The sequence below is a fragment of the Streptomyces sp. NPDC048479 genome, from assembly GCF_040651435.1.
GTDB lineage: Bacteria > Actinomycetota > Actinomycetes > Streptomycetales > Streptomycetaceae > Streptomyces.
On the sequence record NZ_JBEZKA010000042.1, the window covers coordinates 1 to 48,072 of the forward strand.

Here is a 48,072-nt window from a genome sequence, read left to right on the forward strand (position 1 = left end):
AGACCGAAGGCAAGCGTCTTGCCCGAACCGGTACGCCCGCGGCCCAGCACATCCCGGCCGGCCAGGGAGTTCGGCAGCGTCGCCGCCTGGATCGGAAACGGCTCGTTCATGCCGAGGCCGGTGAGCGTCTTCAGCAGCTCGACCGGCATGTCGAGTTCGCCGAAGGTCGCGGCCGCGGGGAGGGCCGGGGTGATGGTGACCGGCAGCGCGAACTCGCCCTGCCGCGCGGCGGGACGGCGCCCGTAGCCGCCGGAACGGTTGCCGGGGCGACCCTGGCCCTGCGGGCGGAAGCGGGCGCCCCGGTCGGAACCGGCGGAGCCACCCTTGCGGGGGTTGGAGAAACGGTCGTTCGTGCGAGCTGAGCGGTTCATGGAGAACCTTCCTCGATATGGCACGTATCGAGGAATTCTCGGCAGGAATGAGCCGAATGAATTGCAAGAACGAGCCGAATAAAAGACTGAAACGAAACCGGCCGCAGCGGCGCAGAATAGCGACGCCTGGCATCAGGCCGCCAGGGATCCACAGGATGAGGCAGCCGGGGCCGGATCATGGGGGCGCGGGCAGACCATTACGGCGCGTCGCGCAAACCCTGCAAACAGCAACGAGCTGGGGCCCGCACCCCAAGGTGCGCGCCCCAGCTGCGTCGTGCGTGTCAGCGTCAGGCGGGAACGATGTTCTCCGCCTGCGGGCCCTTCTGGCCCTGCGTGACGTCGAAGTTCACCTTCTGGCCTTCCTGAAGCTCACGGAAGCCCTGGGTGGCGATGTTCGAGTAGTGGGCGAAGACGTCGGGGCCGCCGCCGTCCTGCTCGATGAAGCCAAAACCCTTTTCCGCGTTGAACCACTTGACGGTGCCAGTAGCCATGTCATATCTCCTTCGGGGCAGTGCCCGGGGTTCGCACGGTGCGAACCCTGGCGTCGCCGCGATGATTACCCCGTCCGGAAAACATCACCGAAAATACAAAAGTGCCCGATGGCATGAAGCCATCAAAGGCACTTGAAGTCTATGGGAACCACAACTGCAACTGGGATCAACGGTAGCACGGCGCGAGCATCCGGGCAGGGCAGGTACTACTTTTTCGCCCGTCACCCCCATGAACGCTCGGCACACACCGCGCAAATTTCTAACCCTGGTGCGACAGATATTCGCTGCAGCAGAGGCAAGCGGGGGGCCGGGATGTCGGCCTACGAGGCTACAGCGCGGCAGTGACCAGCAGCGCGAACGACGCGAGCGTGAACAGAGTCCGGATCAGATGGAAGAGGTTCCAGCGGGACTCGAAGGCAGCGCGCGCCTGACCGGTGGGGACAGTCGGGGAGGCCGACTCGGCCGAGGCGAGGGCGTTGTTCAGTGGGATGTTGCCGCCGATGGTGATGAGGTTGTTGAGGACCGCGCAGACCAGGCCCGCGATGATCAGCCACCGCTGGGTGTCCGTGCGGCCGTCGACCGGGACGGCGAGGGCCGCGGCCGGGAACACCATGATCGCGAGGAAGACCAGAACGAACACGACGCGCGGCACGGTCTCGTTGATGCGGTTCATGGCCGGCACGAACTGGTCGTCCGAAAGCCGGGCGAGCGCGGGCATGATCCCGGTCCGGAAGATCAGCATCATGCCCGCGTACAGGCCTGTGGAGATGATGGCTAGTGCGAGCAGAAGGGTGGCCATGGCGCACATCATGGCGCGGCGGGGCGGGCGATGCAGCAACCTTGTGGTGCGGACACTGCCTGATCCGTGAGGGAAAGCCTCGGCCCCCGCCGCAGGCGGGACGCCACAGCCACAGCCCCGTCCCCGGAGTCCGGAGTGCGGAGTGCGGAGTGCGCCCGTGGCCCCCACGCTCAGTCCCTCAGCCGCTGCGCCTGCCCGATCGCGTCCGCGAGCTGGCGCACCGAGCTGTCTTCCGTCGAGCCCGCCAGCTTCCTGGCCCGTTCGGCGAGTTCACCGAGCCCCGGCGCGCCCGGCATCGAACCGCCCCGTAGCGACTCGGCGAAGTACGCCGCGACCGCGGTGACCTGGAACCTCTTGGAGGCGCCGTCCCACAGGGCGCCGTCGACCGCGCCCGTCTCGACCGAGCCCGTCTGCTCGTGCGGTGCCCGCGTATTGGGGTCGAGCCAGCGCACCGTAGCCGTCGCGAGATGGCCGCTCGCTCCTTCCCGGAGCCGTACGGCATAGAGCGCCGTCACCGTGTGACCGGGGCCGATCTCGCCGCCGTCCACACGGTCGTTACGGAAGTCCTCGTCCGCGACCGCGCGGTTCTCGTACCCGATGAGCCGGAACTGCTTGACGGTCTTCGGGTCGAAGGCCACCTGCGCCTTGGCGTCCCGGGCACGCAGTTCGACATGGGTGGGCAGCTGGTCGACGAACACCTTCCTGGCCTGCTCGCTGGTGGAGACATACGTGGTGTGCCCGTCACCCTTGTCGGCGAGCCGCTCCATCAGCGCATCGCCGTACTCGCTGCCGACACCGACGCCGAAGAGCGTGATGCCGTACTCGCGGCGGGCATCGTCGATCCGGCCGAGGATCGCGTCGGCGTCGGTCTCGCCGGTGTTGGCGAGGGCGTCGGAGAGCAGGACGACGCGGTTGGTGGCTCCGCGCCTGCGACCCTCGACGGCCTCGTCGTAACCGGCCCGTACGCCCGCCTCCACATTGGTGGAGTCGGTCGGCTCCAGGCCGTCGATCACCGTGTGGATACGGTCGCGGTTGTCGTCGATCCGGGTCATCGACAGCCGTGTCTCGGCCTCGTCGCTGAAGGTGACGATGGCGATCGAGTCGTCGTCGCGCAGCGCGTCGGTGAGAATGCCCAGCGACTCCTTTACCAGGTCGAGCCGGCCGGGCTCGGCCATGGAGCCGGAGATATCGATCACGAAGGTGAGGGCGGCGGGCGGCCGTTCGCCCTTGCGGTCGGAGGGCCGGGTGGAGAGTCCGACGCGTACGAGCGACCAGTCCTCGCCGCCGGCCTCGCCCTCGGCGCTCCGGGGACGCGCACCGTCGACCGTCACCGAGAAACCGTTGCTCTTCGGCCTCGGATAGTCCTGGCGGAAGCTGTTGATGAACTCCTCGGGCCGGATGTCGCCCCGCTTCGGCCGTTGCCCGTCGGCAAGCGTGCGGCGGGCATAGCCGTACGAGGCGGTGTCCACGTCGAGCGCGAAGGTCGACAGATAGTCGGCCGCCGGTTTGGACTCCTGGAACTCATCGCCGCGCCGCTCCGCCTCCTTCGCTCCGTCCGTCCCGGCTGCGGGGGCGCCTCCGCCGCCGTCCGGCGCTCTCGGCGCGGGTGCCGGCTTCGCGCCGTCGTGCGCCCGCTGTTCGGCTCCGCTTCGGGAGGCCCGGTTGTCCTGGCCGCTTCCACTGCAGCCGGTGGTGAGCAGCATGCCGCCGGCCAGAACCGCGGCCAGCGCTCCCCTGTACGTCCTTGCGCAGAGCTTCATCTGGGCTCCCCTGGATCGTCAGCACTTGTGAATGTGACGTTCGAGGAGGCCCGAAGGAGCAGACGAACGAGTTGCGGATGAATCTCAATGCGGCAACGGCGGGCGGAAGTTGCCCCCGGCCGGGAGGGCAACCCCCTCAGGGGCTCAAGGGCTCGCTCAGCTCTCTTCCCTACTCACTCTGCGACTCTCGTGCCTCAAGCGTGCCCCGCCCCGGCGTCGGAACCGAAGGGACTGGCAAGGACTCGCCAGTCCCTGAGCAGCCGCTTGTCACCATGCGCAGCCATGTGCGTTCATGGAGTGGCGCACGGCTCCGAGGGGACGGACCGCGCGGATCGTCAGGCGGTTTGACACGCGGTCTGGCAGGCGGATTGACGGGGGTGATCGGCCATGGTCGTGGGGATGGTTCCGGGCTCCGTGCTCGGCCGGGAGGTTTCGCGGCAAGTCCCACGGGAGGTTTCGCGGGACGTTTCAACGGAGGTTTCGCGGGCCGTCCTGCGGGAGGTGCCGGGGCAGCCGGTTCACGGAGTGGCACAGGTGAAAGCGGCCCTGACCAGCCTGGTCCGCTCCGCCCGCCACGAGCTCCTCAGCTTCGACAATCCGGCCGGCGCACTGGGCCACGGCATCCCGGAGCCCTTCCTGGAGTTCGCCGGCGCATGCGTGCGCACGGCCGCCGCACAGACCCCGACGGTACGGCGGATCGCACCCCGGCACGGGCTGACGCATCTCACGGCACCCTGGCTCAGTCCCGGCGCGGCCCGGGTGACTGACTCGATCCCGTTCAAGATGCTCGTCGCGGATCGTAGGGTCGCGGCCGTCCCCCTCGACCTCGAACTGCACTACAACGGCCTGCTGCTGATCCGCGATCCCGTTGTCGTCCAGGCCCTGGTTCGTGCGCACCGGTCCTGGTGGGACACCGGCGACGATCTGACCGGGCAGGCCATACCCGGCGCCTTACCCGTCCATCTGCAGCCGGTCCTGCAGGCCCTGCTGGCTGGGCTCACGGACGAGACGGCCGCGACCCGGCTCGGCATGTCAGGGCGTACGTACAGCCGCCGCGTCGGTCAACTGCTCACTGCCCTCGGCACGACGAGCCGCTTCCGGGCGGGAGCGGAAGCGGCTCGTCGGGGCTGGGTCTAGCAAGAGCCCGGCCTCCTCGAGACCTCCTGCGGCACGTGGTGCGAGACCTCCTGCGACGCCTGGCACGGCATGTCCTATGGCATCCCCTACGACACGATGTCCTTGCGGGAGAAGTTCCGGAAGGCAAGCGCGAACAGCACCAGGGCGTAGGTCACCGAGACCGCCGCGCCCTTCACCATGCCGTTCCACTCCAGCTGTGGCTGCAGCGCGTCGATCCAGGCGAACTGCCAGTGCGCGGGCAGCACGTCACGCCACGAGCCGAGGGCGGTGACCGCGTCCAGCACATTGCCGATGATCGTCAGACCGACCGCTCCGCCGACCGCTCCGAGCGGGGCGTCGGTCTTGGTGGAGAGCCAGAACGCAAGCCCCGCCGTGACCAGTTGGGAGACAAAGATGAACGCCACGACCAGCGCAAGACGCGCCACGGTGTCGCCGGCGGCCAGGGAGCCGCCACCCGTAGGCAGTTTCAGCGGGCCCCAGCCGTATGCCATGGTCCCCGCCGCCAGACCGACCAGCGGCAGCAGCACCATGGCCGCCGCGCTGAAGCCGAGCGCCACCGCCAGCTTGGACCACAGCAGTCGGGAGCGCGGGACGGGTGCGGCCAGCAGATAGCGCAGAGAGGACCAGCTCGCCTCCGAGGCCACGGTGTCCCCGTGGAACAGCGCCACCGGCACCACCAACAGGAAGCCCGCCGAGACGAACAGACAGGTGGCGGCGAAGTTCGCGCCGGACGCGGTGGCCGTGTCCATCAGGGTCACCCGGCTGCTGTCCCCACCGTCCGGCGTGCCGCCGATCGCGAAGGCGGCGATCAGGATGAGGGGCAGCGCGGCAAGGATCCCCGCCATCACCAGCGTCCGCCTGCGCTTCAGCTGCCGTACGGCCTCGACACGCAGCGGCAGCGTGTGCCGTGCCCGGTAGCCCGGGGCCGACTCGACCAGCGTGCTCATGCGGAACCTCCGATCAGGGTGAGGAAGGCGTCCTCCAGGCAGCGATGCGGACCGACACCCGTCAACGGCACGTCCAGCCGGACGAGTTCGGCGATCATGCCGGTGGCGGTGGCTCCGTCGAGGCGTACGAGCAGTCCTTCGTCCGTACGGGACGCGGAACCGATACCCGGCAGCGCGGCGATCTTCTCGATCAACGGCTCCGGCACGCCTTCCGCCGTGGTGACCAGCAGGGTGTCGCTCTCGCCGGTGATCTCCGCGACCGGTCCTGCCTGCACCAGCCGCCCGCGGTCCATGACCACCAGATGTGTGCAGGACTGCTCGACCTCCGAGAGAAGGTGGCTGGACACGATGACGGTCCGGCCTGCGGCCGCGTACCGGATCATCACGTCCCGCATCTCGCGGATCTGCGGCGGGTCGAGGCCGTTCGTCGGCTCGTCGAGGATGAGCAGATCCGGCATGCCGAGCATGGCCTGAGCGATGGCGAGGCGCTGGCGCATGCCCTGCGAGTAGGTGCGTACGGCGCGGGCGAGGGCATCGCCGAGGCCGGCGATCTCCAGGGCCTCCTCGATATGCGCGTCACTCGCGGGGCGGCCGGTGGCCCGCCAGTACAGCTCCAGGTTGTCGCGTCCCGAAAGATGCGGCAGGAAGCCCGCACCCTCGACGAACGCGCCGACCCGGGAGAGGACCGGTGCGCCGGGCCTGATGGCGTGGCCGAAGACACGGATCTCGCCGTCGTCCGGCCGGATGAGGCCCATCAGCATGCGCAGGGTGGTGGTCTTGCCCGCGCCGTTGGGGCCGAGGAGGCCGAGTACCTGGCCCTTCTCGACACGGAAGGAGAGCTCCCGCACGGCGTACCGGTCGGCGGACCTGGAGTACCGCTTGGTCAACCCGGTGATCTGCAGGGGTACTTCGGCGAGCTCGGCGTCGGGTGCCGGAGCGACCGCACGGCGGCGGGCGGTGATCAGCAAGGCCGCCGCCAGCAGGGCGCCCGTGACGGGGAGGACCCAGGTCCACCAGGGCAGTCCCGCAGCCTGCGTCTTCACTGCGGGCGCCGTGGGCACGGCCAGTGCGCCGCTGCCGAGGAGTTCGACGGTGTACGCGGCGGGGGCGGCCGGAGACGCATAGCCGAGGTCGGTCGCGGACAGGACCAGGCGCAGCCGGTGCCCGGCGTCCACCTCGTGGTCGACGGCCGGCAGGGTCAGCTCGACGTCCTTGCCGTGCTCGGCACCCTCGACCCGGACCGGCGCGACGAGCTGGGACGGCAGCACCTGCTCACGGCCGTTGGGCCCGACGTCGTACACCTTCCCGAACAGGACCGCGTCGCCACTGTTCGAGGTCACCTTGACCTTGACGGTCGGCGAGCCGGTGATCCGCAGCGACTCGGCCAGCGGCGCGGAGTCGAAGCGCGCGAACTGTCCGGGGAAGTCGAGGGAGAGTCCGAGGCCGAGAGAGGAGAGCTGGGTGAGGCCGCCGCTGAGGCCAGGGACGGCCGAGATGGCGGGCGGGTTGGCGCCGGCCGGATTGGCGAAGGTCTGCGCGCGGCCGTTGAGCGTGACCGGTCGCGCGCCGCTGCCGAGCCCCGGATAGACGTTGCCGGTCGCGCCGCGCAGCAGGGCCTGACCATCGGTGGAGTCGACGCCTCCGGTCCGGCTGACGCGGAAGGCGGGCCCGGTGTCCACGCCCTTGTCCTGCTTGAGGTACCGGTCGAACCAGTGGCTGATACGGCCCTCGACGCGGCCGGTCTCCCGGTCGCCGCCGTCGTGGCCGCCCGCGATCCAGTCGACGGAGACGGGCGCGCCGTTGGCGCTGATCTTCTTCGCCATGGCGTCGGCGTGCGTGAGCGGGAAGAGCGAGTCGGCCTGGCCCTGCACGATGAGCGCGGGCACCTTGATGCGGTCGCCGACGGCGGAGGGGCTGCGGGCTTCGAGGAGCGTACGGGCGGCGGCGTCGGGCTTTCCGGCGACGGCGACGCGCTCGTACATGGCGCAGAGCGCAGGCGCGAAGCGCCCGCAGCCGCTCGGGTCGGCGGGGACCGCGGCACCGGCCGCCTTGACCTTGGCCGCATCGGCCTCGGCCTCGGCCTCGGCTGCATCGCCGGGCGCCGCCGCCCGACCCGCCGGGGCGTCCGATGCGGGCTCATCGGCCGGGGGTTCCGAGCCCGTACCCGCCACCGAATCCGCCGAGCCCGTCGAGCCGGTCGAGCCGGTCGAGCCGGTCGAGAAGAAGATCCCGGCCCAGAGCTTCTTGAAGACGCCGTTCGGGAAGAGTGCGTCGGCCAGGTTCCAGTAGGTGATCTGGGGTGCGATCGCGTCGACCCGCTTGTCGTAGCCGGCCGCGAGCAGCGAGATCGCCCCGCCGTACGAGGCGCCGGTGACACCCACGCGCGGATCGCCGTCCGCGTCCAGCTGTACCTCGGGACGCTCCGCCAGCCAGTCGATCAGCCGCGAGACGTCCTTGACCTCGAAGTCCGGGTCGTTGAGCCCGATCTTCCCGGTGGAATCGCCGAAGCCGCGGGCGGACCAGGTCAGCACTGCGTATCCGTCGCGGGCCAACTGCTCGGCCTGGGCGCGTACATCGTCCTTGCTGCCGCCGAAGCCGTGCCCGAGGAGGACGGCGGGCCTGCGGTCCTTGCCGCCCGTCGTGAAGTAGGAGGTGTCGATCCTCGCCCCGGGCATCTCCTGCACCCGGTCCTCACGGTGCACAGGCGGTGCGCTGTCATCAGCGACCGCGGTCCAGGTGCCCGCGCCGGCGAGGACGGCGAAGGCGGCGACGCCTGCGAGCCATCGGCCGCGCGGCCGGGGAAGTCGGATCTGCATGCTTGAAACCCTAAGCGGATCCCCTGTGCCGACTCGGCTGCCGCCAGGGGGAACTCACGAGCCTCCGCAAGTAGTACGGAGTACGGTCGCCGTACACCAGACGCGGTATGCGCCCCTGGGGGAAGGGACTCGCATGGACCTCCATATGGACATCCGGCGCGCGACGACCGTGTCCGAGCTCACCGCGGCCGAGCATCTCTACGACGGACCCGCGCGGGCGGAGTGGGCCGAGCGTTTCCTTGCCGCCGCCGGGCATCTGATGCTGATCGCGTACGTCGACGGGGCGCCGGCCGGGATGGTCTCCGGCATCGAGATGCTCCACCCCGACAAGGGCACGGAGATGTGCCTGTACGAGCTGTCGGTGGACTCGGCGTACCGCAGACGCGGCATCGGGCGGGCGCTGACCGAGGCGCTGATCGAGGTGGCGCGGGAGCGGGGCTGCTACGACATGTGGGTCGGCGTGGACAGGGACAACGACCCGGCGCTGGCGACGTACCGGTCGGCGGGGGCTGCGGACGACGGGGAGTTCGCGATGCTCACCTGGGAGTTCCAGGCCAGGTAGCCGTGGCCTCGGGCGGCCTGACGGGGGTTCACAATCTGCATGTCCGTCATGCCGCACATGTGACAACACCTTGTGTCGCACATCACGTCACGAGACCCTGGTCAGCGCATATGCACTCTCTGGCAGCATGCACGCCCGTACTTGTCCATTGAACGGTCAATGAAAGGTAGGTGCACGAGATGAAAGCCACTGCCCGACGCTTCGGGGCGCTGATACCCGCAGTCGCCCTAGCGGCCGGTCTCCAGTTCGCCGCCTCCCCCACCGCGCACAGCGCGTCCATCGGCGATCTTCGTCTCGCTCCCACTGCAACTGCCGTACAGAACAGCTGGATTGTCGTCCTGAAGGACGGCACCACGCACGCCGCCGATCTGGGCGTCACACCGAACCACACCTACCGCAACGCTCTCCAGGGCTTCTCCGCGTCGATGTCCGACGCAAAGGCCGCAAAACTCTCCGCCGATCCACGCGTGGCGTACGTCCAGCAGAACGCCACGGTCCGCATCAACGAGACCCAGACCAATGCCACGTGGGGCATCGACCGCATCGACCAGCGGAATCTGCCGCTGTCGAAGACATACACCTACAACACCAATGCGTCGAATGTGACCGCATACATCATCGACACCGGGATCCGCACCTCCCACAGCGAGTTCGGCGGCCGCGCGAGCGTCGGCACGGACACGGTGGGCGGCGGCCAGAACGGCCAGGACTGCAACGGCCACGGCACGCATGTCGCCGGCACGGTCGGCGGCAAGACGTACGGCGTCGCCAAGAGCGTCAAGCTCGTGGCCGTCCGCGTCCTGGACTGCCAGGGCTCCGGTACGACGGCCGGGGTCATCGCGGGCATCGACTGGGTGACCGCGAACGCGAAGAAGCCGGCCGTGGCGAACATGAGCCTGGGCGGTGGCGCGGACGCGGCGCTGGACAACGCGGTGAAGAAGTCCATCGCATCGGGCGTGAGCTACTCGATTGCCGCGGGCAATGGCAACTTCCTCGGCCTGCCGATGAACGCGTGCAACTACTCGCCGGCCCGCGTCCCCGAGGCGATCACGGTCGGCGCGACGGACAACACTGACCGGCGGGCGTCGTTCTCCAACTACGGCACCTGCCTGGATCTGTTCGCGCCGGGCGTGAACATCACCTCATCGTGGAAGGACAGCGACACGGCGACGAACACGATCTCCGGCACCTCGATGGCCACCCCGCACACAGCGGGCGTCGCGGCGCTGTATCTGGCGACCCACGCCACGGCGACCCCGGTTCAGGTCCGGGACGCGCTGGTGAACGGCGCGACGAGCGGCAAGGTCCAGGACCCGCGGACGGGTTCGCCGAACAAGCTGCTGCATTCGCTGTTCTAGCCGATCCGTTCTAGCCGATCTGTTCCAGCCGATTCGGTGTTCCAGCTGAGCTGCTGCTGCCCGAGGAGCTCCTGCCCATCCGGGCACGGCGCTCCTCGGGCAGTAGCCTGCTCGCGACGTTTTCTGCCGGCTTGTCCAGCGCCTACAGCGACTCCGGATGGTCAGGACTTGAGCAGGGGCGTGCGGATTTGCACCAGAAGCCCACCTCGCGGCGGGCCGGCCGGGTGAGCGTGATGTGGCGTACGAGCTGGTGGAAGCAGGCCATGGTCGCGATGGCGGGGAGAGCGGCGACGCCCGCTCCGCTGAGGGTCCTGGGCGCCGCGGCGATGCACGTAAGCGCGGCGAGCACACAGAAGAACAGGGCGATGGCCCAGGCGTGGGGAGCGCGGCGGCGGTGCAGCGTGGCTCGCAGGATCGAGAGCGATGCGACCGTCCAGGGTCCGTACACCAGCGCCGGCCACCAGGGCGAAAGGCTGTACGCGGCACCAGGGGCAGCGGCATGCCGCAGGATTTCGTGAGTGAGCAGGCACCCGAGGACGCTCACGACGGCAATGATGACCACACTCACCGTTGCGATGGCGTAGTTCAGGGACTGGTTGCGGACGAGCTTCCACGCTCTCGGCTTCACCTTGTGCATCGGGCGCCGACGGTGGCAGGACGGGCCGATCGTTGGGGGCCGCTGCAGATCCATTGCGGGCTGCGGCAGTTCCACGGGGTCGGGCGTTTCCTGCAGCAGCTGGGTCAGTTCGACGTCCGGTTCCCAGCGCCCCTGCAGAACGTCGAGGTCCGGAGCAGAGAATGGTTCCTGCCCGAACGCGGAACCGTAGCCGTTCCACTGGTCGGCGGAACTGTAACCGTCCCACTGGCCGGAGAGGGCTGCGTACGCGTCGTCGTACTGCTCAGCAGGAGTGCCGTACGCCCCGAAGTGGTCATGCCTGTCATACATGTGATTCCTACCGTGGACGATGTCCAGTGGTGGTGGCAATTGCGGCTCCGGCAGGGGGCCGCGGCGGAAGTGTGCGACCCCATGCGGGGCGGTCACGCGGGGGAACGTCGGGTGTAATCGGCCTGGATGAGGTCCATGGCCGCCATGAAGTCCGCCAGTTCCGTGGTGCACTCCCGCGGGCGGACCAGAGCGACGGCACCTTCCCTACTGGTGCACATGGGCCACAGAGACAATCCCTCGGCACGTGGGTTGAGCGACTTGGGCTGTGAAGTTGGCGTGGTCACAGCCCTCTCAACGACGAACGCGCCCCCATCGCTATCGGCCACACGAATGAACCCATAAATAGGAAATGGGTGAAATATACAGTCCACGGCACGTCGGCGACCCCGAAGTGCCGTCGCACATGAAGTGCGGGCGCGCCGCTGTGGGCGAGTTGGCCGCGCCGTACGGAGAAGGCGCGGCCCGTACGGATGCAGAGTTCCGTACGGGCCCGGTGCCTGTCGACTGTTGCTGTCAGTGGTTGCGCGGGAAGCCCAGGTCCACGCCGGTCGGCGCATCCGACGGGTCCGGCCAGCGGGTGGTGACGACCTTACCGCGAGTGTAGAAGTGCACGCCGTCGTTGCCGTAGATGTGGTGGTCGCCGAAGAGCGAGTCCTTCCAGCCGCCGAAGGAGTGGTAGCCCACCGGCACCGGGATCGGGACGTTCACGCCGACCATGCCCGCCTCGATCTCCAGTTGGAAGCGGCGGGCCGCGCCACCGTCACGGGTGAAGATCGCGGTGCCGTTGCCGAAGGGGGAGGCGTTGATCAGCGCCACGCCCTCCTCGTACGTCTCCGCACGCAGCACGCACAGCACCGGGCCGAAGATCTCGTCGCGGTAGGCGTCGGAGTCGGTGGATACGTGGTCGAGGAGCGACAGGCCCATCCAGTGGCCGTCCTCGAAGCCGTCGACCGTGTGGCCCGTGCCGTTCAGAACAACCTTCGCACCCTGCGCCGCCGCGCCCGTGACGTACGAGGCGACCTTGTCGCGGTGGGCCTTGGTGATCAGCGGGCCCATCTCCGACGTCGGGTCGTCGCCGGGGCCGATCTTGATCTTCTCGGCGCGTTCGCGGATCTTCTCCACCAGCTCATCGGCAATGGAACTGACCGCGACGACGGCGGAGATGGCCATGCAGCGCTCGCCGGCCGAGCCGTACGCCGCCGAGACCGCGGCGTCCGCGGCCGCATCCAGGTCCGCGTCCGGGAGCACCAGCATGTGGTTCTTCGCGCCGCCGAGCGCCTGGACGCGCTTGTGGTTGGCGGAGGCGGTGGTGTGGATGTAGCGGGCGATCGGGGTGGAGCCGACGAAGGAGACCGCGCTGACGTCCGGATGCGCCAGCAGCGCGTCGACCGCGACCTTGTCGCCGTGAACGACATTGAGCACGCCGTCGGGCAGCCCGGCCTCCGAAGCCAGCTCGGCAAGGAGGTTGGCGGCCGACGGGTCCTTCTCGCTCGGCTTCAGTACGAAGGTGTTTCCGCAGGCGATGGCCAGCGGGAACATCCACATCGGCACCATCGCCGGGAAGTTGAACGGCGTGATGCCGGCGACGACACCGAGCGGCTGACGGATCGAGGAGACGTCGACCCGGCTTGCGACCTGGGTGGACAGCTCGCCCTTGAGCTGGGTGGTAATACCGCAGGCGAGCTCCACGATCTCCAGGCCGCGGGCGACCTCGCCGAGCGCGTCGGAGTGGACCTTGCCGTGCTCGGCGGTGATCAGCGCGGCGATGTCGTCGCGGTGTGCGTCGAGGAGCGCGCGGTAGCGGAAGAGGATCCCGGTCCGCTGGGCGAGCGAGGACGTGCCCCAGGTCGCGTACGCCGACCGCGCCGCCGTGACGGCCGCGTCGACCTCCTCCACCGAGGCCAGGGCGACCTGGGTGGTGACGGCGCCGGTCGCAGGGTCGGTGACCGGGCCCCAGTTGCCTGACGCACCTTCGACGGTCTTGCCACCGATCCAGTGGTTGACGGTCTTCATTTCGTGCTCCTTCAGAGATGGCGGCGTCGGGCTGCGACTTGCCGGTCGTACTCCTTCCGGGCCTTGACCGCCGACGGGCGGGTCGCGGTCTCAGCCACCGGAACATCCCACCACGCCTGCGCCGGAGGCGCGCCCGACACAGTGTCTGCCGTTTCGGTCTCGACGTAGACACATGTGGGAACGTCCGCCTCACGCGCCACAGAGAGCGCTTCGTGCAGGTCACGCACCGTCTTGGCCCGGATCACACGCATTCCGAGCGAGGCTGCGTTGGCGGCCAGGTCGACGGGGAGCGGAGCCCCGGTGTACGTACCGTCCAAGGCCCGGTAGCGGTAGGCGGTGCCGAAGCGCTCCGCGCCGACCGACTCGGACAGGCCGCCGATCGAGGCGTATCCGTGGTTCTGCAGGATGACGACCTTGATGGGGATGTTCTCCTGCACGGCTGTCACGATTTCGGTGGGATTCATCAGATACGTACCGTCGCCGACGAGAGCCCAGACGGGTCGGCCCGGCGCGGCCATCGCGACGCCGATGGCCGCGGGGATCTCGTAGCCCATGCAGGAGTAGCCGTACTCGACGTGGTACTGGTCGGCCGAACGGGCGCGCCACAGCTTGTGGAGGTCGCCGGGGAGCGAGCCCGCAGCGTTGATCACGATGTCGTCCCCGGTGACCAGAGTGTCGAGTGCGCCGAGCACCTGCGGCTGAGTGGGGTGGACATCCGGGTCGTCGGCCTCGTACGCGGCGTCGACGCGGTACTCCCAGCGCTCCTTGTCGTCGGCGTACTCCGTCTCGTACGCGGGCTCGACGTGCATACGCGTGCCCAGCGCGGCGGCGAGCTCGTCCAGCGCGGTCCGGGCGTCCGCGACCAGGGAGAGACCGGCCATCTTGTGGGCGTCGAAGGAGGTGATGTTGAGGTTCAGGAAGCGGACGGCCGGGTGCTGGAAGAGGGTCGCGGAAGCGGTCGAGAAGTCGGACCAGCGGGTGCCGACACCGATCACCAGATCCGCGGTACGGGCCAGCTCGTCGGCGGTCGCGGTGCCGGTGTGGCCGATGCCGCCGACGTCGCAGGGGTGGTCGTACGGAAGCGAGCCCTTGCCGGCCTGGGTGGAGGCGACCGGGATGCCGGTCGCCTCGGCGAAGGCCCGCAGCGCCTCCTCGGCCTCACCGTGGTGGACACCGCCGCCCGCGACGATCAAGGGGCGGCGGGCGGCAATCACCGCGCGGCGGGCCGCATCCAGCGCGTCCAGGTCGGGCCGCGGGCGGCACACCTGCCAGACGCGCTCGGCGAAGAAGTCCTCCGGCCAGTCGTACGCCTCGGCCTGCACATCCTGCGGAAGCGCGAGCGTGACCGCACCGGTCTCGGCCGGGTCGGCGAGCACGCGCATCGCCTGCAACGCCGCCGGAATCAGCGCTTCGGGACGGGTGACACGGTCGAAGTAGCGGGAGACGGGGCGCAGGGCGTCGTTGACCGACACATCGCCCGCGTAGGGGACTTCGAGCTGCTGGAGAACCGGGTCGGCGGGCCGGGTCGCGAACACGTCGCCGGGCAGCAGGAGGACGGGCAGCCGGTTGACGGTGGCGAGCGCGGCGCCGGTGACGAGGTTGGTCGCGCCCGGGCCGATGGAGGTGGTGACGGCGTGGGCGGAGAGGCGCCGGGACTGGCGGGCGTAGCCGACGGCGGCGTGCACCATGGCCTGTTCGCTGCGGCCCTGGAAGTACGGCATGGTGGGGCCGGGGGGCGTCTCCCCGGACAGCGCAGTGGCACCGGACTCCAGCAGCGCCTGGCCGAGGCCGGCCACATTGCCGTGGCCGAAGATGCCCCAGGTGGCGTTGATCAGGCGGTGGCGGCGGCCGTCGCGCTCGGTGTACTGGCGGGCGAGGAAGGCGACGAGCGCCTGGGCGACGGTGAGTCGGCGCGTATTCGTTCCCGAACTCATTGCTGGCCCTCCTCGGCCTCGTACAGCGGCAGCCGGGGGTCGACGGGCTGCTCCGGCCAGGTGTCGCGGATCCAGCCGTGGTCGGGGTGGTCGCAGATCAGCCACTCCCTGGTGTCGCCCGGGCCCGCCATCACATTGAGGTAGTACATGTCCCGGCCGGGCGCGGCGATGGACGGGCCGTGCCAGCCGTCGGGGATGAGGACGGCGTCACCCGTGCGGACCTCGGCGAGGATGTCCGTACCGCCGGGCCTCGACGGAGAGACCCGGTGGTAGCCCATGCCGCCGCGGTCGATCTCGAAGTAGTAGATCTCCTCGAGCTCGGATTCGACGCCGGGGCGGTGCTCGTCGTGCTTGTGCGGCGGGTACGAGGACCAGTTGCCGCCGGGCGTGAGCACCTCGACCGCGATGAGCTTGTCGCAGACGAAGGTGTCTGCCGCGGCGAAGTTGTTCACCTGCCGCGAGCAGCTGCCCGAGCCGCGCAGCTCGACCGGTACCTCCGGCGCGGGGCCGTAGCGAGCGGGGAGTCTGCGCTCGCACTTCGCTCCTGCCAGGGCGAAGCGGCCTCCCGCACCGGAGGCGATCTGTGCATGGGCATCGCGCGGCACATAGGCGAAGTCCGTCACTCCACCGAACACGCTTTCCCTGCCCAGCAGTTCAAAGGTCTCGCCTTGTGTGCGCACCGTGCAACCGCCGGTGAGCGGCAGCACGATCCACTCACTGTCCCCGGCGGCGAGGGAGTGTGAGGCGCCGGGTTCCAGCTCCAGTACACGCAGGCTGGAGTACCCCCAGCCGGCCTGTTCGGGGTCGATGCGCAGGGCGTAGGGACCACGCGCGGCGGCACCCGCCGGTACGTACAGCTCCTGCAGCTTTTCGTCGCTCATGCCTTCTCCGTACCCCCTACAGCAGTCCGACGGCCGTATCGACCGCCCCGGCGACGTCCCCGTCGACCGGATAGAGCAGCGAGCGTCCCACCACCAGTCCCTGGACGGTGGGCAGTTGCAGCGCTCCACGCCATTTCTCGTACGCACCGTGCTGGTCGTCCCCGATCTCGCCGCCGAGGAGGACCGCCGGGAGGGTCGAGGTCTCCATCACGGCCGCCATGTCTTCGGGGTCGTCGGTCACGGGGACCTTCAGCCAGGTGTACGCGGAGGTGCCGGCCAGACCGGAGGCGATGGCGATGGACCGGGTGACGGCTTCGGCGCTGAGATCGTTGCGGAGGCGGCCGTCGACGCGGTGACAGATGAACGGCTCGATGAAGACGGGAAGCTGACGCTCGGCCATCTCGTCGACGGCGCGTGCGGTGGCGTGCAGTGTGTCGAGCGAGGCCGGGTCCTCGTAGTCGATACGGAGCAGCAGTTTGCCCGCGTCGAAACCGAGCCGGTCCAGGTCCTTGGCGCGGTGGCCGGTGAACCGGTCGTCGAGCTCGAACGCCGCGCCCGCGAGGCCTCCGCGGTTCATCGAGCCCATCACGACCTTGTCCTCGAGGGCACCGAGGAGGAGCAGGTCGTCGAGGATGTCGGCGGTGGCGAGGACACCGTCGACGCCGGGGCGGGAGAGGGCGAGGCAGAGCCGCTCCAGCAGGTCGAGGCGGTTGGCCATGGCGAGGTGACGGTCGCCGACGGCGAGGGCGCCACGGGCGGGGTGGTCGGCGGCGATGATCATCAGTCGGCCGCTCTCGCCTATGAGCCGGGGCCGCCTGCGCCGCCGGGTGGCGGCTTCGGCGACGGCCTCGGGGTGGCGGGTGCGGATCCCGACGAGTTCGCTGATGTCGACGCGACTCACGAGGCGGCTCCGGGCGGGATTGAGGGTCCGGGAGGGACGGGGGCGCCCTCGAGGACCTGGTCGACCTCGGCGGCGTACGGCATCGCGGTGGAGCAGGCGAGACGGGCGGCGACGATGGCTCCGGCCGCGTTGGCGTACCGCATGATGCGCTCCAACTCCCAGCCCGACAGCAGCCCGTGGCAGAGCGCCCCGCCGAACGCGTCGCCCGCGCCCAGACCGTTGACCACCTCGACGGGGACCGGCGGGACCTCGGCCTGTGTGCCGTCGCGGTGAGCGGCGAGGACTCCCTTGGGGCCCTGCTTGACGACGGCGAGCTCGACCCCGGCGGCAAGGAGCGCACGCGCGGCGGCGTACGGCTCGCGCTCACCGGTGGCGATCTCGCACTCCTCGAGATTGCCGACGGCGACGGTGGCCTGCGCGAGGGCCTGCGTGTAGTACGGCCGCGCCTCGTCCGGATCTCCCCAGAACATGGGCCGCCAGTCCAGGTCGAAGACGGTGGTGCCGGACTTGGCGCGATGGGCGAGCGCGGCCAGCGTCGCGGTGCGGCTCGGTTCCGCGCACAGGCCCGTGCCGGTCATCCAGAAGACCCTCGCCTCGCGGATCGCCGCCATATCCAGCTCATGCTGGTCGATCTCGAGATCGGGTGCTTTCGGCTGCCGGTAGAAGTAGAGCGGGAAGTTGTCCGGAGGGAAGATCTCGCAGAAGGTGACCGGGGTCGGGTACGCGGCCACCGGAGTCACCCAGCGGTCGTCGACCCCGAACTCCCCCAGCGCCTGGTGGAGATAGTCGCCGAAGGCGTCCTGCCCGGTGCGGGTGATCACCGCCGTCCGCCGGCCCAGCCGGGCGGCACCCACCGCGACATTCGCGGCCGAGCCGCCGAGGAACTTCCCGAACGTGTCGACCTGCGCCAACGGAACCCCGGTCCGCAGCGGATAGAGGTCCACGCCGATCCGGCCCATCGTGATCACGTCGTACGGCTGAGGCATACGCGTCCCTTCGGTCGAGCCGGCTGTCCCCAGGTCTAGTGCTCCTCACTGAGCCCTGTCAATATTTTGTCCTTACATTCGGACGAAGCCTTGACACCTTTCTTCGGCGGCCGGAAAGCTGACCCGCATGACCTCCTCCGCCCCCGTCCTGAACCGCATCCGGGTCGGCTCGGCCCCCGACTCCTGGGGGGTGTGGTTCCCGGACGATCCTCAGCAGGTCCCCTGGCAGCGCTTCCTCGATGAAGTTGCTGACGCCGGATACGAGTGGATCGAGCTCGGCCCGTACGGCTATCTCCCGACCGATCCCGCCCGCCTCACCGCGGAGACCGCCCGTCGCGGGCTGAAGGTCTCGGCCGGCACGGTCTTCACCGGGCTGCACCACGGGCCGGCGGTCTGGGAGAAGACCTGGGCACATGTCTCGGACATCGCTGCACTCACCCGGGCCATGGGCGCGGAACATCTGGTCGTCATCCCCTCCTTCTGGCGCGACGACAAGACGGGCCAGGTACTGGAGGACCGCACCCTCACCCCGGCACAGTGGCGCGATCTCGCCACCCAGACCGAACGGTTGGGTCGCGAGGTGCGCGAGCGCTACGGACTGAAGATCGTCGTCCACCCGCACGCGGACACTCATATCGACAGCGAGGAGAACGTCAGCCGCTTCCTCGACGCCACCGACCCCGGCCTGGTCTCGCTCTGCCTGGACACCGGGCACTACGCCTACTGCGGCGGCGACAGCGTCAAGCTGATCGAGACCTACGGGGAGCGGATCGGCTACCTCCACCTCAAGCAGGTGGACCCGGAGATCCTGGCCGAAGTGGTCGCGGACGAGGTGCCGTTCGGACCGGCCGTGGGCCGGGGCGTGATGTGCGAGCCGCCGGCCGGTGTGCCCGCGCTGGAGCCCGTACTGGCCGCGGCCCAGGCACTCGACGTCGAGCTCTTCGCCATCGTCGAGCAGGACATGTATCCGTGCCCGCCGGACAAACCCTTTCCGATCGCCGAGCGGACGCGCGGTTTCCTGCGCTCTTGCGGCGCCTGAGGCTCGCACACCACTTCTGTCACGGTTATCGCCTCCTCGTCACGCATGTCTCGATTACGCGAGGCTTCCGTCACAGGCAATCAACAGACCCATTCCTCCTCTCGCTCGGCATCGTTGCAACGGGCACAGGCTCAGTGATCACCAGCGTCCGCGCGCAGCTCACCCGACGGCCCCCGCGCCGACGCTGCCGCGACGCAGAGAGGTGGCACAACCATGGCGGACAGAAGACTCTGGTCCTACAAGGAGATCGCCGCGCACATCCAGGTGCAGCCGGACACGGTCCGTTCGTACCGCAAGCACGGTCTTCTCCCGCCACCCGACCATGTGGAGGCCGGCAAGCCCTACTGGCACGCGGACACGATCCGCGTCTGGGTGGCCAATCGCCCCGGGAACAGGGGCCGCAGGGACTGAGAGCCAAAGGGACTGAGAACCGCAGATCTGGAGCCGTCGGGCCCGCGCCGCCTGCGTGCGTGCATGGATGCGGGGACGGCTTCCTTCCTCCCGGTCAACCTTAATCAGTTGCTCACTTCAGGGGCCTGGCCCGACAATCCCCCGCTGCTCCACGAGGGCCAGTGGATCGACGCCACCTCTATGTCGATCCTTGCCCGGGAGTGGGCGGTCCACCGCGGCGTCAGGCCTTGACCCTGTCCCGGGCCGCGTCGGGATCCGAACCCGATTCCGGTTCCGATGCCGGATCCGGCTCCGAATCCGGCCGCGGTACGGGCTGCGGCACGGGCTGCGATATCTCTCCCTCGGTCAGCCCGAACCGTTCATGGAAGCGGCGCAGCGGCCCGGGGGCCCACCAGGTCGAGGCGCCCATCAGTTTCATGACCGAGGGAACCAGCAGACTGCGCACCACCATGGCGTCCATCAGCACAGCCAGCGCGATTCCGAGGCCGAGCATCTTGGTGTTGGTCACCCGTGAGGTGCCGATGCCCACCATCACCACCGCGAGGATCACGGCCGCCGCGGTGATCAGCCCGCCGGTGCGCTGAAGTCCGAATCTCACCGCGTGCTCATGGTCACCCGTGTGGTCGTACTCCTCCTTGATCCGGGAGAGTAGAAAGACGCCGTAGTCCATGGACAGCCCGAAGGCGATGCAGAACATCAGCACGGGGAGCGTCGTCTCGATGTCTCCGGTGGAGGTGAAGGAGAGCAGCCCGGAGAGGTGCCCGTCCTGGAAGACCCAGACCACTGCGCCGAACATCGCCGTCAGGCTGAGGGCGTTGAGCACGACCGCCTGGATGGGGATGAGCACACTGCCGGTGAGCAGGAAGACCAGCAGCAGCGTCACTATGGCGATGATCGCCAGCGCCAGCGGCAGCCGGTCGGCGATAGCAGCCTTGGAGTCCTCCAGCACTGCGGCCCGGCCGGTCACCGAGGTCGCGAACGGGGCCGATACATCTCGCAGTTCATGCACGAGCCGCTGGGCCTCCTCGCCCACCGCCTCGCCCTTGGGCTGCACTGTGAGGTAGGCGGATCCGCCCGAGGTGACGGGCCCGTCCACCCGCAGCACACCCGGGAGGGCTGCGATCCTGTCGCGGTACTCGGCGTACCCGGCGGAGGTCGTCGCGGACCCGGAACCCCTGTCCTCGGCGAAGACTTCGAGACCGCCGGCGGGGCTGCCGGGGAAGCCGTCCCGTATCTGCTGCTGAACGACATGGACCTCGGCGGTCGACGGCAGCTGGCGGTCGTCGGGGGTACCGAACTTCACACCCAAGAAGGGCAGTCCGAGCAGCACAAGACCGGCCACGGTGGCGAACGCGAACAGGGGGGCCCGGCGCATCACCAGCCCGGCGACCCATGCCCACCCGGCTCCGGCCGCCTCCTGGTCCGCAGCCACTTTCTGGTCCGCGGGCGCCTTCTGGTCCGCGGTCGACGCCTTGTCAGCCCCAGCCTCATCGGACGATGCGCCGTCACGTCGGCCACGCTTGAGAAGGCGGCGCAGATCCAGCGCATTGACCCGGTGCCCAAGCAGCATCAGGGCGGCTGGGAGCAGCACCAGCGCGGCCCCTGCCGCCAGAAGGACCACGGCGATCCCGGCATAGGCGAAGGACCGCAGGAAGTACTGCGGGAAGACCAGCATCGCGGCCAGCGACACGGCCACGGTCAGGGCGGAGAACAGAACGGTGCGGCCCGCGGTGCGCAGAGTGATGCCGATCGCCTCCCGCACCTCGGCCCCATCGGCCAACTCCTCCCGGAATCGGCGCACGATGAACAGGGCGTAGTCGATGGCGAGTCCGAGCCCCAGGGCCGTGGTGAGGTTCTGCGCGAAGACCGAGACATCGGCGAACTCGGTGATGCCGCGCAGGACGGCGTTCGTCCCCAGGATGGCGACGATGCCGACGCCCAGCGGGAGCAGTGCTGCGATCGCGCTGCCGAAGACCATGACCAGCAGCACCAGCGTCACTGGTAGAGCGATCAGCTCGGCCCGCAGCAGGTCCTCCTGGATGGTCGTGGTCATCTCGTGCTGCAGGGCGACGGGGCCGCCGATCGAGACCTGCACCGGGCCGTGCGCCCCCCGGAAGTCCGGCGCTATCCGCTCCAGCACCTCGGAGGTGGCTTTCTCGTCGCCCTCGATCCGGGCCGCGATCAGCGCCTGATGCCCGTCGCCGGCTCGCAGCGCGGGTGAGCGGGTCCCCCAGTACGAGCCGACGCCCGTGACGTCCTTCTCGGCGGCGAGCCGCTCCCCGAGCCGCCGTCCCTCGGCGGCGACCGCCGGGTCGTCCACACTCGCCCGTCCGCTGTCCACGAGCAGCAGCAGATTCGGCTGGGAGGCCGGGAACTCCCGCTCCAGCGCCTCTGTCGCATACGTCGACTCGGCAGCCGGGTCCTGCCAGCCGCCGCTCCCCATGCGCTCGGCGACCCCGCTTCCGGCGAACACCGCGAGTGCGGTGAGCACCAGCGCGGCCAGCAGCGAAAGCCGCGGCCGCGCGGTCACGAACCGGGTCCATCCCCCGACCGGCGGTGGGCTGTTGACTTCGGACATGGTGCGGTGTCCCCTTCACCGTGGCCCATGCGCAGGCTCCCCGGGCAGGCAGCATGGGTCGACCATTGCCATAGACTGGCAAACACGAGCTATCGCTCGCATTAACCAAGAATGCGAGCGCCCACTCGCGTTTGTCAACCACCGTCAGGAAGCTGGGGATTTCACGTGCCGGAGCCCACGACCCCGGAGCCCGCTGCGACCACAGGGGGTGCCAGGCCGCGCCGCCGCCAGGCCCGCGGGGAGCGCCGTATCGCCCAGCTCCTCGACGCCGCAGCGAACGTCTTCTGCACCACCGGCTACACCGCGGCCAGCACCAACGCCATCGCCCGCGAGGCCGGCGTCTCCCCCGGCACGCTCTACCAGTTCTTCCCGAACAAGGAGGCCATCGCCGTCGAACTCGGCGGCCGACTCCTCCAGCAGTGGCGCGAGTCCCACGGCGCGGCCCTGACCGCCGCCAACCTCGATCTCCCGCTCGACCAGCTGCTGGACGAGGTCCTCGATCCGCTCTTCGCCTTCAATCACGAGAACCCGGCCTTCGCCGCCCTGGTGCACGGTCCCGATGTCCCGGGCCAGATCACGCAGGAGTTCGACGCCCTGCACGCAGTGCTGCTCACCCGGATCGAGCAGATCGTCGCAAGCTTCCTCCCCCAAGCACCACCCGCCGAGCTCTCCCGCGTCGCGAGCATGATTTTCGCCATCTTCAAGGCGGGGCTCGACCTGGTCCTCGCCCACGAGGGCGAGGAGCGGCGGGCGTACATCGAAGAGATCAAGAAAGTCATGTTCCGCTACCTGGCCCCCATCGTCGGTGTCTGTCCGGCCGAGAAGCAGGCCGGGCAGCGGGCCGAGGAGCAGGCCGACGAGTGGGCCGAGGAGCAGCAGCGGAACACGCGGCCTGGCCCGCATGCACGTTAATACCCCCTAGGGGTATAGTCTGAAGTGCATCTGGAAGGCTCGGCACTCCCGCGGCCCCCCGGCACACCATGACCTCGTACGTGTTGCACCCTCGAAGAGGAGAAACGCCATGACCGCCGAGACGAAGACCGAGACCGCCCAGGCGACCGGCTCCGGCTGCTGCTGCGGCGGCGCCTGTGGCGCCGGTGCGGCCGACGTGCAGATCGGCGGCGTCACCACCGTCTACCAGGTCACGGGCATGACCTGCGGTCACTGCGAAGGCGCCGTCTCCAGCGAGATCTCCCAGCTGCCGGGCGTCACCTCGGTGGAGGCGGTCGCCTCCACCGGTCAGGTGACCGTGATCTCCGAGGCCCCGCTCGACGACGCCGCGGTTCGCGAAGCCGTCGACGAGGCCGGGTACGAGCTCGTCGGGCAGGCCTGAGCACTCACCTCCTCACCCGCAAGGCCCTCCGCCGGGTCGTACCCGACCAGTCCGATACTGGGTCCCGTACGGCCCGGCCCCGTTTTCTGGAGTCCCGAAGTGGATACATCCCAGGTCGAGCTCACCATCGGCGGGATGACCTGCGCCTCCTGCGCGGCTCGCGTCGAGAAGAAGCTGAACCGCATGGACGGCGTCAGCGCCACCGTCAACTACGCGACCGAGAAGGCGAAGGTCTCCTATCCGCACGGGATGGGAGTCGCCGATCTCATCGCCACCGTGGTGAAAACCGGCTACTCGGCCGCGCAGCCCCCAGCGCCCGAGCCCGAACCGGACCTCGCCGTGGACTCCGGGTCGGACCCCGCCGTGGACTCCGAAGCGCGGCCCGACCCGGAGTCGGCCGCCCTCCGGCAGCGTCTGATCGTCTCCGCCGTGCTCGCGGCGCCGGTCGTCCTCATGGCGATGATCCCCGCCCTCCAGTTCGACAACTGGCAGTGGCTCTCGCTCACCCTCGCCGCCCCCGTCGTCATCTGGGGCGCACTGCCCTTCCACCGGGCCACCTGGACCAACCTCCGGCACGGCGCGGCCACCATGGACACCCTCGTCTCGGTCGGCACGCTCGCCGCCTTCGGCTGGTCGCTGTGGGCGCTCTTCCTCGGGGACGCGGGCATGCCCGCCATGCGCCACGGTTTCGACACCACCGTCACGCGTGCCGACGCCGCCTCGACGATCTATCTCGAGGTCGCCGCGGGCGTGGTGACCTTCATCCTGCTCGGCCGCTATCTGGAGGCGCGCTCCAAGCGGAAGGCGGGCGCTGCCCTGCGTGCCCTGCTGGAGCTGGGCGCCAAGGATGTCGCCGTACTGCGCGGCGGCACGGAGGTGCGCATTCCGATCGGCCGGCTCGCCGTCGGCGACCGCTTCGTCGTACGCCCCGGAGAGAAGATCGCCACCGACGGCAGCGTCGTCGAGGGCACCTCCGCCGTCGACGCCTCCATGCTCACGGGCGAGTCCGTGCCGGTGGATGTGACCGCGGGGGACCCGGTCACCGGCGGCTGCGTCAACACCGCCGGCCGGCTCGTCGTCGAGGCCACCCGGATCGGCGCCGACACCCAGCTCGCCCGGATGGCCCGGATGGTGGAGGACGCCCAGAACGGCAAGGCCGACGTGCAGCGCATCGCCGACCGGATCTCGGCCGTCTTCGTACCTGTCGTACTGCTGATCGCACTCGGGACGCCGGCGGCCTGGCTGCTCGCCACGGACGATGTGACCGCAGCCTTCACGGCCGCCGTCGCCGTACTGATCATCGCCTGCCCGTGCGCCCTGGGGCTGGCCACGCCGACCGCCCTCATGGTCGGTATGGGGCGCGGCGCCCAGCTCGGCATCCTGATCAAGGGACCGGAGGTCCTGGAGTCCACCCGCAAGATCGACACGGTCGTCCTGGACAAGACAGGGACGGTCACCACCGGCCGGATGCGCCTTCAGCGGGTGTACGTCGCCGAAACCGCCGAGGAGCATGAACTGCTGCGCTTCGCGGGCGCACTGGAGCACGCCTCGGAGCACCCCATCGCCCGCGCCGTCGCGGCGGGCGCCGAGGAGCGGGTCGGCACACTTCCCGCCGCCGAAAGCTTCGAGAACGTCCCTGGCCTCGGCGTACGCGGCGTCGTCGAAGGACACGAGGTGCTGGTCGGGCGAGCGCGGCTGCTCACGGACGCCGGCGTTGAGTTGCCCGAAGAGCTCGCCTCCGCCGCGACCGAGGGGCGTACGGCGGTCTTCGCGGCCGTGGACGGCAAGGCGCTCGGCGTGCTCACCGTCGCCGACGCGGTCAAGGACACCAGTGCCGAGGCGGTCGCACGGCTGCGTGCCCTAGGCCTCACTCCGGTGCTGCTGACCGGCGACAACAAGGCGGTCGCCGAATCGGTCGCGGCCGAGGTCGGCATCGACGAGGTGTACGCCGAGGTCATGCCCGAAGACAAGGTGGCCGTGGTCAAGCGTCTCCAGGCCGAGGGCCGCAGCGTCGCGATGGTCGGCGACGGCGTGAACGACGCTGCCGCGCTGGCCACCGCGGACCTGGGCCTGGCGATGGGCACGGGCACGGATGCGGCGATCGAGGCCGGCGATCTGACCCTCGTACGCGGAGACCTGAGGGTTGCAGCCGACGCGATCCGTCTCGCACGCCGGACACTGACCACCATCAAGGGCAATCTTTTCTGGGCCTTCGGTTACAACGTGGCCGCGCTGCCGCTGGCGGCATCAGGCCTGCTCAACCCCATGATCGCGGGATTTGCCATGGCCTTTTCGTCCGTATTTGTGGTGACCAACAGCCTGCGACTACGCTCCTTCATGTGACTACAAGTAGGTCACAAGACCTTCACAAGGAGACCTAGATCACAGATATTTAGAGGTAACCATTGCGACTCCTCGCGAGTCTAAGTGGGCGATGCCGAGAACGTCTTGGGGGACGTTCATGGGATGTCTTGGGGGACGTCCCAGGCAAGCGTTGGCCGGGGCACGTGCCCGGGGAGCTTTGAGCGGCCCTCCCGTGCGTACGTACCCCGGCAGACTGCGTGAGGAGCTTCTGCAACCAGCAGACGCCCGGCCGGATCCCGTGGGGGGAATCCGCTCCGGGGAAATGGGAAGCGCCCCGCCCGCCGACCCGTGGGGGGATCGGCAGCGGGGCGCTTTCCGCTTTCTGCGCCGGATACGAGGCGCGGACGCGCACACGTACGGGTGTCAGCGAATACCGGTGTCAGCGAGCCTCGACCGGAATGAAGTCGCGCAGGACCTCGCCGGTGTAGATCTGGCGCGGGCGGCCGATACGGGACCCCGGCTCCTTGATCATCTCGTGCCACTGGGCGATCCAGCCGGGCAGCCGGCCGAGCGCGAAGAGCACGGTGAACATCTCGGTCGGGAAGCCCATGGCCCGGTAGATCAGGCCGGTGTAGAAGTCCACGTTCGGGTAGAGGTTGCGCGAGACGAAGTAGTCGTCGGAGAGCGCGTGCTCCTCCAGCTTGAGCGCGATGTCGAGCAGCTCGTCGGACTTGCCGAGCGCCGAGAGGACATCGTGTGCCGCCGCCTTGATGATCTTCGCCCGCGGGTCGAAGCTCTTGTAGACGCGGTGGCCAAAGCCCATCAGGCGGACGCCGTCCTCCTTGTTCTTCACCTTGCGGATGAAGGAGTCGACGTCGCCGCCGTTGGTCTGGATGCCCTCGAGCATCTCCAGCACCGACTGGTTGGCGCCACCGTGCAGCGGGCCCCACAGGGCGCTGATGCCGGCGGAGATCGAGGCGAACATGTTCGCCTGCGAGGAGCCGACCAGACGCACGGTGGAGGTCGAACAGTTCTGCTCGTGGTCCGCGTGCAGGATCAGCAGCTTGTCGAGCGCCGAGACCACGACCGGGTCCAGGTCGTACTCCTGCGCGGGGACCGAGAAGGTCATCCGCAGGAAGTTCTCCACGTACCCGAGGTCGTTGCGCGGGTAGACGAAGGGGTGGCCGATCGACTTCTTGTACGCGTACGCCGCGATCGTCGGCAGCTTGGCGAGCAGCCGGACCGTGGAGAGATGACGCTGCTTCTCGTCGAACGGGTTGTGGCTGTCCTGGTAGAACGTCGACAGCGCGCTGACCACGGAGGACAGCATCGCCATCGGGTGGGCGTCGCGCGGGAAGCCGCCGTAGAACCGCTTGACGTCCTCGTGCAGCAGCGTGTGCTGGGTGATCTCGCTCTTGAATGTCGACAGCTCGTCGACCGTCGGAAGCTCGCCATTGATCAGCAGGTACGCCACCTCGAGGAAGGTGGAACGCTCGGCCAGCTGCTCGATCGGGTAGCCGCGGTAGCGCAGGATGCCCTGCTCGCCGTCGAGGTAGGTGATCGCGGATTTATAGGCGGCTGTATTCCCGTATCCGCTGTCCAGGGTCACCAGACCGGTCTGGGCTCGGAGCTTCCCGATGTCGAAGCCCTTGTCGCCGACGGTGCTCTCGACCACCGGGTAGGTGTGTTCACCGTCCGCGTACCGCAGTACTACAGAGTTGTCGCTCACGTCATCCCTCACCGACGTAGTGCCTCTTCTTCGAGGTGCCCTGACTGTCTCTACCATCCCCCATTTGGCTCAGGAGAGTGCACTCGGGGTCGACCATTGGGCCTATTGGCGGCACTCAGTGCCGCCAACCTGCTCATCTTGCCCCCTTCGCCCTGCTTCTGGAAGCCAGGGGTGGCGTTTGACACCCCACGGGCCCCAGGTGTCACACCCGGCCGGCGCAGCGCATCCCGCTCAGCCGCCGGTCAGCCGGTGGTCGAGCGCGGTGAAGCGTCTGCCTGCGGAAACAGTGCGTACTGCCTGCCCTATCGCCTTACGGGAGCCGACCAGCACGACGAGCTTCTTGGCCCTGGTGACCGCCGTGTAGAGGAGGTTCCGCTGGAGCATCATCCAGGCTCCGGTCGTGACCGGGATCACCACTGCCGGGTATTCGCTGCCCTGTGAGCGGTGGATGGTCACGGCGTAGGCATGTGCCAGTTCGTCCAGCTCGTCGAAGTCGTACGGAACCTCCTCGTCCTCGTCCGTCAGCACCGTCAGCCGCTGGTCGTCCAGCTGGAGCGAGGTGACCACGCCGACCGTGCCGTTGAAGACGCCGTTCTTTCCCTTCTCGTAATTGTTGCGAATCTGGGTGACCTTGTCGCCGACGCGGAAGACACGGCCGCCGAGACGCTTCTCGGGAAGGTCGGGCCTGGCGGGCGTGATCGCCTGCTGGAGCAGGCCGTTGAGCGTGCCGGCGCCGGCCGGGCCGCGGTGCATGGGTGCGAGCACCTGCACATCGCGCCGCGGATCCAGGCCGAATCTGGCCGGGATGCGGCGGGCCGCCACGTCCACCGTGAGCTTTCCCGCGTCCTCCGTCTCCTCCTCCACGAAGAGGAAGAAGTCGGAGAGACCCGAAGTAATGGGATGAACACCGGAGTTGATGCGGTGGGCGTTGGTGACGACGCCGGACTGCTGGGCCTGCCGGAAGATCCGGGTCAGCCGGACGTTCGGCACGGGTCCGCCGTCGGCGAGCAGGTCGCGCAGCACCTCGCCGGCACCGACGCTCGGCAGCTGGTCCACATCCCCCACCAGCAGCAGATGCGCGCCGGGGGCAACGGCCTTGACCAGCTTGTTGGCGAGGAGCAGATCGAGCATGGACGCCTCGTCGACCACCACCAGATCCGCGTCGAGCGGCCGGTCCCTGTCGTACGCCGCGTCGCCGCCGGGCCTGAGCTCGAGCAGCCGGTGCACGGTGGACGCCTCGGCGCCGGTGAGTTCGGCGAGCCGTTTGGCCGCGCGCCCGGTCGGTGCGGCCAGCACCACCTTCGCCTTCCTGGCGCGGGCCAGCTCCACGATGGACCGGACCGTGAACGACTTGCCGCAGCCGGGACCGCCGGTCAGAACGGCGACCTTCTGGGTGAGCGCGAGCCTGACCGCCGCCTCCTGCTCGGGCGCGAGCTCCGCGCCCGTACGCTCCGCGAGCCAGGCCAGCGCCTTGTCCCAGACGACGTCCTGGAAGCCCGGCATCCGGTCCTCCCCGGCTCCCAGCAGCCGACGCAGCTGGGCGGCGAGCGAGATCTCGGCCCGGTGGAAGGGCACCAGGTACACCGCAGTGACCGGCTCACCGCCGTCCGGGGCCGGCACCTTCTCCCGTACCACCCCTTCCTCCTCGCCCGCGAGCTCGGCGAGGCACTCGATGACAAGGCCGGTGTCCACCTGGAGCAGTTTCACCGCGTCGCTGATCAGCTGCTCCTCGGGCAGGAAGCAGTGCCCTTGGTCGGTGGACTGCGACAGGGCGTACTGCAGCCCCGCCTTGACCCGCTCCGGGCTGTCGTGCGGTATGCCGACCGCCTGCGCGATCTTGTCGGCGGTGAGGAACCCGATGCCCCAGACGTCGGCGGCGAGGCGGTACGGCTGGTTCTTCACGACCGAGATCGAGGCGTCCTCGTACTTCTTGTAGATGCGCACCGCAATGGACGTGGAGACGCCGACCCCTTGGAGGAAGACCATGACCTCCTTGATGGCCTTCTGCTCCTCCCAGGCGACACCGATCAACTTCGTCCGCTTCGGGCCGAGTCCGGGGACCTCGATGAGCTTCTTCGGCTGCTGCTCGATGATGTCGAGCGTGTCGATGCCGAAGTGCTCGACGATGCGCTCGGCGATCCGGGGGCCGATTCCCTTGATCAGGCCCGAGCCGAGGTAACGGCGTATGCCCTGGATCGTGGCCGGCAGGACGGTCGTGTAGTTGTCCACGGTGAACTGCTTGCCGTACTGGGGGTGGGAGCCCCAACGGCCCTCCATACGCAACGACTCGCCCGGCTGCGCACCGAGCAGCGAGCCGACCACCGTGAGGAGATCACTGCCGCGTCCCGTGTCGACCCGGGCGACCGTGTAGCCGTTCTCCTCGTTGGCATACGTGATCCGCTCGAGGACCCCTTCGACCACTGCTGGATTGGACATGATCCGACGCTACCGCCGAGGTCCGACAATGCGGAGGGCCTGTGGACAACTCGGGCCCGTCGCCGGTCCGGCCAGTCAAGGGGGCCCGGTCTGACGACCGGGCCCCTCGCACTCCCCCTCCGTCAAGAGCTCCCTGATCCCCCCAGATCCCTCCCCGGGAGCCTTGATGACAGGTAGACCCGCGTCACGCGGAAAGGGTTGTACGACTTCGGGCAGTTAATTTTCCGGAATCCCGGAATGCCGACAAAGTGGGTTAGTCATGGGCGTTCTGGTCGACCGTGAGGGGCTCGGCCCGCCGGTCAGATGTTCGGGGACGGCGTGGGTGCGGGTGCACGGGGTGCGGGGCGTGGAGTTCCCCCCACCCCGCCCCTTGGCGAAACTGGGGGCGGTGCCCCCAGCCCCCGGGGGGAAGGCGGGGAGGGGTACGTGGGGGCTGACGCCCCCACACCCCCGGAGCGGCAGCTTCGCGCCGCGGTGCACCCACACCCCGCAAGGGACCCGATCCCCCGCACGGACCCGCACCCCGCAAGGGACCCGTGCCCCTACCAGGGACCCGCACCCCGCAAAGGACCCGATCCCCCGCCAGGGACCCGTTCCCCCTACAGCACGTGCTCCCCGTACCGGCGCACCGTTTCTCCCAGGACCTCCACCCCGTCCCGCGACCACAGCCCCCCGTTGAACAGCTCCACCTCGATCGCACCCCTGTACCCCGCCCCCTCCACCCGTTTCCGCCACTCCCGCATGTCGATCGACCCGTCCCCGATCTGTCCCCGCCCGTTCAGCACCCCCGCCGGCAACGGCGTCGTCCAGTCCGCCAGTTGGAATGCGTGGATCCGGGCCGACGAACCCGCTCGCGCCACCGCCGCCGGGGCCGTGTCGTCCCACCAGATGTGGTACGTGTCCACCACCACGCCCACCTGCGACGCCGGGAAACGCTCCGCGAGGTCCAGCGCCTGCGTCAGCGTGGACACCACGCACCGGTCCGCCGCGTACATCGGGTGCAGCGGCTCGATCGCCAGCCGTACGCCCCGCTCCCCCGCGTACGGAGCGAGCACGGCGAGCGCGTCCGCGATGCGTGACCGCGCCGCCACCAAGTCCCGGCTGCCCGGCGGAAGTCCGCCCGAGACCAGGACCAGCGTGTCCGTGCCGAGCGTCGCCGCCTCGTCGATGGCCGCGCGGTTGTCGTCCAGCGCACGCGCCCGCTCAGCCGCCTCGATCGCGGTGAGGAAGCCGCCCCGGCACAGACTCGTGACCGCCAGCCCCGCGTCCCGTACAAGCTTCGCCGCCGCCTCGACCCCGTACGCCTGCACCGGTTCGCGCCACAGCCCCACCCCCGGAATACCGAACCCCGCACAGGCATCGACCAGTTCGGGAAGGCTGAGCTGTTTCACCGTCATCTGGTTGATGCTGAAGCGGGTCAGGTAGATGGCATCCGGACCGGTCACTGGGCGACTCCGTACATGCTCAGCAGGGATTTCATACGGGACTCCGCCAGCACCGGGTCCGGGAACAGGCCGAGCCCGTCCGCCAGTTCGTACGCCCGGCAGAAATGCGGCAGCGAGCGCGCCGACTGCAGGCCGCCCACCATCGTGAAGTGCGACTGGTGTCCGGCCAGCCACGCCAGCAGCACCACACCCGTCTTGTAGAAGCGCGTCGGCGGCTGGAAGAGATGGCGGGACAACGCGACCGTCGGATCGAGGCGTTTACGGAACCCGGAGACATCACCCGTGTCCAGCACCCGTACCGCCTCGGCCGCCGGCGGGCCCAGCGGGTCGAAGATCCCGAGCAGCGCATGGCTGAAGCCGTGCTCGTCGCCCGCGATCAGTTCGGGGTAGTTGAAGTCGTCGCCGGTGTAGCACCGCACGCCCTCCGGGAGGCGACGGCGCAGGTCGATCTCGCGCTGGGCGTCCAGCAGCGAGATCTTGATCCCGTCGACCTTGTCCGGGTGGGCGGAGATGACGTCCAGGAGGACCGAGGTGGCCGCGTCCAGGTCGGCGGAGCCCCAGTAACCCTCCAGTGCCGGGTCGAACATCGGCCCCAGCCAATGCAGGATCACCGGTTCCGAAGCCTGCCGCAGCAGGTGGGAGTAGACGGCGAGATAGTCGTCGGACGTCCGCGCCGCAGACGCCAACGCCCGCGACGCCATCACGATTGCCTGCGCCCCGCTCTCCTCCACCAGCGCCAGCTGCTCCTCGTACGCGTCGCGCACCTCCGCCAACGAGGCAGCACCCGACGCCGACGAACCGGCGCCCGCCGACGAACCGGCGCCCGCCAATGAACCGGCGCCCGCCGACGAACCGGTGCCCGCCGCGAGTTGGTCGGTACCGACACCGCACGCGATCCGGCCCCCCACCGCCTTCGCCTCCGCCGCCGAGCGCCGGATCAGCTCCGCCGCGCCCGCCCAGTCCAGGCCCATCCCGCGCTGCGCCGTGTCCATCGCCTCCGCCACGCCGAGCCCGTGCGACCACAGATGGCGGCGGAAGGCGAGCGTCGCGTCCCAGTCCACGGCGGCGGGCGAGCCCCACGACGTATCGGCGTACGGATCGGCGACGACATGCGCTGCCGAGAAGACCGTACGGGAGGTGAGCGGCGCGCCTCCCGCGGCGAACACGGCCGGTTCGGTGCGGGGTTCGTACACCCCGTGCAGGAGCCGGATCGTCACAGCGACAGCTCCGGTACGTCGAACCGGCGGCCCTCGGCCGAGGACTTCAGGCCCAGCTCGGCGAGCTGCACACCGCGCGCGCCCGCCGGCAGGTCCCAGTGATACGGCTCGCCGAGCGCGACATGGCGCAGGAACAGTTCCCACTGCGCCTTGAAGCCGTTCTCGAACTTCGTGTTGTCCGGCACCTCCTGCCACTGGTCACGGAAGGACTCCGTCGCGGGCAGGTCCGGGTTCCATACCGGCTTCGGGGTGGCGGAGCGGTGCTGGGCGCGGCAGCGGCGCAGGCCCGCGACCGCCGAGCCGTGGGTGCCGTCGACCTGGAACTCCACCAGTTCGTCGCGGTTCACGCGTACCGCCCAGGAGGAGTTGATCTGGGCGACGACCCCGCCCTCCAGCTGGAAGATGCCGTACGCGGAGTCGTCCGCGGTCGCCGCGTACGGCTTGCCGCGCTCGTCCCAGCGCTGCGGAACGTGCGTGGCGACCTGCGCCGTCACGCTCGTCACCCGGCCGAACAGCTCGTGCAGTACGTACTCCCAGTGCGGGAACATGTCGACGACGATGCCGCCGCCGTCCTCACCGCGGTAGTTCCAGCTCGGACGCTGCGCCTCCTGCCAGTCGCCCTCGAAGACCCAGTAGCCGAACTCTCCGCGCACGGACAGGATGTCGCCGAAGAAGCCGCCGTCGACGAGCCGCTTCAGCTTCAGGAGCCCCGGCAGGAAGATCTTGTCCTGGACGACGCCGTGCCTGATCCCGGCGGCCTCGGCCAGGCGCGCCAGCTCCAGTGCGCCGACCAGGTCGGTCGCGGTCGGCTTCTCGGTGTAGATGTGCTTGCCCGCCGCGATCGCCTGCTTGATCGCGGTGACGCGGGCGGAGGTGACCTGCGCGTCGAAGTAGATGTCGACGCTGTCGTCGGCGAGTACGGCGTCGAGGTCGGTCGACCAGTGCGTGAGGCCGTGCCGTTCGGCAATCTCGCGCAGCGCGTGCTCGCGACGGCCGACGAGGACCGGCTCGGGCCAGATCACCTCGCCGCCCCCGAGGTCCAGGCCGCCCTGTTCGCGGATCGCAAGGAGGGAGCGCACCAGATGCTGGCGGTATCCCATCCGGCCCGTGACGCCGTTCATGGCGATGCGCACAGTCCTGCGTGTCACGAAGTTGCCTCCATGTCCCCTCGATGGTTCCGAGTTCCCTCGATATGGCCGTAGCAAGCGCTTTCTACACGGTATGAAGCTAGCCTGCCGACAGCAGCCCGGACAAGGGCTCGGTTCCATCTCCCGCGGAGGAAAGCGATGACAGTCACCCTGGCGGATGTGGCGGCGCGCGCCCGGGTGTCCCCGGCCACCGTCTCCCGTGTGCTCAACGGCAACTACCCGGTCGCCGCGTCGACGCGGGAACGGGTGCTGCGCGCGGTCGACGAGCTCGACTACGTACTGAACGGCCCCGCGAGTTCGCTCGCCGCGGCCACCTCCGACCTGGTCGGCATCCTCGTCAACGACATCGCCGACCCGTTCTTCGGGATCATGGCCGGGGCCGCGCAGACCGAGATCAGCGGGCAGGAGGGGGCCGGACGGGCGGGCGGCGAGAAGCTGGCCGTCGTCTGCAACACCGGGGGTTCACCGGAGCGCGAGCTGACCTATCTCACCCTGCTCCAGCGGCAGCGGGCCGCGGCCGTCGTGCTGACCGGTGGCGCGCTGGAGGACCCGGACCACATCGCGGCGATGACCTCGAAGCTGGCGAAGCTCGCGGACGCGGGCACCCGTGTGGTGCTCTGCGGCCGGCCGCCGCTCCCGGGCAGCGACGCCATCGTCGCCGCGCTCGCCTTCGACAACCGGGGCGGCGGACGGCGGCTCACCGAGCATCTGCTCGCGCTCGGCCACCGCACGATCGGATACGTCGCGGGGCCCGCGGAGCGCACCACGACGCGCCACCGCCTGGAGGGCCACCGGGCCGCGCTGGCCGCCGCGGGGCTCGACGAGAACCAGGACCGGCTCACCGTGCACGGTCCGTACGCCCGCCGCTCCGGCTATGACGCGACGCTCGAACTGCTGCGCCGCGAGCCGGAGTTGACCGCGATCGTGGCCGCCAACGACACGGTCACACTGGGCGCCTGCGCGGCCCTGCGCGACCAGGGCCTGCGCATCCCGGAGGACATCTCGGTGGCCGGCTTCGACGACCTCCCGTTCTCGGTGGACGCGGTGCCGGCGCTGACGACCGTACGGCTGCCGCTGTACGAGGCGGGGGCGCGGGCGGGCCGGCTGGCGATGGGCAAGGAGGCGCCGCCGCCGGGGGGCATCGCGACGATCGGCGCGGAGCTGATGGCACGGGCGTCGACGGCTCCGCCCGGGAAGGAGTGAGCCTGTCGGCGCGCACCCTGTTCAGCCGGCCTGCCGCCTTTCCCGTCGCCCGGATCGACCAGATCATGACCCGCTCCGCGACCGTCACCAAGGTCTGGTCGCTGCCCGCGACCGGGAGCGACCGCCTGCCCGTCGCCGCTCGCATCAGGCTCTGACCTCGCATCAGGCTCTGACAGGGAGCACCGTCCCGCCGGCACAGGGCTTGCCGGTGCCCGGATTGCGCCATACCGTTGACTCAGTCAAGGGAAAAGCTCGGAGCAGCTCATGCCGATCCATGAAATCCGCGCCTTCAACCGCTTCTACACCAACCTCATCGGCGCGCTCGACTACAGCAAGCACCTCTACACCCCGTACACGCTGACCGAATCGCGCGTGCTGTACGAACTCGCCCACAGCCCCCGTACCGACGCCGCCGACCTGCGCGCCGAGCTCTCGCTCGACGCCGGGTACTTGAGCAGGCTGCTCGCCAAGTTCGAGCAGGACGGGCTGGTCGGGCGGGCGCCCTCCGATCTCGATCCGCGGCGGCAGCGGATAACCCTCACCGCCCGCGGGCGCGAGGCCGCGGCCCTCCTCGACGAGCGCTCGCGGGAGGCCGTGGGGGCGATGCTCGCCAAGGTGCCGTCGGAGGAGCGGCCGCGGCTGGCCGCGGCGATGCGGAGCGTACGCGAGATCCTCGGCCGCGGCCGGCCCGCGCACCGCGAGGGCCCGGTGCTGCGCGATCCGGGTCCCGGCGACCTCGGCTGGATCGTGCAGCGGCACGGTGCGCTGTACGCCGCCGAGTACGGCTGGAACGCCGACTTCGAGGGCCTCGTCGCCCGGATCGTCGCGGACTTCGCGCAGGACCACGAGCCTCATCTGGAGCGGGTGTGGATCGCCGAGCTGGACGGGCGTCCGGTGGGCTCGGTCATGTGCGTACGGGACGACGCCCCGGCGACCGCACGCCTGCGGCTGCTGCTCGTCGAACCGGACGCGCGCGGGCACGGGCTCGGCGACCTGCTGGTGCGCACCGTCGTGGATTTCGCGCGCGAGGTGGGGTATCGAGAACTGGTGCTGTGGACCAATGAGGTACTGGCCGGGGCCCGCCGGATCTATCAGCGGGCCGGGTTCACCCTCGTCGCCGAGAAGCCGCACCGCTCATACGGAGCCGACCTGGTCGGCCAGGACTGGCGGCTGCCCCTGCTGGAAGGAACGGTCAAGTGAAGTTCGCCTTCTCCACCCTCGGTGTGCCGGGCATGCCGGTCGCCGATGTGGTCGCGCTCGCTGTGGACACCGGCTACCAGGGAGTCGAGCTGCGCGCCCACCCCGAGGAGCCGGTGCATCCGGGGATCGGCGCGCAGGAACGGGCCTCCGTGGTGGCGGAGTTCGAACGCGCGGGCGTGGAGATTCTCACCGTGTGCGGATACACCGGCGTCGCGGCCGCCGGTGACGACGCTCCGGTGTACGAGGAGCTCGACGAACTGATGTGGCTGGCCCACGACTTGGGCGCGCCGTATGTACGCGTCTTTCCCGGCGGCGGCGACCAGGACCCGGCCGTCGCCGAGGCCACCGCGGCCCGCCGGCTCGGGGCCGCCGCCGAAACCGCGGCCGGGCTCGGCGTGCGGATCCTGCTCGAGACCCACGACTCGCACCGCACCGGCGCCGATGTCTCGCGCATCCTTGGCCCGGTCGGCCACAAGAGCGCGGGCGCGATCTGGGACGTGGTGCACCCCTGGCTCGACGGCGAGACCCCGGCGGCGGCGCATGCCGCGCTCGCTCCTTTCCTCGGCTATGTCCAGGTCAAGGACGTCGCATCGGCCGACGACCTCGCGCCCCTGCCGCTGGGAGCGGGCGTACTGCCGCTCGCCGAGTGCCTGGCGACGCTCACCGAGGAGACGTGGCTGTGCTGGGAGTACGAGAAACGCTGGCATCCGGAGGCAGCTGACCTGCCGAGGCTGCTGGTGCCGGGACGGGAGCACCTGGAGCGCCTGCTCTCGACAGTGAGGTGAGCGCCACCCCGCCGACCAGCAGGACCGCCGCGCCCCAGCGCAGCGGGCTCACCGACTCGTCCAGCAGCAGCGCCGCGGAGGACATGCCGAAGACCGGCACCAGCAGCGAGAAGGGCGCGACGGACGAGGCGGGGTAGCGGCGCAACAGGAAGCCCCAGGCGCCGAAGCCGAAGACTGTGGCGCCCCAGGCGACGTAGACGATGGTCCCTGCCCCGCTCCAGTCCAGCGAACGCAGCGCGTCCAGATCGGCCGCCGGGCCTTCGAAGAGCAGGGAGAGCGCGAGGAGCGGCAGTACGGGCACGGTGGACACCCAGATCATGAAGTTCAGCGCGTCCGGCGGGGACGCCTTGCGGGTCAGCACATTGGACACACCCCAGCAGGCGGCAGCCGCGATGACGAGCAGGAAGGCGAGGACGGGGCCCGAGGCGCCTTCGTCGACGGCCGCGACGGCGATACCGGCCAGGGCGACGCTCATGCCCAGCACCCTCACCCTGCCCGGGCGTTCGCCGAGGACGACGGCGGCGAAGACCGCCGTGAAGACGGCCTGGATCTGCACGACGAGCGAGGACAGACCGGCCGGCATACCCCGGTCCATTCCGATGAAGAGCAGCCCGAACTTGGCGACGCCCAGGGCCAGTCCGACGCCGATCACCCATTTCCAGGCGACCTTCGGGCGGCCCATGAAGAAAACGGCGGGCAGCGCGGCCACCAGGAAGCGCAGGGCGGAGAAGAGCAGGGGCGGGAAGTGGCCGAGTCCGAGCTCGATGACGACGAAGTTCACTCCCCAGACGGCGGTGACGAGGACGGCGAGTGCCACATGTACGGGACGCATGGATCGAGGATCACCGGACTCGACCATGTAGCACCAGCGCGGGTTTCTTCATGGTGGAATTGAGCGTTGCTTACGAATGCCTGCTGAGGCTCTGGCGAAAGGGAGGGCGGTCATGCTCGATCTGGGACGACTGCGCGCGTTGCACGCCGTTTCCGTCCATGGTTCCGTAGCCGCCGCGGCGATCGCCCTCGGGTACACCCCGTCCGCCGTGTCGCAGCAGATCACCAAGCTGGAGCGGGAGACCCGTACGACGCTGCTGGAACGGCAGGGGCGGGGCGTGGCGCTCACCGACGAGGCGCGTCATCTGGCCGCCACCGCACAGGAGTTGCTCGCGATCGTCGAGCGCGCGGAGACCACGCTGGAGGAGCGCAGGGGGCGGCCGACGGGGCGGCTCACCATAGGCGCCTTCGCCTCCGCCGCACGCGGTCTGCTGCCGGGAGTGCTCGCCGAGCTGGGCCGCGAGCACCCCGGGCTCGACGCCCGGATGACCGAGGTCGACCCGCATCTGTCCATCGATCTGGTGGCCCGGGGCATGATCGACGTCGCTGTCGCGCACGACTGGGACATCGCGCCGCTGCCCGCGCCGGAAGGGGTGGAGCAGGCGGTGATCGGCGACGACCTGTGCGATCTGCTGGTGCCGGGGGAGCATGCGCTGGCGGGGCGCGCTTCCGTACGCCGCGAGGAGCTGGCGGGCGAGCGCTGGATCTGCCAGCCGCCGGGCACGGTCTGCCACGACTGGCTGGTCCGTACACTGCGGGCGGCGGGCTGCGAGCCGGATCTGGCCCACCGGGCCGAGGAGTACCACACCCAGATCGCGCTGGTCGCTGAGGGCCTGGGCATCGCGATGATCCCGCGCCTCGGCCGCGGGGCGCTGCCGGCGGGGGTGCGGGCGGTCAGCCTGGATCCGGTGCCGATGCGTCGCCTGTACGCCCTGTGGCGCACGGGCGCGGCGCGTCGCCCGGCGATCACGGCGACGGTGGAGGCGCTCCGGCGCCACTGGATGGACACGGCGCGGGCGAGCGCGTGACGGGGCCTGTTTGTTCCCCCACCCGCCCCTTCCCGGTCGTGTTCTGGACGGAAAGCGTCGCAACTCGTGCGAAGCGCGGTGACCACGCGGCGGAGCCGCATATCGGATGCAGCGCAGTACCGGACACGAGCCCCGGAGCGGACCCCGGACGGCCACCGCGCAGGACCGGGCACGCCCAAACACCCAAAACCCGCACCCCCGGGCAACCCAAGACTCGCGCACCGCACCCGCACCCCGGGGCAACCCAACGCGCACCCCGCAAAGGGCCCGGACCCGCGGAGACCGGGCACCCCCGAGCACCAACGCGTACCCCGCAAGGGACCCGCACCCCCACCGCCACGCGCACAGCGCGAAACGCCCCCCGTGGTACCTCCCGCACCATTTCCGCGGAATCGCCGATTTACAGGAACCCGCACCCACGCCCCTCCGTCTAACGGGCCGTACTGCTGGTGAGTCTCCGCAGAGCGGTGTCGGCCCTCGCTGCTGGCTGCGATCGCCGACCACCCCTCTCCAGCCGCCTGCGGCCGGCAGCACACCGCCACCGGTGCGCCCCCCTCCGACAGCGCCGGTGGCGGACCCCCGTCCCGGTGACCTTTCGCGCGCCGCGCGTCCTTTCTGTTGCCACACCCTTGACCTGGCAGTAACTTTCCGGCTGTCCGTGAACCCTTGGAAGTTTCCTTCAACTCCCTTGTCGAGCAAGGCCGGAAGGAGCACCCATGCACGACCGGAGCCTCTCCAGACGCACCCTCCTCACCGCGACCGCCGCGAGCGCCACGACCGCCCTCGCGGCGAGTGCCGTCGTCACCGCCTCCCCCGCCGTCGCCCGTCCCTCCCACCACCTCAGGCGGCTCATCGCCCGGATGAGCCTCGAGGAGAAGGTCGGCCAGCTCTTCGTGATGCGGGTGTACGGGCACTCCGCCACCGCCCCCGATCAGGCCGACATCGAGCTGAACATCAAGGAGATGGGCGTCCGCACCGCCGCCGAGCTGGTCGCCAAGTACCACGTCGGCGGCATCATCTACTTCGCCTGGGCGCACAACACCCGCGACCCGCACCAGATCGCCGACCTGTCCAACGGCATCCAGCGGGCCGGGCTCGCGCAGCCCACGCCCGTACCGCTGCTGATCTCCACCGACCAGGAGCACGGCATTGTGGCCCGTGTCGGCAGGCCCGCCACCCTGATGCCGGGTGCGATGGCGCTGGGCGCGGGCGGACCACGGTCCGGCGCCCGTACCGCCGCGCAGATCGCCGGGGCCGAGCTGGCCGCGGTGGGCATCGTCCAGAACTACGCTCCGGTCGCCGACGTCAATATCAACCCCGCCAACCCGGTCATCGGCGTACGGTCCTTCGGCGCCGACCCCCGCGCCGTCGCCGGTCTGGTCGCCGCCCAGGTCCGCGGCTACCAGAGCGCGGGCATCGCCGCGACCTCCAAGCACTTCCCGGGACACGGCGACACCACCGTCGACAGCCATACGGGCATCCCTGTCATCACGCACACCCGCGCGCAGTGGGAGGAGACCGACGCTCCGCCGTTCCGGGCGGCGATCGCCGCCGGCATCGACTCGATCATGACGGCGCACATCCAGTTCCCGGCGCTGGACCCGAGCAACGACCCGGCCACGCTCTCCCGCCCCATCCTCACCGGCATCCTGCGCGAAGAGCTCGGCTACGACGGTGTGGTCGTCACCGACGCGCTCAATATGCAGGGCGTACGGGACAAGTACGGCGACCACCGGGTGCCGGTGCTCGCGCTCGCGGCCGGCGTGGACCAGCTGCTCAACCCGCCTGATCTGGCCGTCGCCCGGAACGGTGTCCTCAGCGCCGTCAAGAGCGGCGAGATCAGCGTGGCCCGCATCGAGGAGTCAATCCTCCGCATCCTCCTGCTCAAGGAGAGACTGGGGCTGTTCCGCCATCCGTTCGTCTCCCACCGGGGCGTGGACCGTACCGTCGGCACCCGCGCGCACCTCGCCGCCGCCGACCGGATCGCCGAGCGGACGACCACGCTCCTCGTCAACGAGGACCGGCTGCTGCCACTGAGCCGGCGCGAGCACGGCAACCTCCTGGTCGTCGGCGCCGACCCCGCCTCGCCCACCGGCACGACCGGACCACCGACCACCGTCCTGGCGACGGCCTTCACCGAACTGGGCTTCACCGCCACCGTACTGTCCACCGGTATCACCCCGACCACCGCGAAGATCGACGAGGCAGTGGCCGCGGCCGGCGGCAAGGACGCCGTGATCGTCGGTACGTACAACGTCTCGGCGAGCAGCAGCCAGCGCACCCTGGTGTCCAGGCTCATTGCGACCGGCGTCCCGGTCGTCGTCCTCGCCATCCGCAATCCGTACGACATCGCCCAGCTCGGCGGCGCCCGGGCGGCGCTCGCCGCGTACTCCTGGACCGATGTCGAACTACGGGCCGCGGCACGGGTGATCACGGGCCGCGCCGATCCCGAGGGGCGGCTCCCCGTACCCGTACAGCGGGCGGACGATCCGTCCCGCGTGCTCTACCCCATCGGCTACGGACTGTCGTACGACTGACATTCGGCCGACGTACAGCTGACGTACGCGGACCGGCCGCGCACCACCCTCGCACTCCCCCCAATTGTCCCGAAGCACCCCGTGCGTCTGGCGTGCGCCCGCCTCGGCGGGTCACGCTGGGCGGGGACCGGCCCGGAGCACGGAGGGCCGGTGGGGGTGGGGGTACAGATGCGTATGAAGCGGCGGTCCGCACGGGCGGTGAGCACCCTGGCACCGGTAGTGATACTGGTACTGGCGGTGGCGCTCACTGCCGCCTGCAGGCAGGCGACGGAAGGCACGGGTCCGGTCGCCGGCACCGGTATCGGCAGCCCCACCGCCACACCGTACGGATACGGCCTGGTCTTTCTGGGCCCCGGCGACTGCGGCTCGCGCGGCCGCGACTTCCGTGAAGTGCCCTGCACCAGCGAGAAGGCGGTGGCCCGGGTGATCGCCCGGTATGGCGGGAGGCCATCGGACGGCCCCACGTGCCCGGCCGCCACCGACTTCGTGCTGCACATCTCCGAGAGCCGCCCGGCGACCGACGAGGACGGCGACGGGGAGGTGGGACGGGGCTACGCCTGTATGCGCAATCTGGAGCCGCCGCATCCCGGTGACCCGGGCGGTGGCGGCGGTCCGCACACCGTCGTCGGCGACTGCGTCCACAACGCGAGCAAGGGCCAGGTGAAGGAGACCGCCTGCGACGGATCCGGGCCGCGGGCACCGGAGTTCAAGGTGGCGTCCGCGGTGACCGACAGGTCGCAGTGCCCGCCGTCCACCGCGCTCTATGTGCAGCTGGGCGGAGAAAGGCCGGTGGGCTGCGCCCGCCGCGTGTGAGGATCCACGCGCGGCGGGCACAGCCCACGCTGTCGCAGACGCGGTTACGGCCTCAGCGCCGGCTCCCGCTGGATGTCCCGCTTGTCGAGCTTCGCGTCGTACTTCGTCAGCGGCTTCGCCTTCGCCGCGTCCTCCTGGACCGCGGCCGGAGCGACGCCCGCCCACTTCAGGATCGCTGCGGTGGCGGCCGCCTTCTGGTCCGGCACGAGGCCTGCGACGTTGGCACCGTGGTTGGCGCCGGGCGCGGTGTACACATAGCTGTCGCGGGCGCCCTTGCCGAGCCGGAAGCGCTCGCCGCCCCACGGGTCGTTCTCGCCGTAGATGAACATCATGTGGCGGGCGTTGTGCCGGACCCATGTGTCGACGTCGTTCATCACCCACGGCTTGAAGCGCATCGGGATGTCACGCGGCACAAAATTCCGCGGCGGCTGGTACCCGTACCGGCTCAGCCCCTTGAGGTGCGGCTGCTTGATGTCGGGCGAGCCCAGCTCGGTGCCTGCCTGGTAGTAGTACGGCGTGTACGTCTCCAGGCCCTGGTCCGTGTAGAAGGAGAAGCCGGAGATCGCGTCGACGGAGTCGTAGATCTCCTGGTCGGTGGCGGTGGCAGCGACCGGGATCGACTCGCAGTCGGCAAGCAGGCTGTACTGCCAGAAGCCCCAGACGTAGTCGAGGACGACAGCCTCGTACGCCCTGTCGAGGCTGCCGATGGTCTTGAACGTGTAGCCCTCGGTGGCCGCGGCCTGCTCGTACTTGGCCTCCAGCGGCGCACGGCGCACGAGCGCCTCGCGCTGCACCGCGTTCAGCTTGTCGCGGCACTCCTTGGTGCCGACCTGCTCGAAGAACCGGTCGTAGGCCGAGTCCTCCTTGTTTCGCACGTCGTTGGGCGCGACATAGGCGACGACGCCGTCCATGTCGGCAGGGTAGAAGCGCTCGAAGTAGGTGGCGGTCATACCGCCCTTGGAGCCGCCGGTGGTGAGCCAGTTCTTGGCGTAGATCTTCTTCAGCGCCTTGAAGACGCGGTGCTGGTCGCTGGCGGCCTGCCAGATGTCCAGCTTGGACCAGTTGGCCGGGTCGGGCCTGGACGGGGTGAAGAACCGGTACTCCAGGGAGACCTGGTTGCCGTCGATGATCGCCGTCGGCTCACTGCGGCGCGGCGTGGTGCTCACGTTGTAGCCGGAGGTGAAGAAGACGGTGGGACGGTTGGTGTCCTTGTGCAGCAGGGTGATCCGCTGCTTGAAGGTGCCCTTGTCCGGGTGCCGGTGGTCGACCGGCTGTGTGTAGTTGAGGACGAAGTACCGGTAACCCGGGTACGGCTTCTCCTCGATGAGACTCATGCCCGGTATCGCCAGGATCCGGTCCTTGATGTCCGTGCCGGCCGCCGGCTCTGCGGCGGTAGCCGCCCCGGCCGTCGCACCGGCCGCACTCATGGTGCCTATGAGCACCACGAGCGACAGCAGCCATCTGAGCGCCTTGCGCATTCACCCTCCCCTTGATTCACCTGTGGTCGCGGTGAACCTAGCGGGGGCAATGCCCGGACCGCCAGCCCCAGTTGGGTGCGCGGTCGGTCAGCGGTTGATGTGAGGGTCCGTCAGCGCTTGGCGCAAGGGTCCGTCAGACCTTGGCGCGGGAGACCCTGCGCGGTTGACGCGAGGGCCGTCAGCAGAGGATCCAGCCGGTCGATCCGGAGCTGCCGGCGACGGCTCCGGTGGCCCGTACACAGCGGTTGAGTGCGTGGACGGTGACGGGCCCCGCCTGGCGCTTGAAGACGCCCTTGTCCACGGCGGCGCGGCCGCCGCGCGCCTGGAGGGAGACCGACATGGCCCGCCTCGTGCCGGGCCTGGTGCTGATGGTGATGGCGCAGGCGTAGTGCCGGTTCTTGTAGATGCGCAGCTCGCCGGTGGCGAACTTGACGGTCTTCTGCGGCCGTCCGGCACACGCGGAGACGGCGGCGTCGGCGCGCTGCGCGCCTGGGCCGGCCAGGGTGAGAGCCGCAGCCGTCATGAGCACAGCGAGGCACTGCGCGAGCAGCCGCCCGAGCCTACTGTTCCCCGCCCCAGTCACCACTATGTTCCCCCTCGCCACGGTCCCGTACATGCGTACGACGCACATGGGATCGGAATGGTTGCGATGCCCGGGAGTCCGTTACACCGCCGCGGGCTCGCCCTCCCCTATGAAGCTCCGCCACAGCGTGGCGTAGGTGCCGCCCAGCGCCAGGAGTTCGTCATGGGTGCCGTCCTCGACCGCCCGGCCGCCGTCCATCACTATCACCCGGTCCGCGCGGGCGGCGGTGGTCAGCCGGTGGGCGACGACCAGGGTGGTGCGGCGTCCGGTGAGACGGTCCGTGGCCTGGTTGACCTGAGCCTCGGTGGCCAGATCCAGGGCCGCGGTCGCCTCGTCGAGCAGCAGGATGTCCGGGTCGACGAGCTCGGCGCGGGCCAGGGCGATCAGCTGGCGCTGGCCCGCCGAGAGGTTGCGGCCACGCTCGGAGACCTCGTGCAGGTAGCCGCCGTCGAGGGTGGCGATCATGTCGTGGGCGCCGACGGCCCGGGCCGCGGCCTCCACCTCGGCATCGCTCGCGCCGGGGCGGCCGTACGCGATGGCGTCCCGGACCGTGCCCGCGAAGAGGTACGCCTCCTGCGGGACGACGCCGAGCCGGTGCCGGTACGCGGTGAGGTCCAGGTCGCGCAGGTCAGTACCGTCCGCCGTGACCTTGCCGCTCGTCGGGTCGTAGAACCGCGCGACCAGCTTGACCAGCGTCGACTTGCCCGCGCCGGTCTCGCCGACGAAGGCGACGGTCTGGCCGGCCGGGATACGCAGGTCGATGGAGTTCAGGGCAGCTTCGGGTTCGTCGGCGGACCCGTACGCGAAGTCGACGTTCTCGAAGGCGATCTCGCCGCGCAGCGACAGCACCTCGACGGGGGCCTTCGCCGCAGCGGTCGAGGTCGGCTCCTGGAGCAGTTCCTGGATGCGGCCGAGCGAGACCGTTGCCTGCTGGTAACCGTCGAAGACCTGGGACAGCTGCTGCACCGGCGCGAAGAACAGATCGATGTAGAGGAGGTACGCCACCAGCGCGCCGGTGGTGAGGGTGCCCGCCTCGACCCGGCCCGCGCCCACGATCAGCACGGCGGCCGCGGCCACCGACGACAGCAGCTGCACAAAGGGGAAGTAGACGGAGATCAGCCACTGGCCGCGCACCCGGGCCTGGCGGTAACTGTCGCTGCGGGCGGCGAACCGGGCCCCGCCGTCGCGCTCGCGCCGGAACGCCTGGACGATCCGCAGCCCGGACACGGACTCCTGCAGGTCGCCGTTGACGACACTGATGCGCTCACGGGCCAGCTCGTACGCCTGCACGCTCTTGCGGCGGAAGAAGAACGTGCCGACGATCAGGAACGGCAGGGTCGCGAAGACCACCAGCGCCAGCTGCAGGTCGATGAAGAGAAGCGCGGCCATGATGCCGAAGAAGGTGACGACCGAGACGAACGCGGTGACCAGGCCGGTCTGCAGAAACGTGGACAGGGCGTCCACGTCCGTCGTCATCCGGGTCATGATCCGACCGGTCAACTCGCGCTCGTAGTAGTCGAGTCCGAGCCGCTGGAGCTGCGCGAAGATCTTCAGGCGCAGGGAGTAGAGGACGCGCTCACCGGTGCGGCCCGTCATCCGGGTCTCGCCGATCTGCGCGGCCCACTGCACGACGACCGTCACCAGCGCGAGCGCGGAGGCCGCCCACACCGCACCGAGCGCCATCTGTTCGACACCCTTGTCGATGCCGTGCCGGATCAGGATGGGAAGCGCCAGGCTCATGCCCGCGTCGACCGCGACCAGCGCCAGGCTGACCAGCAGCGGCAGGCCGAAGCCGCTCAGCAGCCTGCGCAGCCCGTACGCCTGCTCGGGGCGGACGGCGTGTGCCTCGTCGATGTCGGGGGTGTCGGTGGCCGGCGGCAGCGCCTCGACCTGGGCGAGGAGTTCGGGCGTGGCGCCGGGGGCCGCGGACTCCTCGGTGTTCTCCTCCCGTACCCAGAGCCGGGGCGTGAGGCCGCGCTCGACGTCGAACTCGGCGTCGAGCTCGTCCCGTACGGTGTGGTCCTCCGCCGGTTCCGCGGCCGGCAGCGGCCGGTGTCCCGGCGATACGCCGCCGAGCTCGTCCGGGTCGGTCAGCAGCCGCCGGTACAGGGCCGAGCGCCGCGTCAGCTCCTCGTGCGTGCCGATGTCGGCGAGCCGGCCGCCGTCCAGCACTGCGATACGGTCCGCGAGTCCGAGGGTCGAGCGGCGGTGGGCGATCAGCAAGGTCGTACGGCCCGCCATGACCTGCTTGAGCGCCTCGTGGATCTCGTGCTCGACGCGGGCGTCGACGGCGGATGTGGCGTCGTCGAGGAGGAGCAGCCGCGGGTCGGTGAGGATCGCGCGGGCGAGCGCGATGCGCTGGCGCTGGCCACCGGAGAGAGTGAGCCCGTGCTCGCCGACCTTGGTGTCGTAGCCGTTCGGGAGCTCGGCGATGAAACGGTCGGCCTGTGCGGCGCGCGCCGCGGTCTCTATCTCCTCGTCGGTAGCGCCGGGCTTTCCGTACGCGATGTTCGTGCGCACGGTCTCGGAGAAGAGGAAGCTGTCCTCCGGTACGAGCCCGATGGCGGCCCGCAGCGAGTCGTGGGTCAGTTCGCGCACATCGTGGCCGCCGACGAGGACCGCGCCGTGCGTCACGTCGTAGAAACGGGGCAGCAGCAGCGAGACGGTGGACTTGCCGCTGCCGGAGGAGCCGACGACGGCGACGGTCTCGCCCGGCTGGATCTCCAGCGAGAAGCCGTCGAGGACCGGACGCTCCTTGTCGTAGCCGAAGGTGACGTCGTCGAACTCGACGGTCGCGGGCGCGTCCGCCGGAAGCTCCTTCGTACCGTCCTGCATCGTGGGCTCGGTGTCGATCAGCTCCAGTACGCGCTCCACACCCGCCCGCGCCTGCTGTCCGACGGTCAGCACCACGGCGAGCATCCTGACCGGGCCGACGAGCTGTGCGAGATAGGCGGAGAAGGCGACGAAGGTACCGAGGGTGATCTGGCCACGGGTGGCCAGCCAGCCGCCGAGCGCCAGCATCGCGACCTGCCCGAGCGCGGGGACCGCCTGGAGAGCCGGGGTGTACTTCGAGTTCAGCCGGATGGTGCGCAGCCGGCCCGCGAAGAGCTTGCGGCCGACCTCGCGCAGTTTGCCGGTCTCCTGGTCCTCCTGGCCGAAGCCCTTGACCACGCGTACGCCGGAGACGGCGCCGTCGACGACGCCCGCGACGGCGGCCGCCTGGCTCTGCGCGTACCAGGTGGCGGGGTGCAGCCGGGTGCGGCTGCGCTTGGCTATGAACCAGAGGGCGGGGGCGACGGCGATCGCGATCAGGGTGAGCGGCAGCGACAGCCACGCCATGATCACCAGTGAGATGAGGAAGAGCAGGATGTTCCCGATGGTCATCGGGAGCATGAAGAGCAGGCCCTGGATGAGCTGAAGGTCGCTGGTGGCACGGCCGACGACCTGTCCGGTGGACAGTTCGTCCTGGCGCCGGCCGTCGAGGCGGGTGATCGTCCCGTACATTTCGGTCCGCAGATCGTGCTGGACGTCGAGGGCGAGGCGGCCGCCGTAGTAGCGGCGTATATAGGTGAGGGCGTAGACGACGAGCGCGGCGGCTATCAGCAGCCCGGTCCAGACGCCGATGGATTTCGAACGGTCACCGATGACATCGTCGATGACGACCTTGGTGATCAGCGGGACGAGGGCCATGACGGCCATACCGGCCAGCGAGGACCCGAGCGCGAGCACCACATTGCGCCGGTACCGCCATGCGTAACCGGACAGCCGCCGCGCCCACCCCTGCTCCGCCGCCACGTGGTGCCTCCCGTGAGATCCAGTTCTGGTCTACCGGAAGGCACCAACGCGGCGAGCAGCGGATTTCATCCCGCTGCAACAAAGTACGGTCTTTCGGCCTAGGCCTGTCCTAGGTCCTGCCCAGGCCTGTCCGAGCCTGCCTGGGCCTGTCCCGGGCAGATCGTGGACCGTTTCCGGCCAGGCACTAGGTGTATTGACCTGGAGCGTTGTTCACGCGGCTGATGGGTGGCTGGCCTTCGAGTGCGGTGTGGCAGCGGTGGTGGTTGTAGGTGTGCAG

36 protein-coding genes and 2 pseudogenes are annotated in these 48,072 nt (G+C 69.8%); 15 read left to right on the top strand and 23 right to left on the bottom strand.

Annotated features, from left to right (window positions below; all coding sequences use genetic code 11):
* The 4 genes from AB0D12_RS37160 to AB0D12_RS37175 form a co-directional block, all read right to left on the bottom strand.
* A partial coding sequence (locus AB0D12_RS37160; RefSeq protein ID WP_362693310.1) for a DEAD/DEAH box helicase occupies nt 1-371 on the bottom strand: 371 nt, incomplete at its 3' end.
* Nucleotides 372-658: 287 nt separating this feature from the next.
* Nucleotides 659-862, bottom strand: a complete 204-nt coding sequence (locus tag AB0D12_RS37165) for a cold-shock protein (RefSeq protein WP_165245126.1) — start codon at nt 860-862, stop codon at nt 659-661.
* A 328-nt stretch (nt 863-1,190) separates the two neighbouring features.
* Nucleotides 1,191-1,661 (bottom strand): anthrone oxygenase family protein, encoded by a 471-nt coding sequence (locus AB0D12_RS37170; RefSeq protein ID WP_362693313.1) that lies wholly within the window; start codon nt 1,659-1,661, stop codon nt 1,191-1,193.
* A 170-nt stretch (nt 1,662-1,831) separates the two neighbouring features.
* Nucleotides 1,832-3,421 carry a von Willebrand factor type A domain-containing protein gene (locus AB0D12_RS37175; protein WP_362693316.1) on the bottom strand — a complete coding sequence of 530 codons (1,590 nt, stop codon included), beginning with the start codon at nt 3,419-3,421 and terminating at the stop codon, nt 1,832-1,834.
* Between the two features lie 534 nt (nt 3,422-3,955).
* Here AB0D12_RS37175 and AB0D12_RS37180 point away from each other — a divergent pair.
* Nucleotides 3,956-4,558: a DNA-binding response regulator gene (locus AB0D12_RS37180; RefSeq protein ID WP_362693319.1), complete on the top strand. Its 603-nt coding sequence runs from the start codon at nt 3,956-3,958 to the stop codon at nt 4,556-4,558.
* A gap of 86 nt (nt 4,559-4,644) precedes the next feature.
* On the opposite strand, the gene AB0D12_RS37185 is transcribed toward AB0D12_RS37180, so the two are convergent.
* Both AB0D12_RS37185 and AB0D12_RS37190 read right to left on the bottom strand, forming a co-directional pair.
* Nucleotides 4,645-5,505 carry an ABC transporter permease gene (locus tag AB0D12_RS37185; RefSeq protein WP_327323679.1) on the bottom strand — a complete coding sequence of 287 codons (861 nt, stop codon included), beginning with the start codon at nt 5,503-5,505 and terminating at the stop codon, nt 4,645-4,647.
* Entirely contained in the window at nt 5,502-8,321 is a 2,820-nt protein-coding gene (locus AB0D12_RS37190) for an alpha/beta fold hydrolase (RefSeq protein WP_362693322.1), read from the bottom strand. Before AB0D12_RS37190 ends, AB0D12_RS37185 begins: the two co-directional genes overlap by 4 nt.
* 145 nt (nt 8,322-8,466) lie before the next feature.
* Here AB0D12_RS37190 and AB0D12_RS37195 point away from each other — a divergent pair, with 145 nt between their 5' ends.
* Nucleotides 8,467-8,883: a GNAT family N-acetyltransferase gene (locus tag AB0D12_RS37195; RefSeq protein ID WP_362693397.1), complete on the top strand. Its 417-nt coding sequence runs from the start codon at nt 8,467-8,469 to the stop codon at nt 8,881-8,883.
* A 170-nt stretch (nt 8,884-9,053) separates the two neighbouring features.
* Nucleotides 9,054-10,241 carry a S8 family peptidase gene (locus AB0D12_RS37200; RefSeq protein WP_362693324.1) on the top strand — a complete coding sequence of 396 codons (1,188 nt, stop codon included), beginning with the start codon at nt 9,054-9,056 and terminating at the stop codon, nt 10,239-10,241.
* Between the two features lie 142 nt (nt 10,242-10,383).
* Here AB0D12_RS37200 and AB0D12_RS37205 read toward each other — a convergent pair whose 3' ends face one another.
* From AB0D12_RS37205 to iolC, 7 genes are all read right to left on the bottom strand, one after another.
* The gene (locus tag AB0D12_RS37205) at nt 10,384-11,187 is read right to left on the bottom strand and encodes a DUF2637 domain-containing protein (RefSeq protein ID WP_362693327.1); all 804 of its coding nucleotides are present in this window, start codon (nt 11,185-11,187) and stop codon (nt 10,384-10,386) included.
* Between the two features lie 92 nt (nt 11,188-11,279).
* Nucleotides 11,280-11,405: a hypothetical protein gene (locus tag AB0D12_RS37210; protein ID WP_362693330.1), complete on the bottom strand. Its 126-nt coding sequence runs from the start codon at nt 11,403-11,405 to the stop codon at nt 11,280-11,282.
* Nucleotides 11,406-11,700: 295 nt separating this feature from the next.
* The gene (gene mmsA / locus AB0D12_RS37215) at nt 11,701-13,200 is read right to left on the bottom strand and encodes a CoA-acylating methylmalonate-semialdehyde dehydrogenase (RefSeq protein ID WP_362693333.1); all 1,500 of its coding nucleotides are present in this window, start codon (nt 13,198-13,200) and stop codon (nt 11,701-11,703) included.
* A gap of 11 nt (nt 13,201-13,211) precedes the next feature.
* The gene (iolD, locus tag AB0D12_RS37220) at nt 13,212-15,134 is read right to left on the bottom strand and encodes a 3D-(3,5/4)-trihydroxycyclohexane-1,2-dione acylhydrolase (decyclizing) (RefSeq protein ID WP_362693336.1); all 1,923 of its coding nucleotides are present in this window, start codon (nt 15,132-15,134) and stop codon (nt 13,212-13,214) included.
* The gene (gene iolB, locus AB0D12_RS37225) at nt 15,131-16,015 is read right to left on the bottom strand and encodes a 5-deoxy-glucuronate isomerase (RefSeq protein WP_327323686.1); all 885 of its coding nucleotides are present in this window, start codon (nt 16,013-16,015) and stop codon (nt 15,131-15,133) included. The genes iolD and iolB overlap by 4 nt, the downstream gene beginning before the upstream one ends.
* 16 nt (nt 16,016-16,031) lie before the next feature.
* The gene (locus AB0D12_RS37230) at nt 16,032-16,916 is read right to left on the bottom strand and encodes a deoxyribose-phosphate aldolase (protein WP_362693339.1); all 885 of its coding nucleotides are present in this window, start codon (nt 16,914-16,916) and stop codon (nt 16,032-16,034) included.
* Nucleotides 16,913-17,902 (bottom strand): 5-dehydro-2-deoxygluconokinase, encoded by a 990-nt coding sequence (gene iolC / locus AB0D12_RS37235; RefSeq protein WP_362693342.1) that lies wholly within the window; start codon nt 17,900-17,902, stop codon nt 16,913-16,915. Before iolC ends, AB0D12_RS37230 begins: the two co-directional genes overlap by 4 nt.
* Nucleotides 17,903-18,029: 127 nt before the next feature.
* On the opposite strand from iolC, the gene AB0D12_RS37240 reads away from it, so the two are divergent.
* Both AB0D12_RS37240 and AB0D12_RS37245 read left to right on the top strand, forming a co-directional pair.
* Nucleotides 18,030-18,941: a sugar phosphate isomerase/epimerase gene (locus tag AB0D12_RS37240; RefSeq protein WP_362693345.1), complete on the top strand. Its 912-nt coding sequence runs from the start codon at nt 18,030-18,032 to the stop codon at nt 18,939-18,941.
* 213 nt (nt 18,942-19,154) lie between these two features.
* Nucleotides 19,155-19,352: a MerR family transcriptional regulator gene (locus AB0D12_RS37245; RefSeq protein WP_327323690.1), complete on the top strand. Its 198-nt coding sequence runs from the start codon at nt 19,155-19,157 to the stop codon at nt 19,350-19,352.
* 220 nt (nt 19,353-19,572) lie between these two features.
* Here AB0D12_RS37245 and AB0D12_RS37250 read toward each other — a convergent pair whose 3' ends face one another.
* A complete protein-coding gene (locus AB0D12_RS37250) occupies nt 19,573-21,930 on the bottom strand; it encodes an MMPL family transporter (RefSeq protein WP_362693349.1) in 2,358 nt (785 codons plus the stop codon).
* Nucleotides 21,931-22,095: 165 nt separating this feature from the next.
* Here AB0D12_RS37250 and AB0D12_RS37255 point away from each other — a divergent pair, with 165 nt between their 5' ends.
* The 3 genes from AB0D12_RS37255 (at nt 22,096) to AB0D12_RS37265 (ending at nt 25,606) form a co-directional block, all read left to right on the top strand.
* On the top strand, nt 22,096-22,842 hold the full coding sequence (locus AB0D12_RS37255; protein ID WP_362693352.1) for a TetR/AcrR family transcriptional regulator: 747 nt from the start codon (nt 22,096-22,098) through the stop codon (nt 22,840-22,842).
* A gap of 109 nt (nt 22,843-22,951) precedes the next feature.
* A complete protein-coding gene (locus AB0D12_RS37260) occupies nt 22,952-23,263 on the top strand; it encodes a cation transporter (protein WP_362693355.1) in 312 nt (103 codons plus the stop codon).
* 99 nt (nt 23,264-23,362) lie between these two features.
* Nucleotides 23,363-25,606, top strand: coding sequence for a heavy metal translocating P-type ATPase (locus AB0D12_RS37265; RefSeq protein ID WP_362693358.1), 2,244 nt, complete (start codon nt 23,363-23,365; stop codon nt 25,604-25,606).
* Nucleotides 25,607-26,006: 400 nt separating this feature from the next.
* Here AB0D12_RS37265 and AB0D12_RS37270 read toward each other — a convergent pair whose 3' ends face one another.
* The 5 genes from AB0D12_RS37270 to AB0D12_RS37290 form a co-directional block, all read right to left on the bottom strand.
* The gene (locus AB0D12_RS37270; protein WP_362693361.1) at nt 26,007-27,296 is read right to left on the bottom strand and encodes a citrate synthase; all 1,290 of its coding nucleotides are present in this window, start codon (nt 27,294-27,296) and stop codon (nt 26,007-26,009) included.
* Nucleotides 27,297-27,527: 231 nt separating this feature from the next.
* The gene (locus AB0D12_RS37275; protein WP_362693364.1) at nt 27,528-29,732 is read right to left on the bottom strand and encodes an ATP-dependent RecD-like DNA helicase; all 2,205 of its coding nucleotides are present in this window, start codon (nt 29,730-29,732) and stop codon (nt 27,528-27,530) included.
* A gap of 599 nt (nt 29,733-30,331) precedes the next feature.
* Nucleotides 30,332-31,129 (bottom strand): sugar phosphate isomerase/epimerase family protein, encoded by a 798-nt coding sequence (locus AB0D12_RS37280; protein WP_362693399.1) that lies wholly within the window; start codon nt 31,127-31,129, stop codon nt 30,332-30,334.
* A 44-nt stretch (nt 31,130-31,173) separates the two neighbouring features.
* Nucleotides 31,174-32,394, bottom strand: coding sequence for a dihydrodipicolinate synthase family protein (locus AB0D12_RS37285; protein WP_362693367.1), 1,221 nt, complete (start codon nt 32,392-32,394; stop codon nt 31,174-31,176).
* Nucleotides 32,391-33,542, bottom strand: coding sequence for a Gfo/Idh/MocA family oxidoreductase (locus AB0D12_RS37290; protein WP_362693370.1), 1,152 nt, complete (start codon nt 33,540-33,542; stop codon nt 32,391-32,393). The genes AB0D12_RS37285 and AB0D12_RS37290 overlap by 4 nt, the downstream gene beginning before the upstream one ends.
* 138 nt (nt 33,543-33,680) lie before the next feature.
* Between AB0D12_RS37290 and AB0D12_RS37295 the strand changes: the two genes are divergently transcribed.
* The 4 genes and pseudogenes from AB0D12_RS37295 to AB0D12_RS37310 form a co-directional block, all read left to right on the top strand.
* Nucleotides 33,681-34,745 carry a LacI family DNA-binding transcriptional regulator gene (locus tag AB0D12_RS37295; RefSeq protein ID WP_362693373.1) on the top strand — a complete coding sequence of 355 codons (1,065 nt, stop codon included), beginning with the start codon at nt 33,681-33,683 and terminating at the stop codon, nt 34,743-34,745.
* A 20-nt stretch (nt 34,746-34,765) separates the two neighbouring features.
* Nucleotides 34,766-34,900, top strand: a pseudogene (locus tag AB0D12_RS37300) (endonuclease/exonuclease/phosphatase family protein); the annotation flags it as partial.
* Nucleotides 34,901-35,009: 109 nt separating this feature from the next.
* Nucleotides 35,010-35,945 carry a helix-turn-helix domain-containing GNAT family N-acetyltransferase gene (locus AB0D12_RS37305; RefSeq protein WP_362693376.1) on the top strand — a complete coding sequence of 312 codons (936 nt, stop codon included), beginning with the start codon at nt 35,010-35,012 and terminating at the stop codon, nt 35,943-35,945.
* 32 nt (nt 35,946-35,977) lie between these two features.
* Nucleotides 35,978-36,598 (top strand): annotated as a pseudogene (locus AB0D12_RS37310) (sugar phosphate isomerase/epimerase family protein); the annotation flags it as partial.
* Between the two features lie 7 nt (nt 36,599-36,605).
* Here the strand turns inward: AB0D12_RS37310 and AB0D12_RS37315 are convergent.
* Nucleotides 36,606-37,562, bottom strand: a complete 957-nt coding sequence (locus tag AB0D12_RS37315; RefSeq protein ID WP_362693379.1) for an EamA family transporter — start codon at nt 37,560-37,562, stop codon at nt 36,606-36,608.
* Between the two features lie 112 nt (nt 37,563-37,674).
* Here AB0D12_RS37315 and AB0D12_RS37320 point away from each other — a divergent pair, with 112 nt between their 5' ends.
* From AB0D12_RS37320 to AB0D12_RS37330, 3 genes are all read left to right on the top strand, one after another.
* Nucleotides 37,675-38,589, top strand: a complete 915-nt coding sequence (locus AB0D12_RS37320; protein WP_362693382.1) for a LysR family transcriptional regulator — start codon at nt 37,675-37,677, stop codon at nt 38,587-38,589.
* 716 nt (nt 38,590-39,305) lie between these two features.
* Complete coding sequence (locus AB0D12_RS37325; RefSeq protein ID WP_362693385.1) at nt 39,306-41,126, top strand: glycoside hydrolase family 3 protein; 1,821 nt, start codon at nt 39,306-39,308, stop codon at nt 41,124-41,126.
* 300 nt (nt 41,127-41,426) lie between these two features.
* Entirely contained in the window at nt 41,427-41,939 is a 513-nt protein-coding gene (locus AB0D12_RS37330; protein ID WP_362693402.1) for a hypothetical protein, read from the top strand.
* 44 nt (nt 41,940-41,983) lie between these two features.
* Here the strand turns inward: AB0D12_RS37330 and AB0D12_RS37335 are convergent, their stop codons facing one another.
* From AB0D12_RS37335 to AB0D12_RS37345, 3 genes are all read right to left on the bottom strand, one after another.
* Nucleotides 41,984-43,417 carry a S28 family serine protease gene (locus tag AB0D12_RS37335; RefSeq protein WP_362693388.1) on the bottom strand — a complete coding sequence of 478 codons (1,434 nt, stop codon included), beginning with the start codon at nt 43,415-43,417 and terminating at the stop codon, nt 41,984-41,986.
* Between the two features lie 178 nt (nt 43,418-43,595).
* Entirely contained in the window at nt 43,596-43,940 is a 345-nt protein-coding gene (locus AB0D12_RS37340; protein ID WP_362693391.1) for a hypothetical protein, read from the bottom strand.
* A 141-nt stretch (nt 43,941-44,081) separates the two neighbouring features.
* A complete protein-coding gene (locus AB0D12_RS37345) occupies nt 44,082-47,795 on the bottom strand; it encodes an ABC transporter ATP-binding protein (protein ID WP_362693394.1) in 3,714 nt (1,237 codons plus the stop codon).
* Between the last annotated feature and the right edge of the window lie 277 nt (nt 47,796-48,072).

Bases quoted from the DNA above. Each gene is read 5' to 3' on its own strand.
- AB0D12_RS37170 (WP_362693313.1), bottom strand. From the start codon at position 1,661: ATGGCCACCCTTCTGCTCGCACTAGCCATCATCTCCACAGGCCTGTAC.
- iolD (WP_362693336.1), bottom strand. From the start codon at position 15,134: ATGAGTTCGGGAACGAATACGCGCCGACTCACCGTCGCCCAGGCGCTC.
- AB0D12_RS37245 (WP_327323690.1), top strand. From the start codon at position 19,155: ATGGCGGACAGAAGACTCTGGTCCTACAAGGAGATCGCCGCGCACATC.
- iolC (WP_362693342.1), bottom strand. From the start codon at position 17,902: ATGCCTCAGCCGTACGACGTGATCACGATGGGCCGGATCGGCGTGGAC.
- AB0D12_RS37315 (WP_362693379.1), bottom strand. From the start codon at position 37,562: ATGCGTCCCGTACATGTGGCACTCGCCGTCCTCGTCACCGCCGTCTGG.
- AB0D12_RS37305 (WP_362693376.1), top strand. From the start codon at position 35,010: ATGCCGATCCATGAAATCCGCGCCTTCAACCGCTTCTACACCAACCTC.
- AB0D12_RS37280 (WP_362693399.1), bottom strand. From the start codon at position 31,129: ATGACGGTGAAACAGCTCAGCCTTCCCGAACTGGTCGATGCCTGTGCG.
- AB0D12_RS37320 (WP_362693382.1), top strand. From the start codon at position 37,675: ATGCTCGATCTGGGACGACTGCGCGCGTTGCACGCCGTTTCCGTCCAT.
- AB0D12_RS37165 (WP_165245126.1), bottom strand. From the start codon at position 862: ATGGCTACTGGCACCGTCAAGTGGTTCAACGCGGAAAAGGGTTTTGGC.
- AB0D12_RS37240 (WP_362693345.1), top strand. From the start codon at position 18,030: ATGACCTCCTCCGCCCCCGTCCTGAACCGCATCCGGGTCGGCTCGGCC.
- AB0D12_RS37190 (WP_362693322.1), bottom strand. From the start codon at position 8,321: ATGCAGATCCGACTTCCCCGGCCGCGCGGCCGATGGCTCGCAGGCGTC.
- AB0D12_RS37205 (WP_362693327.1), bottom strand. From the start codon at position 11,187: ATGTATGACAGGCATGACCACTTCGGGGCGTACGGCACTCCTGCTGAG.
- AB0D12_RS37325 (WP_362693385.1), top strand. From the start codon at position 39,306: ATGCACGACCGGAGCCTCTCCAGACGCACCCTCCTCACCGCGACCGCC.
- AB0D12_RS37250 (WP_362693349.1), bottom strand. From the start codon at position 21,930: ATGTCCGAAGTCAACAGCCCACCGCCGGTCGGGGGATGGACCCGGTTC.
- AB0D12_RS37295 (WP_362693373.1), top strand. From the start codon at position 33,681: ATGACAGTCACCCTGGCGGATGTGGCGGCGCGCGCCCGGGTGTCCCCG.
- AB0D12_RS37275 (WP_362693364.1), bottom strand. From the start codon at position 29,732: ATGTCCAATCCAGCAGTGGTCGAAGGGGTCCTCGAGCGGATCACGTAT.
- AB0D12_RS37340 (WP_362693391.1), bottom strand. From the start codon at position 43,940: ATGACGGCTGCGGCTCTCACCCTGGCCGGCCCAGGCGCGCAGCGCGCC.
- AB0D12_RS37185 (WP_327323679.1), bottom strand. From the start codon at position 5,505: ATGAGCACGCTGGTCGAGTCGGCCCCGGGCTACCGGGCACGGCACACG.
- AB0D12_RS37260 (WP_362693355.1), top strand. From the start codon at position 22,952: ATGACCGCCGAGACGAAGACCGAGACCGCCCAGGCGACCGGCTCCGGC.
- AB0D12_RS37210 (WP_362693330.1), bottom strand. From the start codon at position 11,405: ATGTGCACCAGTAGGGAAGGTGCCGTCGCTCTGGTCCGCCCGCGGGAG.
- mmsA (WP_362693333.1), bottom strand. From the start codon at position 13,200: ATGAAGACCGTCAACCACTGGATCGGTGGCAAGACCGTCGAAGGTGCG.
- AB0D12_RS37175 (WP_362693316.1), bottom strand. From the start codon at position 3,421: ATGAAGCTCTGCGCAAGGACGTACAGGGGAGCGCTGGCCGCGGTTCTG.
- AB0D12_RS37195 (WP_362693397.1), top strand. From the start codon at position 8,467: ATGGACATCCGGCGCGCGACGACCGTGTCCGAGCTCACCGCGGCCGAG.
- AB0D12_RS37335 (WP_362693388.1), bottom strand. From the start codon at position 43,417: ATGCGCAAGGCGCTCAGATGGCTGCTGTCGCTCGTGGTGCTCATAGGC.
- iolB (WP_327323686.1), bottom strand. From the start codon at position 16,015: ATGAGCGACGAAAAGCTGCAGGAGCTGTACGTACCGGCGGGTGCCGCC.